The sequence below is a fragment of the Nocardia noduli genome, assembly GCF_019038455.1.
GTDB lineage: Bacteria > Actinomycetota > Actinomycetes > Mycobacteriales > Mycobacteriaceae > Nocardia > Nocardia noduli.
On the sequence record NZ_JAFMPL010000027.1, the window covers coordinates 1 to 57,671 of the forward strand.

Annotated in this window: 53 protein-coding genes, 2 tRNA genes and 2 pseudogenes (1 of these 57 running past the window's edge); 28 read left to right on the plus strand and 29 right to left on the minus strand. The window is 65.1% G+C overall.

All coding sequences use genetic code 11. The features are described from left to right. The 5 genes and pseudogenes from JZ792_RS17165 to pknB all read left to right on the plus strand — a co-directional run. Positions 1-225: pseudogene (locus JZ792_RS17165) on the plus strand (hypothetical protein); the annotation flags it as partial. Next, entirely contained in the window at positions 225-1,700 is a 1,476-nt protein-coding gene (locus JZ792_RS17170; RefSeq protein ID WP_216911477.1) for an FtsW/RodA/SpoVE family cell cycle protein, read from the plus strand. The pseudogene JZ792_RS17165 and the gene JZ792_RS17170, both read left to right, overlap by 1 nt. Further along, positions 1,697-3,163, plus strand: coding sequence for a peptidoglycan D,D-transpeptidase FtsI family protein (locus tag JZ792_RS17175; protein ID WP_216911478.1), 1,467 nt, complete (start codon positions 1,697-1,699; stop codon positions 3,161-3,163). The genes JZ792_RS17170 and JZ792_RS17175 overlap by 4 nt, the downstream gene beginning before the upstream one ends. Before the next feature lie 34 nt (positions 3,164-3,197). After that, entirely contained in the window at positions 3,198-4,694 is a 1,497-nt protein-coding gene (locus JZ792_RS17180; protein WP_216911479.1) for a protein kinase domain-containing protein, read from the plus strand. Beyond that, positions 4,691-6,598, plus strand: a complete 1,908-nt coding sequence (gene pknB / locus JZ792_RS17185; RefSeq protein ID WP_216911480.1) for a Stk1 family PASTA domain-containing Ser/Thr kinase — start codon at positions 4,691-4,693, stop codon at positions 6,596-6,598. The genes JZ792_RS17180 and pknB overlap by 4 nt, the downstream gene beginning before the upstream one ends. A gap of 119 nt (positions 6,599-6,717) precedes the next feature. Here pknB and JZ792_RS17190 read toward each other — a convergent pair whose 3' ends face one another. The 3 genes from JZ792_RS17190 to JZ792_RS17200 are packed head-to-tail and all read right to left on the minus strand — an operon-like array spanning position 6,718 to position 8,602. Then, complete coding sequence (locus JZ792_RS17190) at positions 6,718-7,272, minus strand: deaminase (RefSeq protein ID WP_254189949.1); 555 nt, start codon at positions 7,270-7,272, stop codon at positions 6,718-6,720. After that, the gene (locus JZ792_RS17195; RefSeq protein ID WP_216911481.1) at positions 7,269-7,961 is read right to left on the minus strand and encodes a RibD family protein; all 693 of its coding nucleotides are present in this window, start codon (positions 7,959-7,961) and stop codon (positions 7,269-7,271) included. The genes JZ792_RS17190 and JZ792_RS17195 overlap by 4 nt, the downstream gene beginning before the upstream one ends. After that, a complete protein-coding gene (locus JZ792_RS17200; RefSeq protein ID WP_216911482.1) occupies positions 7,958-8,602 on the minus strand; it encodes an aminodeoxychorismate/anthranilate synthase component II in 645 nt (214 codons plus the stop codon). Before JZ792_RS17200 ends, JZ792_RS17195 begins: the two co-directional genes overlap by 4 nt. Before the next feature lie 206 nt (positions 8,603-8,808). On the opposite strand from JZ792_RS17200, the gene crgA reads away from it, so the two are divergent. After that, positions 8,809-9,072: a cell division protein CrgA gene (gene crgA / locus JZ792_RS17205; protein ID WP_109523237.1), complete on the plus strand. Its 264-nt coding sequence runs from the start codon at positions 8,809-8,811 to the stop codon at positions 9,070-9,072. A gap of 99 nt (positions 9,073-9,171) precedes the next feature. Beyond that, the gene (locus tag JZ792_RS17210) at positions 9,172-9,633 is read left to right on the plus strand and encodes a PH domain-containing protein (RefSeq protein WP_216911483.1); all 462 of its coding nucleotides are present in this window, start codon (positions 9,172-9,174) and stop codon (positions 9,631-9,633) included. Between the two features lie 55 nt (positions 9,634-9,688). Here JZ792_RS17210 and JZ792_RS17215 read toward each other — a convergent pair whose 3' ends face one another. Beyond that, a complete protein-coding gene (locus JZ792_RS17215) occupies positions 9,689-10,561 on the minus strand; it encodes a rhomboid family intramembrane serine protease (protein ID WP_216911484.1) in 873 nt (290 codons plus the stop codon). A gap of 8 nt (positions 10,562-10,569) precedes the next feature. Further along, entirely contained in the window at positions 10,570-11,100 is a 531-nt protein-coding gene (locus JZ792_RS17220) for a peptidylprolyl isomerase (protein ID WP_216911485.1), read from the minus strand. A gap of 147 nt (positions 11,101-11,247) precedes the next feature. On the opposite strand from JZ792_RS17220, the gene JZ792_RS17225 reads away from it, so the two are divergent. Next, positions 11,248-11,451, plus strand: a complete 204-nt coding sequence (locus JZ792_RS17225) for a hypothetical protein (RefSeq protein WP_216911486.1) — start codon at positions 11,248-11,250, stop codon at positions 11,449-11,451. 4 nt (positions 11,452-11,455) lie between these two features. Here JZ792_RS17225 and JZ792_RS17230 read toward each other — a convergent pair whose 3' ends face one another. From JZ792_RS17230 to JZ792_RS17240, 3 genes are all read right to left on the minus strand, one after another. Then, the gene (locus JZ792_RS17230) at positions 11,456-12,310 is read right to left on the minus strand and encodes an ABC transporter permease (RefSeq protein WP_216911487.1); all 855 of its coding nucleotides are present in this window, start codon (positions 12,308-12,310) and stop codon (positions 11,456-11,458) included. After that, a complete protein-coding gene (locus JZ792_RS17235) occupies positions 12,307-13,332 on the minus strand; it encodes an ATP-binding cassette domain-containing protein (protein WP_216911488.1) in 1,026 nt (341 codons plus the stop codon). Before JZ792_RS17235 ends, JZ792_RS17230 begins: the two co-directional genes overlap by 4 nt. A gap of 646 nt (positions 13,333-13,978) precedes the next feature. Then, a complete protein-coding gene (locus JZ792_RS17240) occupies positions 13,979-14,911 on the minus strand; it encodes an acyl-CoA dehydrogenase family protein (RefSeq protein ID WP_216911489.1) in 933 nt (310 codons plus the stop codon). 168 nt (positions 14,912-15,079) lie between these two features. On the opposite strand from JZ792_RS17240, the gene JZ792_RS17245 reads away from it, so the two are divergent. Then, on the plus strand, positions 15,080-15,790 hold the full coding sequence (locus tag JZ792_RS17245) for a YoaK family protein (protein WP_216911490.1): 711 nt from the start codon (positions 15,080-15,082) through the stop codon (positions 15,788-15,790). A gap of 78 nt (positions 15,791-15,868) precedes the next feature. Here JZ792_RS17245 and JZ792_RS17250 read toward each other — a convergent pair. After that, a tRNA-Ala gene (locus JZ792_RS17250) sits at positions 15,869-15,941 on the minus strand. 1,244 nt (positions 15,942-17,185) lie between these two features. Between JZ792_RS17250 and JZ792_RS17255 the strand changes: the two genes are divergently transcribed. Next, positions 17,186-17,557, plus strand: coding sequence for a hypothetical protein (locus tag JZ792_RS17255; protein ID WP_216911491.1), 372 nt, complete (start codon positions 17,186-17,188; stop codon positions 17,555-17,557). A 4,012-nt stretch (positions 17,558-21,569) separates the two neighbouring features. Further along, entirely contained in the window at positions 21,570-21,773 is a 204-nt protein-coding gene (locus JZ792_RS17260) for a cold-shock protein (RefSeq protein WP_216911492.1), read from the plus strand. A gap of 372 nt (positions 21,774-22,145) precedes the next feature. On the opposite strand, the gene JZ792_RS17265 is transcribed toward JZ792_RS17260, so the two are convergent. The 3 genes from JZ792_RS17265 to JZ792_RS17275 are packed head-to-tail and all read right to left on the minus strand — an operon-like array spanning position 22,146 to position 23,419. Continuing rightward, positions 22,146-22,361 (minus strand): DUF3703 domain-containing protein, encoded by a 216-nt coding sequence (locus JZ792_RS17265; protein WP_216911493.1) that lies wholly within the window; start codon positions 22,359-22,361, stop codon positions 22,146-22,148. Continuing rightward, a complete protein-coding gene (locus JZ792_RS17270; protein ID WP_438804340.1) occupies positions 22,362-23,093 on the minus strand; it encodes a cation efflux transmembrane domain-containing protein in 732 nt (243 codons plus the stop codon). After that, positions 23,090-23,419, minus strand: coding sequence for an ArsR/SmtB family transcription factor (locus tag JZ792_RS17275; RefSeq protein ID WP_216911495.1), 330 nt, complete (start codon positions 23,417-23,419; stop codon positions 23,090-23,092). Before JZ792_RS17275 ends, JZ792_RS17270 begins: the two co-directional genes overlap by 4 nt. Positions 23,420-24,337: 918 nt before the next feature. On the opposite strand from JZ792_RS17275, the gene JZ792_RS17280 reads away from it, so the two are divergent. From JZ792_RS17280 to JZ792_RS17290, 3 genes are all read left to right on the plus strand, one after another. Then, positions 24,338-25,339 (plus strand): papain-like cysteine protease family protein, encoded by a 1,002-nt coding sequence (locus tag JZ792_RS17280; RefSeq protein ID WP_216911496.1) that lies wholly within the window; start codon positions 24,338-24,340, stop codon positions 25,337-25,339. Between the two features lie 12 nt (positions 25,340-25,351). Continuing rightward, positions 25,352-25,918 carry a hypothetical protein gene (locus tag JZ792_RS17285; RefSeq protein ID WP_216911497.1) on the plus strand — a complete coding sequence of 189 codons (567 nt, stop codon included), beginning with the start codon at positions 25,352-25,354 and terminating at the stop codon, positions 25,916-25,918. 786 nt (positions 25,919-26,704) lie between these two features. Continuing rightward, a complete protein-coding gene (locus JZ792_RS17290) occupies positions 26,705-26,983 on the plus strand; it encodes a helix-turn-helix domain-containing protein (RefSeq protein WP_216911531.1) in 279 nt (92 codons plus the stop codon). On the opposite strand, the gene JZ792_RS17295 is transcribed toward JZ792_RS17290, so the two are convergent. Beyond that, positions 26,977-27,294 (minus strand): ANTAR domain-containing protein, encoded by a 318-nt coding sequence (locus tag JZ792_RS17295; protein WP_216911498.1) that lies wholly within the window; start codon positions 27,292-27,294, stop codon positions 26,977-26,979. The genes JZ792_RS17290 and JZ792_RS17295 overlap by 7 nt on opposite strands. 251 nt (positions 27,295-27,545) lie before the next feature. Between JZ792_RS17295 and JZ792_RS17300 the strand changes: the two genes are divergently transcribed. Then, on the plus strand, positions 27,546-27,812 hold the full coding sequence (locus tag JZ792_RS17300; RefSeq protein WP_216911499.1) for a hypothetical protein: 267 nt from the start codon (positions 27,546-27,548) through the stop codon (positions 27,810-27,812). Between the two features lie 28 nt (positions 27,813-27,840). Next, positions 27,841-28,179 carry a hypothetical protein gene (locus JZ792_RS17305; RefSeq protein ID WP_216911500.1) on the plus strand — a complete coding sequence of 113 codons (339 nt, stop codon included), beginning with the start codon at positions 27,841-27,843 and terminating at the stop codon, positions 28,177-28,179. Between the two features lie 62 nt (positions 28,180-28,241). On the opposite strand, the gene JZ792_RS17310 is transcribed toward JZ792_RS17305, so the two are convergent. Further along, on the minus strand, positions 28,242-28,685 hold the full coding sequence (locus tag JZ792_RS17310) for a winged helix-turn-helix transcriptional regulator (protein ID WP_216911501.1): 444 nt from the start codon (positions 28,683-28,685) through the stop codon (positions 28,242-28,244). Positions 28,686-28,812: 127 nt separating this feature from the next. Here JZ792_RS17310 and JZ792_RS17315 point away from each other — a divergent pair, with 127 nt between their 5' ends. Then, a complete protein-coding gene (locus JZ792_RS17315; protein WP_216911502.1) occupies positions 28,813-29,211 on the plus strand; it encodes a YybH family protein in 399 nt (132 codons plus the stop codon). 694 nt (positions 29,212-29,905) lie between these two features. Here JZ792_RS17315 and JZ792_RS17320 read toward each other — a convergent pair. The 6 genes from JZ792_RS17320 to JZ792_RS17345 form a co-directional block, all read right to left on the minus strand. Then, a tRNA-Ile gene (locus tag JZ792_RS17320) sits at positions 29,906-29,979 on the minus strand. A 218-nt stretch (positions 29,980-30,197) separates the two neighbouring features. Next, entirely contained in the window at positions 30,198-31,436 is a 1,239-nt protein-coding gene (locus tag JZ792_RS17325; protein ID WP_216911503.1) for a tyrosine-type recombinase/integrase, read from the minus strand. A gap of 2 nt (positions 31,437-31,438) precedes the next feature. Next, positions 31,439-31,636 (minus strand): helix-turn-helix domain-containing protein, encoded by a 198-nt coding sequence (locus JZ792_RS17330; RefSeq protein WP_216911504.1) that lies wholly within the window; start codon positions 31,634-31,636, stop codon positions 31,439-31,441. 17 nt (positions 31,637-31,653) lie between these two features. Beyond that, positions 31,654-33,372, minus strand: coding sequence for a replication initiator (locus JZ792_RS17335; protein WP_254189950.1), 1,719 nt, complete (start codon positions 33,370-33,372; stop codon positions 31,654-31,656). Continuing rightward, positions 33,369-33,713, minus strand: coding sequence for a helix-turn-helix domain-containing protein (locus JZ792_RS17340; protein WP_216911505.1), 345 nt, complete (start codon positions 33,711-33,713; stop codon positions 33,369-33,371). The genes JZ792_RS17335 and JZ792_RS17340 overlap by 4 nt, the downstream gene beginning before the upstream one ends. Positions 33,714-33,715: 2 nt before the next feature. Continuing rightward, positions 33,716-33,979, minus strand: coding sequence for a hypothetical protein (locus JZ792_RS17345; RefSeq protein WP_216911506.1), 264 nt, complete (start codon positions 33,977-33,979; stop codon positions 33,716-33,718). Positions 33,980-34,027: 48 nt separating this feature from the next. Between JZ792_RS17345 and JZ792_RS17350 the strand changes: the two genes are divergently transcribed. The 5 genes from JZ792_RS17350 (at position 34,028) to JZ792_RS17370 (ending at position 38,228) form a co-directional block, all read left to right on the plus strand. After that, on the plus strand, positions 34,028-34,192 hold the full coding sequence (locus JZ792_RS17350; RefSeq protein ID WP_216911507.1) for a hypothetical protein: 165 nt from the start codon (positions 34,028-34,030) through the stop codon (positions 34,190-34,192). A 295-nt stretch (positions 34,193-34,487) separates the two neighbouring features. Further along, positions 34,488-35,333, plus strand: a complete 846-nt coding sequence (locus tag JZ792_RS17355) for a GntR family transcriptional regulator (protein WP_216911508.1) — start codon at positions 34,488-34,490, stop codon at positions 35,331-35,333. After that, entirely contained in the window at positions 35,330-36,013 is a 684-nt protein-coding gene (locus JZ792_RS17360) for an HAD family hydrolase (protein WP_216911509.1), read from the plus strand. The genes JZ792_RS17355 and JZ792_RS17360 overlap by 4 nt, the downstream gene beginning before the upstream one ends. 445 nt (positions 36,014-36,458) lie before the next feature. Then, a complete protein-coding gene (locus JZ792_RS17365) occupies positions 36,459-37,121 on the plus strand; it encodes a hypothetical protein (RefSeq protein WP_216911510.1) in 663 nt (220 codons plus the stop codon). A 756-nt stretch (positions 37,122-37,877) separates the two neighbouring features. Further along, the gene (locus JZ792_RS17370; protein ID WP_216911511.1) at positions 37,878-38,228 is read left to right on the plus strand and encodes a GntR family transcriptional regulator; all 351 of its coding nucleotides are present in this window, start codon (positions 37,878-37,880) and stop codon (positions 38,226-38,228) included. 67 nt (positions 38,229-38,295) lie between these two features. Here the strand turns inward: JZ792_RS17370 and JZ792_RS17375 are convergent, their stop codons facing one another. From JZ792_RS17375 to dnaA, 8 genes and pseudogenes are all read right to left on the minus strand, one after another. Next, positions 38,296-39,396, minus strand: a complete 1,101-nt coding sequence (locus JZ792_RS17375; protein WP_216911512.1) for a DUF3566 domain-containing protein — start codon at positions 39,394-39,396, stop codon at positions 38,296-38,298. Positions 39,397-39,435: 39 nt separating this feature from the next. Then, positions 39,436-41,946, minus strand: coding sequence for a DNA gyrase subunit A (gene gyrA, locus JZ792_RS17380; protein ID WP_216911513.1), 2,511 nt, complete (start codon positions 41,944-41,946; stop codon positions 39,436-39,438). 56 nt (positions 41,947-42,002) lie between these two features. Further along, a complete protein-coding gene (gene gyrB, locus JZ792_RS17385) occupies positions 42,003-44,051 on the minus strand; it encodes a DNA topoisomerase (ATP-hydrolyzing) subunit B (RefSeq protein ID WP_216911532.1) in 2,049 nt (682 codons plus the stop codon). Between the two features lie 300 nt (positions 44,052-44,351). Continuing rightward, complete coding sequence (locus JZ792_RS17390; protein WP_216911514.1) at positions 44,352-45,290, minus strand: alpha/beta fold hydrolase; 939 nt, start codon at positions 45,288-45,290, stop codon at positions 44,352-44,354. Positions 45,291-45,464: 174 nt separating this feature from the next. Then, on the minus strand, positions 45,465-46,031 hold the full coding sequence (locus JZ792_RS17395; protein WP_216911515.1) for a DUF721 family protein: 567 nt from the start codon (positions 46,029-46,031) through the stop codon (positions 45,465-45,467). 891 nt (positions 46,032-46,922) lie between these two features. Beyond that, positions 46,923-48,095 (minus strand): annotated as a pseudogene (gene recF, locus JZ792_RS17400) (DNA replication/repair protein RecF); the annotation flags it as partial. 63 nt (positions 48,096-48,158) lie between these two features. Next, positions 48,159-49,334, minus strand: a complete 1,176-nt coding sequence (gene dnaN, locus JZ792_RS17405) for a DNA polymerase III subunit beta (RefSeq protein ID WP_216911516.1) — start codon at positions 49,332-49,334, stop codon at positions 48,159-48,161. Between the two features lie 835 nt (positions 49,335-50,169). Continuing rightward, the gene (gene dnaA / locus JZ792_RS17410) at positions 50,170-52,077 is read right to left on the minus strand and encodes a chromosomal replication initiator protein DnaA (protein WP_216911517.1); all 1,908 of its coding nucleotides are present in this window, start codon (positions 52,075-52,077) and stop codon (positions 50,170-50,172) included. Positions 52,078-52,738: 661 nt separating this feature from the next. Here dnaA and rpmH point away from each other — a divergent pair. From rpmH to rsmG, 6 genes are all read left to right on the plus strand, one after another. Continuing rightward, positions 52,739-52,882, plus strand: coding sequence for a 50S ribosomal protein L34 (rpmH, locus tag JZ792_RS17415; protein WP_071932098.1), 144 nt, complete (start codon positions 52,739-52,741; stop codon positions 52,880-52,882). A 21-nt stretch (positions 52,883-52,903) separates the two neighbouring features. Next, positions 52,904-53,368, plus strand: a complete 465-nt coding sequence (gene rnpA, locus JZ792_RS17420) for a ribonuclease P protein component (protein WP_109522959.1) — start codon at positions 52,904-52,906, stop codon at positions 53,366-53,368. Further along, entirely contained in the window at positions 53,365-53,718 is a 354-nt protein-coding gene (gene yidD, locus JZ792_RS17425) for a membrane protein insertion efficiency factor YidD (RefSeq protein ID WP_216911518.1), read from the plus strand. The genes rnpA and yidD overlap by 4 nt, the downstream gene beginning before the upstream one ends. Positions 53,719-53,722: 4 nt before the next feature. Next, positions 53,723-54,817: a membrane protein insertase YidC gene (gene yidC / locus JZ792_RS17430; RefSeq protein WP_216911519.1), complete on the plus strand. Its 1,095-nt coding sequence runs from the start codon at positions 53,723-53,725 to the stop codon at positions 54,815-54,817. 157 nt (positions 54,818-54,974) lie between these two features. After that, positions 54,975-55,481 carry a Jag family protein gene (locus JZ792_RS17435; protein ID WP_232839489.1) on the plus strand — a complete coding sequence of 169 codons (507 nt, stop codon included), beginning with the start codon at positions 54,975-54,977 and terminating at the stop codon, positions 55,479-55,481. Between the two features lie 169 nt (positions 55,482-55,650). Beyond that, on the plus strand, positions 55,651-56,415 hold the full coding sequence (gene rsmG, locus JZ792_RS17440; protein ID WP_216911533.1) for a 16S rRNA (guanine(527)-N(7))-methyltransferase RsmG: 765 nt from the start codon (positions 55,651-55,653) through the stop codon (positions 56,413-56,415). 1,170 nt (positions 56,416-57,585) lie between these two features. On the opposite strand, the gene JZ792_RS17445 is transcribed toward rsmG, so the two are convergent. Beyond that, positions 57,586-57,671: the 3' portion of a hypothetical protein gene (locus tag JZ792_RS17445; RefSeq protein ID WP_216911520.1), read on the minus strand. 175 nt of this gene lie beyond the right edge of the window; the window shows 86 of its 261 coding nt (coding positions 176-261); its start codon lies off the right edge, out of view; its stop codon occupies positions 57,586-57,588.

Sequence of the window (57,671 nt, forward strand, 5' to 3'; positions counted from 1 at the left end):
GTGGTGCCCAACGATCCGGCACAGCCGCCCGCGCCCGAAGCGCCGCCCGCGCCGACCGACACACCGCCCGCGGCCAACCCGGCGGATACGCCGACCGCGCCCGACGCCGGTGACAACAGGGGAACCGACGTCAAGACACCGACGAAGGTGGAAACCACCGCGCCGACGTCGACCGCGTCGCCGAACCCCCAGATCGCGGGGGAGAACTGCCGGGTGACGGACTGATGTCCGCACCCGCACCGCCGTCCGCTGGGGCCTTTCCCAGTCCGCCCGGCGGATTCGCTCCCGCGCCACCACCGTCGACGCGACGCAATGCCGAGCTGCTGCTGTTGGCCTTCGCCGCGTTGCTGACCACCGTCTCCCTGTTCCTGGTCGAAGCGAGTCAGGAACAGTCGGTCACCTGGGATATCGCCAAATACGGACTGGCATTCCTCGGCCTGTTCGCGGTGGCGCATCTCGCGGTCCGGCGTTTCGCGCCGTTCGCCGATCCGCTGCTGCTCCCGGTTGTCGCCGTTCTCAACGGACTCGGCCTCGTGCTGATCCACCGGCTCGATCTCGGAGCGGCGCAGAACGCCGAATACAACTCGGTGCCGATCCCCTCCCCCGACGCCAATCAGCAGATCATGTGGACCGGGCTCGGCATGGCGGTCTTCGTCGTGGTGCTCATCGTGCTGCGCGACTACCGGACCCTCGCCCGCTACAGCTACACCCTCGGGCTGATCGGCCTTGTCGCCCTGATGATTCCGGCCCTGCTGCCCGACCGCTTCTCCCAGACCAACGGCTCCAAGATCTGGATCAGGCTGCCCGGTTTCAGCGTGCAGCCGGGTGAGTTCGCGAAGATCCTGCTCATCATCTTCTTCGCCTCGGTGCTCGTGGCCAAGCGTGATCTGTTCACCACCGCGGGCAGACATATGCTCGGCATGGATTTCCCGCGCGGCCGTGATCTGGGCCCGATCCTCGCGGTGTGGCTCGTGTGCATCGCCGTGCTGGTCTTCGAGAAGGATCTCGGCACCTCGCTGCTGATCTTCAGCACCGTGCTCGTGATGCTCTACATCGCGACCGAGCGGGTGGGCTGGCTGATCATCGGCGGCGGACTGCTCGCCATCGGATTCGTCTTCGCCTACAAATCCTTCTCCCACGTCAGGGTGCGCACCGATACCTGGCTCGATCCGTTCGCCGACTACCACAACACCGGTTATCAGCTCTCCCAGTCGCTGTTCGGGCTCGCGACCGGCGGTCTCGCAGGCACCGGCCTCGGTAGCGGGCGACCGAATCAGGTCCCCTTCGCCAACACCGACTTCATCATCACCACCATCGGCGAGGAACTCGGCCTGATCGGGCTGACCGCCGTGCTGATCCTGTTCCTTGTTCTCATCCTGCGTGGCCTGCGCACCGCCATCGCGGTACGCGACAGCTTCGGCAAACTGCTCGCCGCCGGGCTCTCGTTCACCATCGCGATCCAGCTGTTCGTGGTCGTCGGCGGTGTGACCAAACTGATTCCGCTGACCGGCCTGACCACGCCCTTCATGTCCTACGGTGGGTCGTCGCTGCTGGCCAACTACGCACTGCTCGCCTTGCTGATCAAGGTGTCCGACGCCGCCCGCGCGCCCGCACCCGCCCGAAAGAAGGACCCGGTCGCCCCCATCGCCGAAGCCACGACAGAGCTCTTGCGTCGCTCGGAGACGAGGCCACAGGAATGAACACTCCGCTACGACGAGTCGCGGTCGCGGTGATGGTGATGATCGTCGCGCTGCTGGTCAACGCCACGATCATCCAGGTCGTCCAGGCCGACCACTACCGCAACGACCCACGCAATTCGCGCATCCTGCTCGACGAGTACGCCCGCCAGCGCGGGCAGATATCGGCGCGCGGCACCGTGCTCGCCAGTTCGGTCGCCACCGACGACCGCTACAAGTACCTGCGCACGTACCCGACCGACCCCTCCGCCTACGCCCCCGCCACCGGCTTCTACTCGATCCAGAACGGCAGCACCGGCTTGGAGAAAGCCGAGGATTCGGTGCTCAACGGGTCGGACAGTCAACTGTTCGGCCAGCGCCTGATCGATATGGTCTCCGGCCGTGATCCGCGCGGCGGCAATGTGCTGACCACGCTCGACCCGGTCATGCAGAAGGTGGCCTACGACCAGCTGACCGCGAAGGGTTTCACCGGCTCGGTCGTGGCGATCGAGCCGAGTACGGGCAAGATCCTCACCATGGTCTCCACGCCGAGCTACGACCCCAACGAGCTGGCGGGCCACGACGGCGCGGCGACGACGGAAGCCTGGGACCGCCTCTCCAGCGATCCGGACCAGCCGATGCTCAACCGCGCCATCTCGCGCACCTACCCACCCGGCTCCACGTTCAAGGTGGTGGTCACGGCCGCCGCGCTCGCCAACCGCGTCGCCACCCCGGACGACCAGTTCACCGCCGCGCCGACGATCACCCTGCCCGACACCACGACCACGCTGGAGAACTACAACGGTTCCAGCTGCGGCAGCGGTCCCACCGCGTCGCTCACCGAGGCGTTCCGGCTGTCCTGCAACACCGCCTTCGTCGAACTCGGATTGCGCGTCGGCGCCGCCAACCTCGAGGACGAGGCCGCGGCCTTCGGCATCGGACCCCACGGGGGTATTCCCATCCCCGTAGCCGAGAGTACGGTCGGCAGCATCTCCGACAACGCCGCGCTCGGGCAGAGCAGCATCGGCCAGCGCGATGTGGCACTCACCCCGCTGGACAACGCGGTCATCGCGGCGACGGTCGCCAACGGTGGCGTGCGGATGCAGCCCTATCTCGTCGACCAGTTGCAGGGACCCGATCTGAGCGAGTTGTCCAAGACCAAACCCGTCTCGGTGGGCCAGGCGGTCAGCGCCCAGGTCGCCTCTCAGCTGACCACCATGATGGTGGCGTCGGAGAAGAACACCGTGGGCGGCGGGCGCTCCGGCTACACCATCGCATCCAAGACGGGTACCGCCGAACACGGCGAGAACCCGCGCTCCACCCCGCCGCACGCCTGGTACATCGCGTTCGCTCCCGCCCAGAACCCGAAGATCGCCATCGCGGTCATCGTGGAGGACGGTGGCGACCGGGCTCTGGCCGCCACCGGTGGGTCGGTGGCGGCGCCGATCGCCCGTGCCGTGCTCGACGCCGGTCTCCAGGGGGGCTGAACGATATGAACGTACGAGAGGTACGGGGGCCCCGATGCTGAACAACGGTGCGATGGTCGCGGACCGCTACCGCCTGCAACGACTCATCGCCACGGGCGGTATGGGCCAGGTGTGGGAGGCACTCGACACCCGGCTCGACCGCAGGGTGGCGGTCAAGGTGCTCAAGGCCGAGTTCTCCGCCGACCCGACCTTCCGGCAACGATTCCGCACCGAGGCCAAGACCACGGCCCAGCTGAATCATCCCGGTATCGCCGGGATCTACGACTACGGCGAGACCTACGATCCGTCGGCGGGCGAAACCGCCTATCTGGTCATGGAATTGGTCCAGGGTGAACCGCTGAACACGGTGCTCAACCGGCTCGGCAGGCTCTCCGTGGTCCAGGGACTCGATCTGCTCGAACAGACCGGACGCGCACTCGAGGTGGCCCACGCCGCGGGCGTGGTGCATCGCGACGTGAAACCGGGCAACATCCTGGTGACGCCGACCGGTCAGGTGAAGATCACCGATTTCGGTATCGCCAAGGCGGTCGACGCCTCCCCCGTCACCAAGACCGGCATGGTCATGGGCACCGCGCAGTACATCGCCCCGGAGCAGGCGGTCGGCGAGGACGCCACCTCGGCCAGCGACGTCTACTCCCTCGGCGTCGTCGGTTACGAGGTGCTGGCGGGTATGCGTCCGTTCAGCGGCGACGGCGCGATCACCGTCGCGATGAAACACGTTCGCGACGCACCGCCGCCCATGCCGGAAGATCTCCCCCCCAACGTGCGTGAACTCATCGAGATCACCATGGGCAAGGATCCCGACCGGCGCTACGCCAGCGGCGGCGAATTCGCCGATGCCGTCGCGGCGGTGCGGGCGGGTCACCGTCCGCCGACACCGCACGGCGCGGCCGGTGGGCCCGTGACCGAGGGTGCGACCCGGGTGCTGCCGCCGGGGCCGACCGTGGTCATGTCTGCGGGACAGCACGACGGTTCGAACCGTTACGGCCCGCAGACCGGCGCGGTCGGCGCCGCGGGTGTCGCACCGACGGCGATGAATCCCGGTGCACCCGGCGGTCGGCCGCCCGGGCGCGACCAGGGGTGGACCGGAACGCAGAAATGGCTGGCCGTGCTCGGCGCAGCGGCGGTGGTGCTCTGCGGCGCCGCGCTCTGGCTGCTGTTCGGTGGTGACACCAACCCGAATCCGACACGAACGCCGGTCACGACGAGTGTCGCCCCGCCGACCAAACCGCCGACCACCACCGCGCCCGAACCGACGACGACCAGGGCGCAGCCGCCCGTGCCGCCGCCGACCACGGAAACGCCGGAACCGACCACCACCGAACCTCCGACGACAACGCCGGAACCGACGACGACGCCGCCGACCAGTACGGCGCCGAGTACGACCAAGACGAGCAAGACGGCCAGCCCGACGACGACACGGACCTGGTTCCCGACGCTCCCCTTACCATTCTCCGAAGCCCCCAGTGGTGCCCGAGGCCCCTCCGGTACCCGCAGTGCGCCGCCCACTTCCTCGCAAGGACAACCATGACGACCCCGAAGAATCTCGGTTCCCGCTATGAGCTGGGCGAGATCATCGGCTTCGGTGGCATGTCGGAGGTGCACAAGGCGCGAGATCTGCGGCTGAGCCGCGATGTCGCCATCAAGGTGCTGCGCGCCGACCTCGCTCGCGATCCCACCTTCTACCTGCGCTTCAAACGCGAGGCGCAGAACGCGGCCGCGCTCAACCATCCGGCCATCGTCGCGGTCTACGACACCGGCGAAGCCGAGATCGACGGCGGTCCGCTCCCCTACATCGTCATGGAATACGTGGACGGCGACACCCTGCGCGATATCGTGCGCGGTAAGGGTCCGCTGCCGCCGCGCCGCGCCATGGAGGTCGTCGCCGACGTCTGCGCCGCACTCGATTTCAGCCACAAGGCCGGAATCGTGCATCGCGATATGAAACCGGCCAACATCATGATCAACCGCGCAGGTGCGGTGAAGGTGATGGATTTCGGTATCGCGAGAGCGCTTGCCGACACCTCCAATCCGATGACCCAGACCGCCGCCGTGATCGGCACCGCGCAATACCTTTCGCCGGAACAGGCCCGCGGCGAGACGGTCGACGCCCGTTCCGACGTGTACTCGGTCGGCTGCGTGCTGTTCGAAATTCTCACCGGCGAACCGCCTTTCACCGGTGACTCACCGGTCGCCGTGGCTTACCAGCACGTGCGCGAGGATCCCCGCCTGCCCTCGCACGTCTACAACGGCGTGCCGCGCGAGCTCGATTCCGTCGTGCTCAAGGCGATGAGCAAGAATCCGGCCAACAGATACCAGACCGCCGCCGAGATGCGCGCGGATCTGATCCGGGTGCTCGGCGGACAGCGGCCGAGCGCGCCGATGGTGATGACCGACGAGGACCGCACCACCGTCTTCGGCTCCAACGAGCCCCCGCCGCGGAGCTTCCGCACCGTCGAGCGCAGGGACGACACCGCCGAACAGGAACCCGCCGAACAGAACGCGCCGCGGCGCACCGCCTACCTTGGCCTCGGCGCCGCCGCCGGACTCGCGGTCATCTTCGGCCTCTTCTGGGTGCTGATCGGGCCGGGAAGTAAACCGGATCAGGTCGCCGTGCCCGATCTGTCCAACAGATCGCAGCAGCAGGCGCAGGACTCCCTGTCGCGGCTCGGCTTCACGGTGGCTATCCAGCAGAAACCGGACGGCAAAGTCGCGACAGGCAATGTCATCTCGACCCAGCCGCTGGGCGGATCGCGGATCGATGAGGGCAGCACGGTCACCGTTCAGGTGTCGTCGGGCCCGGCGCAGGTGCCGGTCCCACGGCTGGACGGGCTGACCCAGCAGCAGGCCGAACAGGAATTGAATTCCAAGGGCCTGCGGATGGATCCGACCGTGCAACGTCGCGAATCCAGCGAGCAGGACACCGACAAGGTGGTCGGCACCGACCCGTCCGCGGGTACCAGGGTGGATGTGGACCAGGCGGTCATCGTCTTCGTCGGCAAGGGGCCCGAGCAGGTCAAGGTGCCCAGTGTCGTCGGCCAGGACATCAGCATCGCCCAGCCGAATCTGGTCGAGAGCGCGGGCTTCGCCGTCACCATCCAGGAGGTGGCGTCCTCCAAGCCCAAGGGCGAGGTGATCTCGACGAATCCGGCGGGCGGCACCATGGCCGACAAGGGTTCCCCGGTGATCGTCCAGGTCTCGAGCGGTGACCAGATCACCATGCCGACCCTCGTCGGACTGACCCCGACCCAGGCGCTGGATCGCCTGCGCCAGGCGGGTTGGACCGGCAGCGTGAGCCAGATCAACCAGAACACCCAGGGCACCTTCGACACCGGCAGTATCGGCCGGATCCTCAGTCAGCAGCCGACGACGGGCTCCTCGGTGTCGAAGACCGGCACCATCACCATCACGACCGGTGTGCTCGGTCCGCCGTAGGCACCGCGATTGTTCGAAAGGCCCGGTCGCGCAGGATTGCGTCACCGGGCCTTGTTCGTTCACGGAGGTGCACGTGAAGCCCTCGCGCCGAGGCCACCGCGACCCGCGACGCCATCCGACTACAGCTCGAGGTGCCGATTCATCGACATCGCGGCCTCGGCCAGGTCGGACAACTCGACCACGGTCACACCGTGTTCGCGCAACTTCTCCACCCCGACGCAATTCGTGACGAAGGTCGACGGTTCGCGCCAGGCGATGACGACCCGCGGAATCCCGGCGGCGAGAATCCGGTCGGTGCAGGGTGACCTGGTGACCGTGCCGCGCTGCGAACAGGGTTCGAGCGTGCTGTAGATCGTCGCGGCGGCCAGACGTGGATCGTCGGCATCGAGTTTGTTCAGCGCGGCTTCCTCCGCGTGCACTTTCGGGTCGGTCTCGCGCGAGTACCCGGTGGACAGCACCGCGCCGTCGGCGACGATCACCGCGCCCACCGAGAACGCCGTCTCGCTCGGCGGACACCGGCGCGCCCATTCGATCGCCTCGAGCATGTGACGACGGTCGGCCGCGGATGGGTCCGCGCCGTCCACACTCGCCGAATCCGCGGGCCGACGATTCGACCGCTCGGCCGACGGGCCGACCGAACCGCGGGCAAGGCGTGCCGGATCGTAGAAGGTCATTCGGTCACCGAGGCTCGCGGCGCGTAACGCAGCAGCGCGATATCGCCGACCCGGGCGACGTCGACCAGATCCAGTCTGCGTCCTGCTCCGCCGGGAAATTCGGCGGGGTGGAGGAATCGCGGCGCCTCCGCGTCCCCGACCAGGATCGGCGCGACGGCGACGTGCAGTTCGTCGGCGAGATCCGCGGCGAGGAAAGCCGTGTGGATACCCGTGCCGCCCTCGATCATCAGCCGCTCGATGCCGCGCCCGCCCAGGTCGTCGAGCAGCGCACCGAGATCGATATCCGGACCGAGCGACACCACCTCGGCGAGTCCGGCCAGACGATCACCGAGTGTCGCCGCACCGGCATCGGTGGTGTAGACGAGTTTCGCGCCGCCGTCGTGCCAGAACCTCAACTCGGCGTCCAGATCGCCGGTCGCCGTGACCGTCACCTTCAGCGGGTATTCCGGTTTTCCCGCGGTGCGTCGGACCGCCCTGCGCTCGGCACTTTTCACCAGCAGTCGCGGGTTGTCGCGACGCAAGGTCTGCGCGCCAACGAGGATCGCGTCCGATTCGGCCCTGACCTCGTCGACTCGATCGAAATCCGCGTCGCCGGACAGTCGCAGCCGTTCGTCGCTCGCGTCATCGATATAGCCGTCCAGGCTGACGGCCACCGACAGGAGCACGTGGGGACGGGTCGCCGCGCTCATTGCAACACCAGCGCCGCGACTTCCGCCTCGAGCGTTTCGACCAGTTTCTCGGCCGGACGCGCGCCGCAGACCTCCAGCCAGTTCGCCAGCATGCGATGCCCACCCTGGGTGAGGACCGATTCGGGATGGAATTGCACGCCGTGGATCGGCAGCGTGCGATGTCGCACGGCCATCACGATGCCGGATTCGGTATGTCCGATGACCTCGATCTCCTCGGGCAGCGTGTCCTCGAGCACGGTGAGCGAGTGATACCTGGTCGCGGTGAACGGATCGGGCAGCCCGGCCAACACGCCCGAGCCGACATGGAACACCGAGCTGGTCTTGCCGTGCAGCAGTTCCGGCGCCCTGGTGACGGTCGCGCCGAAGGCCTCGCCTATCGCCTGATGCCCCAGGCAGACGCCGAGCAGCGGTGTCGCCAGGCGCGCGCAGGCGTGCACCAGCGCGATACTGGCGCCCGCCCGGTCCGGCGAACCCGGCCCCGGACTGATCAGGATGCCGTCGAATTCGGCCGCGACCGCGTCGGGATCATCCAATTCCGGGTCGTCGTTGCGCCGGACCACGGCGTCGACTCCCAGTTGGCCGAGGTACTGGACCAAGTTGAATACGAAGCTGTCGTAATTGTCGACGACCAGTACACGCATGGTACGAGGTTACGTGGCCACCCCTCGGGGCGTCGCACGCATTACCACTCGAGATAGCCTGGAACCACACCGGTGGGCACCCGAGCCCCGTCCCGGGCCGCATCCGGCTGCCACCGGATCGGCCACCGCGGCGAGCGCGTTCGATGCATAATTCGATCCGAATCCGCCCCGCCGGTACCGACCCGCACGCCGATAACGAGGACGTCATGCCTAAGTCGAAGGTCCGCAAGAAGGCCGACTATACGATCAACCCCGCGAGCCGGATTCCGGTGAAGGTCAAGGCCGGGCCGTCTCCGGTCTGGTACGTCGCGGTCATGCTCGGTTTCATGGTGGCCGGACTGGTCTGGCTGCTGGTGTACTACCTGGCGGGCGACCAGATCAGCTGGATGAGCGATCTGGAAGCCTGGAACTTCCTCATCGGCTTCGGTCTGATGGTGATCGGCCTGATCATGACCATGCGATGGCGCTGATCCGACCCTGATTCGACCACCTGATTACAGACGTGTCATTCATGCACACCTGTGGATGACCCTGTGGACAACTCGAGGAACGATTGGGGAAATCGCCGCGTGACTCCTGAATCCCCGCAGCAGCGCCTCGCGTGGGCGACGCCCACCTCCGCGCTGTACGCGGTGTCTGTCGGCGCGGTGATACTCGCGGGCGCGGCTGTCCTCAGCAACGACAACGCCGGTCGTTTCCTCATCGCGTTGGCCGCGCTCGGCCTTGCCGGACTCGCGATCCTCGGCTTCCGGCAGCGTCCTCGGCTGGCCATCGTGCCGGGACCGAGTCCCCGGCTCGTGATCCGGAATCTGGCAGGCCCCACCGAGTACACACCGAACCAGCTGGTGCGCGTGCGTATGGTCGGCTACCGGCGTCTCGGGCGCAAGATGCCGATGCTCGAGATCGACGTCCGCGATCAGGACGGTGCCGAACGCCTGTTGATATTCGGCCGCTGGGACCTGGGCACCCATCCCGAGGACGTCTTCGACGCCCTGCTCGCCCACGGATTGGCCACCCTGCCCTCCTCGTAGTCACGGTGACCGGCCCGCCCGGCATGCGATTGCTTCACGTGAAACGTCGACTTCGTCAGGCGAGCGCCGCGGCGGCCAGCCCGATCGCGATCAGGTCCACCAGGCCGACCACCGCGATCGAGGCCCATCCGATACTGCGCACCGCCTCCTGGGAAGTCGCGCGCAACCACTCCGGGACGAAGAGCACACCGAGTGCGGCGAGGGTGCCTGCCAACAGTCCGCCGAGATGTCCCGACAGCGAGATTCCCGGGACCGAGAAGCTGATGAAGACGTTGATACCGATGAGAATAAGCATCTGATTCGGATTCTGTCGCACCCGGATCAGAAATACGGTGATCGCTCCGAACAGACCGAAGACCGCACCCGACGCTCCCGCCGCGGCGGCGTTGGAGTCCTGGAAGATCATGCTCGCCGCCGAACCGCCGAGCAGACCCACGAGGTAGACCGCGAGATACCGCGTCCGCCCCAGCGCCGGTTCGAGAATTCGGCCGACCACCCACAGCGCGAACATGTTCATCGCCAGGTGCAGCGGCCCCCAGTGCAGGAAGCCCGCCCCGAGGACGCGAATCCATTGGCCGTGAGCCACCAGATCGGGCACCAGCATCCAGTGCGCGAACAGCGGTGACCCGTAGTAGTTGTCGACCAGACTCCTCGACTGCACCACGGTGATCGCGAAAATCACGATATTGGCTACGACGAGCGCATAGGTCACGTACGGAATCGCCGAACGGGCCACCGCCGCGCCCGCGACGGTGCGCATCCGTGGCGCGGCGCGCTGATCCTGACCGAGGCAGTCGACGCAATGCTGACCGACGGCGGCCGGGCGCAGACATTCCGGGCAGGAGGGGCGCCCGCATCGGGTACACGCCAACCCGGTGGCGCGATCGGGGTGGCGGATGCATGTCGGTGCGGGCGGCTGAGGATTCATCGGACCATCTATTCGATCGTGACCTGGGAAATTATCACCGGCTCCTTGGGCCGGTCGTCGCGATCCGTCGGCACGGCCGCGATGGCGTCGACGACCTTGCGTGAGCCGGGATCGACGACCTCGCCGAAAATGGAATGCTTGCGGTTCAGATGTGGCTGCGGGCCGAGCGTGACGAAGAACTGCGAACCGTTGGTCTTGGGTCGCGAGGAATTGGCCATGGCGAGCAGGTAGGCGCGGTCGAAACGGAGTTCCGGATGGAATTCGTCGGCGAATTCGTAGCCGGGTCCGCCGCGCCCGGTTCCGGTCGGATCACCGCCCTGGATCATGAAACCCGCCATCACCCGATGGAAGGTGGTGCCGTCATAGAACGGTCCGGTGCTGCCCCCGCTCGCGTTCTCGGTGGTGTAGGCGGCCGAGCCGTCGGCGAGGCCGAGGAAGTTCCGCACTGTCTTCGGGGCGTGGTTGCCGAAGAGCGCGAGTTCGATGTCGCCGTAGTTGGTGTGCAGCGTCGCACCGGCGGTAGGAATCGGTGAGGTCACCCCGCCAATGCTAATCACGAACCGGCGGCGGACCCGCGCACCGGGCAGCGGTGAGGCCGCGCGTGGAGTTCACGGGCAGTCGTGCGGCAACGTCGCCGGGTACCTGCGGCTGAAGCGCGGTTCACCCGGTTGTGCCAAAGTGGTCGAATGACCTCGAGGCGTTTGCAGGTACCCACACGTTCTCTGATTGCCGCGGTCGTCGTCGCGTTGGCCGGTGGCGTGGCCTGGCTGGTCCGCAGCAAGCGGCCGCAGACCCCCGAGCCCGCCGCGGCACCGCCCCGGATCGGCTACTCCCGCAACGGGTCGGCGCCGACCCCCGTGGCGGGAGCCGGCGCCGACAGCGGGCGCTGACCGATCAGCGACTGACGGTCCGCTTGTACTGACGCAGCGACAGCGGCACGAACACCACCAGGATGATCACCACCCACGCCAGGGTCGCGATCTCCGGATGCTGCATGGGCCACGCGTCGGAGACCGGCACGGCCGAACTGGTGTTGCCGAACAGCTCACGGGTCGCCTGTGTGACCGCGGAGACCGGATTCCATTCGGCGAAAACCTTCAGGACGGTCGGCAGATTCTCCAGCGGCACGAAGGTGTTGGCCAGGAAGGTGAGCGGGAAGATCACCATGAAACTGGCGTTGTTGAAAACCTCCGGCGCACGAACCAGCAGGCCGACGACGGCCATGATCCAGGACACCGCGTAGGCGAACAGCAGCAGCAATATGTATGCGAACACCGCGTCTAGGAACGAACCCCTGATACGCCATCCCACCAGCAGACCCGTCAGCGACATGACGACCAGACTGACCACATTGATGACGACGTCACTGACCGTGCGGCCGACCAGTACCGCCGAGGGAGCCATCGGCAGCGATCGGAATCGGTCGATGATGCCCTTCTGCATATCCTCGGCCAACCCGGCTCCGGTGAAGGTGGCGCCGAACACCACGGTCTGGGCGAAGATGCCCGCGATCAGGAATTCCCGATAGCCGCCTTCCATACCCGGCACCTGGATGGCGGTGCCGAAGACATAGGCGAACAGCAGCACGAACATGATCGGCGACATCGTCGAGAAGATCAGTACGTCGGGAACGCGTTTGATCTTGATGACATTGCGTTTGGCGATCGTCACGCTGTCGCTGACGACGATCGAAAGCCGTTCGCCCAAGCCTGCCCGTGTGAGCTCCTCGGTCGCGGTGGCCGTGGTCATCTGACCTTTCCTTCCGTCTTGTCGAGCAGTTCCGCGGTGTCGGCACGACCGGAACGATCGTCGGCGGCGCCGCTCAGGCTCTCCTCGGCTTCGTGTCCGGTGAGAGTGAGGAAGACATCGTCGAGCGACGGACGGCGCAGCCCGACATCGTGAAGTTTGATGTTGTCCTTGGCCAGTAGACCGATCGCGTCCACGAGCGCCTGCGAGCCGTTGCTCACCGGCACCGTGATCCGGCGCAGACCCGGTTCGACCTGGATCTCGCCGTCCGCCAGACCGCTCAGCGCCTGCTGGGCGATGCCGAGCTTGTCGGCGTGGTCGACCGTGAGTTCGATACGGTCGCCACCGACGAGGGTTTTCAGTTCGTCCGCGGTGCCGCGGGCGATCACCTTGCCGTGGTCGATGACGGCGATGGCGTCGGCCAGGCGATCGGCCTCGTCCATGTACTGCGTGGTGAGCAACAGTGTCGTTCCGCCCGCGACCAGTTCCTCGATGACATCCCAGAGATCGAGCCTGGCCCTCGGGTCGAGTCCGGTCGTCGGCTCGTCGAGGAAAAGGACCGGCGGATTGGCCACGAGCGCACCGGCGAGGTCGAGCCTGCGGCGCATACCGCCGGAGTAGCCCTTCACCGGCCGATCGGCGGCATCACTGAGCCGGAATCGTTCGAGCAGTTCGCGCGCTCGTTCCTTACTCCGCTGCACCCCCATGTGATATAGCCGCCCCACCATTTCGAGGTTCTCGAATCCGGTGAGGTATTCGTCGACCGCGGCGTACTGACCCGAGGCGCCGATCTGGGAACGCAGGGCCTGTGGATTGCCGAGCACGTCGATTCCCGCGACGGTCGCGCGGCCCTCGTCCGGAACGAGCAGGGTGGTGAACACCCGGACGGTCGTGGTCTTGCCCGCGCCGTTGGGGCCGAGAAGTGCGGTGACGGTGCCTTCCGGCACCGCGAGATCGAGTCCGTCGAGGGCGACGAGTCGACCGTAGCGTTTGACGAGACCCTCGGCGACTATTGCGTCGGGCATGATTCTCCTGACGTTCGGGTGTTCTCGATGACAATGGTCGAACAACGTCCGACACAGAAGCGTCGAAGCGGTGGCACAGGATCGGACATCGGACCGATACCGGAGTCAGTATTGTCCGAGAATCGGACAATTTCATCCGATTTGTTCGTGCCGGAAGCCGTCCTTGTGAGCACGCGCACATGATGGCACCGGGGTACGACAGGTTCGCCGGATCGCGGCCGGGCACGGCATGCCCGGCACTCCCGCGACACGCAGAAGGCTCCCGAAATTCTGTCGGATCTCGAGCCGGATCCGGTCCGAAGACAGGCATCCAGCGACTGGTCGGCATGCGCCGAATGTTTGGGACATCGCCCGGTCGAAGGCACATTTCCCAACGTAAATCGGTGCAACACAACGTCTTTGGCAAACGTATAGCCGCTTCCGAATGGAGGCTTCGGACCGGGTGCCGAACCTATGGCGATACCCGCTGGAAAGACCGGAACAACAGCGCCCGAAAAACTTCCGGAGTGGTCATCGCCACGCACACACAAACGTGGATCATCGCGTAGGATCGTTCACGTCGGCCCCTCCCCCCCGGGCCGACCTTACGCGGGCCTCGGCTAACTCCCCCCCTTCGCCGAGGCCCGCTCCCCATTTCCGGGGCAGGTCACTTCTGCGAATATTCGGGCCGATCGCGCACCGAGCGCCACGCCGTCTCCAACCGCTGCGCCCTGACCCGCCCCGCCGTCGTCAGCAACGGACGGTCCCGCTCCCACCGCTCCCGGACCACCGGATCGACCAGGGCCCACTGCCCTTCCAGTTCGACCGACAGCCGATCGACCTCCTCGAACAGACCACCCAGCGCGATATGCGGACCGGGTGCGGTCGGGTCGGACAGTTCGAGTCCGCGTAACGCGGCCAGCGATGCCAGTAACCGCTGCTGGGTCGAACGCGCCCATCCCGCCAGCCGTCCGACCCGCACAAACCAGCCAAGCGCCGCGGCCAGCACGTGCGCGTCCTCGATCGTGCGGAACGGTTTGAGGAAATCCGCGTACCCGTCCCCCGGCAGCGGTTCGGCCGCGGCGTCATCGAATGTCACAGTGGCATGGCCGATCTCGGGTGCGAACGAGAGCGGCGGCCGATCGGTGACCGTGACGCCCGCCTGGTCGACGGTCACCAACGCCGCGCGCAGGCTCCGACGCCCACTCGCGTCCACACCGGTACCCGCGATCACCACCAGTCGTCGCGCCAGTGCGGCGAGAGTCGTGAAGGTCTTGGTGCCACGCACCTTCCACCCGTCGGCGGTTTCGACCAGGACCGTTTCGATCGCGGACGGATGCGCGCCGCCCGCCTCGGTCGCGGAGACCGCGACCATCTCCGCGGCCGCGAGCCCGGGGACCAGCGCGCGGATCGCCTCCTGGTAGCCCGAGAGAAAGGCGTAACCGAGCCGGTCCGCACCGAATCCGCCGACGATCGCCGCGTCCAGCGAACTGTCGAATTCCCGCGTGCGGATCAGATGTCTCGACCAGGCTTGCGCGGCGCTCCCCAGCGGTGCCTCATCGATGGGCGCTGTCAGCACGTGGTCGAAAACAGATTTCACAGTTCACGGTAACCCGTGCGCGCGGACGCGAGAGCTGCCGTGCGCGATCTCTCCGTGCACGTTCCGACCTGTGGCAAATACCGAGACATCCCCCGGCGTTCCCTCGGCGAATATTCGAGCCGAGACGGTTCACTGGATACGTCAACCGTCCAGGAAGGAGTCTGCACTGTGAAGCAGCCGGACGAGGTCCGCAGAAAAGCGCTCTACGACAGTGACGCTCGACTGTCATGGGTCCTCGCCGCACTCGCCGGACTCATCGGCGCGGCCGCGTTCATGCACACCGCCGGATATTTCGTCACGTTCATGACGGGTAATACCGAGCGGGCCGTCCTCGGCTACTTCCACGACGAGACCGACGTCGCGGTCGCCGCCGCCCTGCTGCTCGGCTCATTCCTGTCCGGCGTCGTTGTCTCCTCGCTGTGCCGTAGACATTTCTGGTCGGGACATCCGCACGGCCCCACCCTGCTCACCACCACCTGCCTGGCCGCGGCCTCGATCATCGACATCGTGATGTACGAGATCACCTCGTCGACCCGGATCGAATTCGTCCCGATCCTGTTCGTGGCCTTCGGCGTCGGCGCGCTCAACACCTCGTTCGTCAAGAACGGCGAAGTCTCCATCCCCCTGAGCTACGTCACCGGCACCCTGGTCAAAATGGGTCAGGGCATCGAACGCCACATCAGCGGCGGCACCTACGCCGACTGGCTCGACTACTTCCTGCTGTACGCCGCGTTCGCCCTCGGCGCCTTCGCCGGCGGTCTCCTCAGCCTCATGGTCGCGGGCTGGGCAATGCTCATCACCGCCACCGTCGTCTGCCTCGTCGTGACCGGGTACACCTATCTACACCTGGACATCCACGGACCGCTGACCGACGAATAACCCACCCGGAACGCCGCACGTAGACAACGTGCGGCGTCACATCCGGTGATCGCAGACCAGCGTTGCGCTGGTCGAAAGTGGAGCCTAGGGGAATCGAACCCCTAACCCCTGCCTTGCAAAGGCAGTGCTCTGCCAATTGAGCTAAGGCCCCGAGTACCCCGAAAGGGTCGTTCAGCGAGTGGTGACCTCGTGCCACAGATCCGCGTCTTCACGCTTCCGCAGCTTGGTGATTCCCACGAGAACCAGGACCGCGACACCGATCGTGAGAAGAATTTTCATAATCCCACCCTACTGTGATGATCGGCAACCGGCCCGCGAGTATCCGAGATTCGCGTCATTTCACGACACAAACTAACGCTTTGCTGCTATAGCCGTCAACACAGCAGGTCAGCGGCCTTCTCCCAGCTCGTCGCACCGCGCCCTCGACTGATCCCGCGCCGATTCGTGGGACGCGGCCAGTCTGTCGAGTGGTCGGCAGTGCCACGGGCGCCCCTCGCCGACCAGGCGGCGGTATGCCACCGCTACGGGAAAGCCGCCGACAGTCGATCTCCTCGTTCGGCTCGAACGCCTCCTGCACGCGTCGACGAAATTCGGGTGTCGTGGAGCGGCGTCTGCCGTGCCGCAAGTGGCTTCCCAGGTGAGGTAACCCGATGCGCGCTCTCCAACTCGCGGGTACCCGACCCGCGGATCTGTTCACAGCATGCACGTGGAACGCAGTCCATTCACGGGGGAATCCCCTTCGCCCAGCGAAAGGCAGCAGCGGGCACCGGTTTCAGCGAAACCACCGTGGTGGCTTTCCTGGTCGGCCGTTGCGATCGGCGGTATCCGAGCACCGAAACCCGCAGAGCGGGGCATCCATCGATCACAATTCGGATTCGGTCTTCTCCCCATACTTGCGTTCGTCCTCGGAATGCTCTTACGAACCCGACCATCTCGTTGGAGATGGCAGCTGTTGAAGCCGCTGCGGGATGTTCCGCGCCAACCGTTTCACGCACGTCTTCGATGCCATGGACGTGCCGCAAGAAGGTCGGGTAGCTGCGCGTATGCGGAAAATTCAGAACTTACAACAGCCTCGTCGGTACCCGGCTCGGTGGTGCGTTTCGCCACGATAGCCGGAAACCGGTCGAGCAATCCCCCGTGGTAACCCGAACACCGTCTCGTCGAACACGACTCCGCCGAATGTGGAGACCGAAATCAGGAGTTGATTCGCCGACCGAGATCGGATAGAACTTGATCGTTGCAATTCGCAACACAGATACATTGCGCACGCTTGAAGAGTCAGCGTGTCGCGGGGGTCGGGAGGCTAGGAAAATCATGCGTAGGACTATCGGAAAAATTGGTCGTAAGGCACTCGTCGCCGCTTTGCCGCTGGCGGTCGCGGTAACTTTCGTCGGCGTGGGAACAGCTTCCGCCGAAGCCCCGGCCGCCGCGCCACTGGCAGCGGCGACCGTACAGCTGGACGCGGTTCCGGAGGCGGCTCCCGTCTTCGTGCAGGCCGCCGCTTCGGATGTCGTTCAGCCGGTCGCGGCCTCGGATCTGCAGGATATCGCCACGGATCCCAATGCGGCCAACCATGATCCGCTGGCCAACGGCGCCGCGGCGGGCGCGGTCGTCGGCGGCGCGTTGGGTGCCGTCGTCTGTGCCGTCTCCCTCGTCGGCATTCTGCTCATTCCGCTCTGCGCCCTCGGCCCCGCCATCCAGGGTGCCGTGGTCGGCCTGATCGTCGGCGCGATCGCCCCGAATATCATTCCGCAGGTCCTGCCCTGATCCCTTCGGGATCAACGATCCCTGTTCTCCGGTAATCCAATCGCGTCCGATTGCCGGGAACACGGAATATCGATGTGCGCGGAAGGCGGATCGCGACGGGGTTGATCGCCCGTTGCCGTATCCGCCTTCCGTACTTGGTACCGGTTCATGGGACCTGTCGACTCGGTTCACACCGGGTCGATGCGTCGGCTCGGCCGATAGACCAAACGAATGACGACTTTCTGCCTGCGTCCAGGAGACTCCCCTGGACGGGCAGAGGATTACGAATTGCTGCTTTCTCTGTTCAGCGAGGTCCACAAACCAGCCGGGGAAAGCAAGCACAGCCCGGAGCGGCAAGACCCATCGTGGCGGAGTTCCTACTCACCGGTAAATTAATCTCGGCACCGAGTCCGCGTGACGAAATAATCGGTATCGCTGCTGGTCAGAAATATCGTCTCCGTCCCGGGCGAATTCACCCGATCGTTCCGACATAGGCTGCGCGGACATAGTTGCGGTACTCGTAACCTGCCGATACGAGTACGCACCGATAATGACTCCGGGCTCGACAACGCGTCGATCACGACCACAGACCCCTCTCCCTCTCATGGTCGAACTCCCTTCGAGCGAGCGAAGTCGCCCGAACTATCCACAACGGAGTTGCACAGCTCGGTGTCAGGGTTGCCCGGGCGAATCGTCACGAACGCTCGACACATACTGTCTGGATCGGCGAAACCCGCTAGCGCGGAGTCGATTCGCGGGCGGGCAGTCCCGCAGATCGAACGAGACCATCGTGTTGACGACAAAATCCGGCGCGGGTCCGCAGTCCTGCCTGGCATCTCCACGAGTGCGCTCATCGACGTTGGCGACAATCTCGATGGGCTGGTCGCATTGGTCGCGTCGGATGGAAGTCGACTGCCCCGTTCGGCTCGGCGACCGCAGTAGACAGTCGGAGTGTCCGGCGGAGGTCTCGTCCGACGGATGTTTACGGCGCGCTGCCTCCGAGGCGGGCACAGCCCACCGCCGCCGAATCGTTGGATCACCTTCGTGGTTCACCGTCCAGCCCCACCGTTGCAGAGTGCCGTGGATGACTTGAAGCGCCGACCACCGGTCGTGCGGAGTTGGGGAAGGCATACATACGGCACAACCGTGCCCCCGAAACTCCTGCCGCGGATCAGATTTCATTCACCGCGTAGAGGCACGCTCGCCGCCGATCGAGTCACCGAATGCACGACTCCACGGCGACCCGTCGGAGTCTCCGCGTGAGCTGTCGGTTCGGCGACCCAAGAATGCAGGGGCTGAATAACCCGGGCGGCCCCGAGTGCGTTGACGGTGGCTGCGGCGAACCGTCACCGCACTCGTGCTCGTGCTTGCCGCCTCCCGCCCCGAATTCACGGGCTCGCCGGGAGCAGGATCCCGACTACAAAGGCGTCAGCTACGTCTGCGAGGTCACCGACTGCACGAGGTACCCGGGTTTCAGGTCGCGTGGTGCGCGGAGATCAGCCTCGGCGAAGTGCACCGTACGAAGTACTTCGCCGAGGAGATGGTCGGGGCTCCAGTCGCCGACGCGACCTTGGACAAGGATTGGTGTCTCGCCGTCGCTCCGGGCGTCGACCGTGACCGCACCGGCCAGCGATCTACATCTCGACCCGGTCGGCGGCTGCGTTGGATAAATCGAGCTCGGAAGCGCAGAACAGGGTCGACTCGTTGTGCACAGGAACTCGCAGGCCGAATTCCACAGTATCCACAGCCAGGTTCATGCACAGGCACTGACCGGCGGATCCTCGAAGTTGTCCTTGTGGATTCCTCGAGGAATCCTCGAGGAATCCCTGGGGAGCACCGACGCCCTCGGGTCTCCCCAGGTCCCTCGGACCTCGCGCCGCCGATCGATCGGCGCTTCGGTTATCCCACTCGCTCAGCGATTTACCCGATGCCATCGGGCTGTGCCAGAGGCTCTTGCACGCCCCGGTCCACCAGCGATGCCGACAACTCTACGTCGAGGTAGTCACGAGGGCTTCCAGATACCGGCGACGGATACACTCGGCGGCGCAACGAGCGGGGGTGAAGACAACGGTGCCGCTGCGACACGTCCGGAGTGGAAGGTTCCACAGGCTGGAAGGCAATCCCGCAATCGGAGCGGATGCTCGCGGCAGGTCGATCCGAACCATCGAAATGGTGATCGACCGGAAATAGGAGTGGGCCTAGGAGGACTTGAATGTCGTCAATCCACTCCACTGTTTTGCCTGGTCAGCGAGCCGAACTTGCATTTTCACTGCCGTTTCGCGACACGTCACTACATTTCGCTACAAAAGACAGCACCCCTCTGATGTCACGGACATCACAGGTTTTCGGCGGGATCGGACCCGCTCTGATGGCCGCGCCATCAGCAGGATGGAGCCCGCCGAACAGTCCCGAGCGGCTGATGGATCGGCCTACGACGTCCGGAGTCAGTGCAGCGGTCCAGAGCAGTGCACGAGTCCGCGCGCGACTTACCGCTACGACGGTCGAATCAGTCACAGTGCTTTCGCAAAGCCGTGCAGGACGGTGGGCAACCGTGGGAGGACCGCGATTACCGCTGCGACCCGCGTCTCGTCGCGGCTGCGGTAGATCCGATGACCGTTCCGGTGCACCGGAACGCGTTAGGGTGATCAGGTGCGGCGTCCTTGCCGTGGCCGTCGCCCCACCAGGCGATCTCGTTCCCTCTTCCAGCGATTCAAACATAGGTTCGATTGTCCGATGGGTCGATACCGCGACAGTCCCTTCACCTACACCGCCGGTGCGACTTCTGATTGCGCCGAACGAATCAAACGCTGCGGCTCGAACACGGCCCGAGACAGACCGATCCACGTGCAGACGCCATGACCCGCGTCGATCACGGCCGCTTCGAATCTCGTTGATAGGCAACGAAGTCGAGCAGCTTGGTCCAAGCAGTCCACCGGACCCGACTATCGACGAGTTGTGCACAGCCGACGTCGAACAATCCCGTAGCCGGGTTTGCTAACAGGCGGCACCCGCTCTGATCAGCAGTTCAGGCGTTGCCGAATGATGTTGTCCTCGAGGAATCCACTGGTTGTACACCGATTCGTCCCCAGGCGGGTTCGCTGGTTATGCACAGGTGGTCACAGGCCCGATTGCACAGTATCCACAGCTGTTTTCGCACACAGGCTCTGACCTGGCGATCTCGGAAGTTGTGCTTGTGGATTCCTCGAGGAGTCCCTGGGGATTCCTCGAGGAATCCTCGAGTTGGTGCACAGTGTGCACAACCAGGGCGATCCGGTGGAACAACTCGAGGATTCCTCGAGGATGAGCGAGGGACAACTTCGGACCTTCCACAGACACCCCCGATTCATCCTCGAGTAACCCCACGGCCATCCCCATCCCGCCACACCACCGGACCTGCGCAGACGCGCCGAGTCCACAGATTCCACAGGGCCTATTACTACTATTTTTTCTCTCATGAGAGATCTCTCTTGAAAACAGGTGTGTGGAAACTCGGTCCGAGCGCATCCGCTCCGCAACCACACCAGTCACGTGCAAGACCCACCGACCACCGAACTCGATTCGGCGCAACGGGACTTCGTGTCGGGTGGCGACAGACCTGCCTTCAGAGGAGATCGGACTTCCTCATCACCTTGGGCGCTCGCACCGCTGCACCCGCAAGGTCGTCACTCGAACTCTCTGCGCCCGCCGTGGCTGCGGATGCTTCGTAACCACAACCAGTACAACGACATTCGTGAGGAGCTCTGTCGAAGCGCGGCTATGACGGGTATGGCAGCCACCTGGGTCTTCCAGACGCGAATATTCTGGGTAGGATGTGATTTCGAGGTGGTCGCCGGTCCGATACACCGGCCGGGTCCCAGCCGGTGCGACCACTGATCTCATGCACATGAACGGTCCATACCGGATTCTGGTGAGGAGCCAACAGGCACGCAGATCAGGGTCCGCCCCGGAACTTTCCGGCGTATGGCATCGTTTCAGCTACGAGACCAGAGCGATCGGTTTGCACGAATCCGGCTCATCGACAGGAAAGTATGAAATGGCTCAAGGCATCGTGAAATGGTTCAACAGCGAGAAGGGCTTCGGCTTCATCGCTCAAGACGGCGGAGGCCCCGACGTCTTCGTGCACTACTCGTCTGTCAGCGGCTCGGGCTTCAAGAACCTCGAAGAGGGGCAACGGGTGGAGTTCGAGGTCGGCCAAGGCCAGAAAGGCCCGCAGGCTCAAGACGTCCGCGTCCTCTGACCGTCCGGCCACGAATCATCAGCGACGCGCAGCATCGGCGTCCACGGGACTGCCCGCCGTTCTCATCGGCGGCTTCCGGCAGACGGATACCCAACCTCAGCTCAGTGAGTGAGGACCCACCCGACACGCCTGGTCGACGCCACGGTGCCGAGTTGCGCTCGCGGTAGGCAAGTAGTGTCGCCGCTCGTCACGGCTGGTCTTCGAGTTGTCGATGTCGTTCATCTCGGCGCGCTTTCGTTGATGGCCCCGCAGCGACCGGTTCCGAGTAACGGGTGATGGGGGTGAGATGTCTACCGCGCCCTGATTCGCGGTAGCGACCCACTCACCCGAGAGCGCCTATCACGGTGACGCACCCGGGCATCGATCTACCCACTACCGACCCACACCACGACTACGCTTTTCGCCCACTGGAATCTGCTGGGCAGTGGCGCATGGCGGTGTCGTTGCGGGTGTGAGCCACGGGTCGGGCCGGGACAGGATGTGAGCGCGTTCGAGGTGGGTCCATCGGTCCGCAGCGGCGAGCGCGGTCTTCGCCGCGGCCATCTCCCGGTGATAGGCCGCGCGGGCGGGATCCGGCAGGCGCGACATTCAGCGCTCCGTTTCGGTGGGGTGTTCGCAGCAAACACCGACCGCCCCGCTGCCCCCGGTGGCAAGCGCGGCGGTCAGGGTGGGGCAGCAGGTGTCTCCGCGCCAGGCGTCGAGTCCTTCGCGGACCGCGATCACGGCGATGACCAGCGCGGCGATCAGGTCGGCCCACGACCAGCCGAACAGACTGTTGAGCAGCAGTCCAACCAGCAGCACCGCCGAGAGGTAGGTACACAGCAGGGTTTGTTCGGAATCGGCGACCGCCGAGGCCGAACCGAGTTCGCGCCCGGCGCGGCGCTGGGCAGCCGACAGGACCGGCATCACGACCAGACTCACCGCGGCCAGGGTGATCCCGATCGTCGAGTGCCGGGCTTGTTCGACGCCGAGCAGGGCGCGGATCGAGTGGACGGTGACGTAGGCGGCGAGGGCGAAGAACGAGAACGCGATGATCCGCAACGCGACCTTCTCCCGCGACTGGGGATCGCGGCCGGCGAACTGCCAGGCCACCGCCGCCGCGGAGGACATCTCGATCAGCGAGTCCAGCCCGAACCCGATCAACGCGGTCGAGGACACCCTCGCCCCCTCGCCCAGGGCGATGGCGGCTTCGATGAGGTTGTAGGTGATGGTCGCCGCCACGAACCACCGAATGCGCCGCGCGAGCACCGCTTTGCGGTCCGGGCCCGGCCCGAGCGGTATCGACGAGGACAGCGACGGCATACCGAGCGAAGCCATCAGCAGCAGCCCTCAGCATCGGCGGCCGGGCAGCACGCCGGATCCACCGCCAGAACCAGCCCGAGCAGATCCTCCAGCGCGGCGCCGATACGAGGATCAGCCAGTTCGTAGCGGCTACGCCGTCCCTCCGGAACGGCCACCACCAGACCGCACCCGCGCAGGCACGCGAGATGGTTGGACAGGATCTGGCGGGTCACCCCGATCTGGTCGGCCAGATCCGAGGGGTATCCCGGGGACCGGCGCAGGCTCAACAGGATTCGGGTGCGGGTCGGGTCCGACAAAGCGTGCCCGAAACGGGCGAGGGCGTCGGTGTGCAGCACGGTCTCCATTCCATGACGATACATCAGAATCTGTATTCATGAAATAATGAATCGATGTCGATTCAGTGCGATCCCCGCTTATCGCGACCTGGCGATGAACATGTTCGCGCTGTGGGTGGTCGGCCGAATTCTCGAACCGGCGCTGGGGCGGACGCGCTATCTCGCGGTCTACCTGCGAACGCCGGGATCTACCGATGTCGTCGGGCGCGGACCGCGGTGCCCCCGAACCCCGGCGGGACGCGACTCTCCGCGCTGCGCGGGGTGCCCGCGTGGGGTATGGACTGTCCTGAACACGGGCCTCGCTCCGAGTTGCCGACAGTCTGGTTATCTGTCGATTACAAGCAATGCGACCGGTTCGTATTCGGAAAATTTCCTCCGATGTGAAGAGCGCGTGTGTATTAATGTCTCTCTTCTATCCGGAAGCTCGATACTCGAGAAAACCCACGTGGTTGCGGCTAATGTCGTTGCTGCGCAGGAAAATTCAGCGAACAGGGGCGGCTTCTTCTTTTTCCGGTGGTTCACGAAAACATAGACCATCGCTATTCGCTGCGCAATTCTCGCGTGCTTGTTTTCGATAGAAAAGAAAACGGATGTCGCCGGTTCCGGACTTCCTCACTCCGTGGCGGTCGCGGCCCCGGGCCGGTTTCGACCAGAAGTAGTTCGACGACATCACCGAGGCCAGGCGTCCGCCCAGGCCATCAACCCCACCCCCACCTGGTCGCGCCCCTCGCGGCGACCACTCCATCCACGAGCCGCCGAACGCACGACGTACTCGACGTCAAATTCGATATCCGGTCCAGAGTCCACGGCCGTACGCGCACGTGGGCCGTATGGACCGGACCGATCCACACCTTCCGGCATCGACCGAAACATACTGCAGCGAATTGTATTTCGCCGGGAATACACCTGCATGGAAGAAGGCTCATCATGGCATTGTCGGTAGCCGACCTCGCAGTTCTGGGGGATACACCGGTCACCATCCGGTCGACGGCGTTCTCGAATGTGTATCTGCGGATGGACGCCAACGGGGTGACCGCTCCGGCCGACTACGGCGGCGGTACGGTCAACGCCCAGTACGGGGCCGGGCTCTACGAGAGGTTCCGGGTCCGACCCCAAACCGATGGCTCCTTCGCCTTCGAGTCGGTGGCTTTCCCGAAGGTCTACCTGCGCATGGACGGCCGTGAGGTGAGCACCCAGACCGAATTCGGCGGCGGTACGGTCAACGCCCAATACGGCGCCGCCGGCCCCGGCCCCTGGGAGAAGTTCCACACCAGGCCACAGACGGACGGATCGGTCTCTCTCGAGTCCGCGGCGTTCCCGAAGGTCTACCTGCGCTTGATCGGTAGCGGGGTGACCGCCACGAGCGGTGCCGGCGGCACGGTCAACGCCCAGTTCGGCGCCGAGGGCGGCATCCACGAAAAGTTCGTCCTCGCCATGGACGACCAGCGACTGGATTTCCGTATGCAGCACCAGGAGCAAACCATGTGGTGCTGGAACGCGGCCACGGTCAGCACCGCGGCCTTCTACGACCCGGCATCGACCTGGACCCAGGGCAAACTGGCCAACGCGGAGTTGGGCCGCAACGACTGCGCTGTCGGGGCGGGCGCGGTATCGCCCTGTAACCAGGGCCGTTGGCCCGATACCGCGCTCACCCGGATCGGGCGGCTCAACGCGCGCTCGAACAACGCCTTGACCAACGTCCAACTCGGCGCCGAGTTGACCAGATCCGCACCGGTCATCGTGAACATCGCCTGGCAGGGCGGTGGCGGCCACATCGTCGCTGTGCGCGGACGTTCGGTGATCAACGGTGTCGACTACGTCAGCGTCGCCGATCCGTGGGAGGGCGACTCCGATGTCACCTACGACGTCTTCCGCAACCGATACCAGGGCAGCGGAACCTGGACCGTCAGCTACAAGACCAAGCCCTGAGGAGAACCGCTCATGCCGCTCCATCTGCCCGACCCGCCCTCCGAGGTCCCCGACAAGGTCAAAGGCAAACTCCGCGCCTTCGCCGACGGCGCCAAATTCTCGACCAAGGCGCTGCGCGGAGCCGCCAAGGACCAACTCGACCTGTCCACCCCCCACCAGATCTTCACCCTCGGTCTGGACGACATCACCACCGGTTCCGGTCTCGAAGCCGCGCGTCCGGTGGGCTGGCGCTACCTCGTCGTGGACGGCACACAGATCATCGCCAGCGCCGAAACCACCCTGGCCCCCGACGGCACCCAGGAAATGGCGCGGTTCACCGAAGGACCGTTCGTCCTGGCCACCGACAAAGCCCTGAAAGTCGTTCGGAAACTCCCCCAACTCGCGGCCGCCGGCTTCGATCTGCGCCTGCTGCGCATCCCCGCCCTCTACGTGATGGCACTGTGGCTGCACTCCCCGATCACCGACATCCTCGCGCCTCTGGAGCCCTCACCGATCGGTAAAGAAGGCAAACCGATCCTCGCCGCGCAGTTCCTCGCCGAGCTCGCTCAACTGGCCCGAGCGACGAGTCCCCCGCCGTAGACACCGATCGGGGACTCGGTTCGCCTCGACAGCCGACCATCCTGGAATCCGAACCCGAAATGCCGCGCTGACAATCGGCGACACGCAGCGTACTCCATGAGTGGTTGGTCATCGCGCAACCTGCGATGACCAGCCACTCGTGTGGTTTGCGGCCTGACAGGCGTGCGGCGTCGTGGAAGCGGACCTCTCCGAGCGTTCGCCCCTCATCCCCGCAGGCTCTGTCACTTTGCACCCCGCATCGGCCCGTCTCCCATCGCATGGATCAGGCGGACTACCCGCGCACTCTCGAAGATAAACGCGAACTGTAGCCGAAAAAAATCTGTAGCGGCAAGGGTAGACATTGTGCCGGGAGGGGGTTAATGTCACTGTCGTTGCAGAGGACAAGGGCCGAATGGCCGGGCAGGTGAACTGCCCGGAAGACCCAAGAGTTCGACCGTCCCCTCCGGCGGAGAAGAGAATCCGGTGCACTCGGCCGGACCGCCGGAGGGGATGAGGAAATACCCCGTAGACGCAGGTTGGTTCGATCAGGGAGGTGGCTACTGCACCAGTTACTCGACTCTTCCGTGCCCGAGGATCGGGCACCTTGTTCGACGCCGACCCGACCGGTCGGCGAACAGAGCAAAACCTGAATCCCCCTTCGTAAGTTCATGGGCCCCGGCGCACAGTGCGCCGGGGCCCGTCGGCGTTGAAACCCCGAGAGGTGTTGTGGACCCAGCGAACCCGAAACCCGACAGCGGCGCGACGGCTGCTGATCGGCTCGATGACGAGCACTATCCCGCCTACAGCATGGGCAGGGCCGCAGAGATCCTCGGTGTCACCGCGGCGTTCCTGCGCAGCCTCGGCGCCGCCGAACTATTGGCCCCGCAACGTTCCGAGGGCGGGCACCGCCGCTACTCCCGCTACCAACTTCGTCTGGCCGCCCGCGCCCGCGAACTCCTCGACCAGGGCACATCACTGGAAGCGGCGTGCCGGATCATCGAGTTGGAAGACCAACTCGCTGTGGCCGTGGAACTCAACGCCGAACTGACCCGACAGAATCCGACCGGCGCCCATCCGGATCATTGACCCTGCATCCCTGATTCAGGCGCGGGGGTGTGTGCGTCGGTGCCGAACAGCACCCGATCCATGTCCTCGCGTAGCGCGCCGAGGTCTTCCGGGCCGCCGATCTCGGGCAGTTCGGCCACGACCGCGGCCGCGATGACGCGCAGTTTGATGTTGAGGGCTTGTGACGTTTCGCGCAGGATCGCGAAGGCGTGATCGGCGTCGACGCTGTAGACGAGCATCACCGCGCCTTTGGCCTGCTCGATGGTCTCTCGCGCGGCGGCGACCACGGCGGGATCGGCCGGGATACCCGCGGGCGGTGTCGTGTCGTCCATCCCCCGCACCTACCCACCGTCGTCGGACTCGAACCCGATCCGACCAGGCCCGGGGAAGATCAACAAAGGGCATTCCTGTCGGGAGTGCTTCCGGTAGGGCGATTGCCGACATCCCGGGCCCGCCCACATCCGGTCGAACCTGCTGGTGACGCACCCGCGGTCGCGGGACCGGGGTACAGATCGCGGCCGCGCTCGGCGAACTCGCCCTGCGAGTCAAGATCGACACCGCCCGCATCCACTACAGCCTGCAAGTGTGGACACCGGAGTCGATGATCCAGCACCGCACCGAGACCATCGGACTCACCGACCTCACCGCCGTGCTCAACGCCCACGCCGAAGAGATCGGCAGCGAGTTGCGCAGCCGCGGACTGGGACAGGCCACGAGTACCGCCCATAAGATTTCTTCGCCCCCGATCTCACCGGGACCGCGGTGCGCCGCGGCACTACCCCCGCCGAGAGCGAGGAAGATCGGCGAGCATGCCCACCGCTCACGATCGATCCCGAACCCGGCATCATGAGCCACATACCTACGAGACCCTCGGCAGGGTGATGACCCTGTTGTGCCACACCCCCGGCCCACTGGCCGAAGTCCTGGCCCTGCGGTTGTGGCCCACCCTGACCGGCGACGGCTACGTCCTGTCCTGGCGCGGGGTCACACCCAGCGAGGACGAGGTCGCCGAATACCTGCTCAGCGCCGCCGCCGACGACGAGTGGACCCAGACCCTGGGCCCCGGTGACGTACGGGTCGAGAAAGCCTGCCACTGCACCCTCGTCGACGTTCGGGGTGTCGCGTTCCAACTGCGCCCCGAACCCATGCTGCAACCCGACGTCCTCACAGCCATGAGCCACTATTGGCGCACCGGCGAACTGGCCAGCCGCCGCTGAGAGTCGCGGTCGACGAGAAAGTATTGCCTCGACGCCACTCGGTGATGCGAGATCGCCGCCACTTACCGCTGCGAGTGACCAGGTGCGGGTGTCTTGCTCATTTCGCGTTCGAGTTCGGCGCGGATCTCGGCGATGTAGTCCTCGGGATCGGAACGGATACGAGTGATCACCCGCTCCAGCGGTCGAGCCTCCGGTTCGTGTTCCATGCTCCACAGAGCCATCTCGAACAGCACCGGCAGCGCGTCCACGGCTCGACTGGTCGGGACGTAGTGGACCTGGTTGCGTTCCCCGCCGCTCACCCGCGCTACAAGGTTCGCGGCTTCGAGGCGCTTGAGCCGGTCCAGGAGCACGCTGGTCGAGATCTGTTCGGCCGAATCGAGGAATTCCACCGGGCGCCGTTTGCCGACCAGCAGCATGTCGCGCAGCACCAGCAAGGTCCACGGATCCCCGAACACCTCGAGGAACATGTTCATCGGGCACGTCGACTTTCCCACCGCGCGTTTCATGCCCCCAGGATACCTCATACATTTGCATTATCGAAATGTTGATGTATGGTCGGTCGGCCACTGTTCGAACGCACTGTTCGAACACGCGAAGCGGCGTCTCCTCAGCACTCGAACCCCAGGGATCCTCATGCAGCAGAACGTGATCGACACCGTCTCGGCGATGACCACCGCGCTCGAACGCGGTGACATCGACACCGTCATGTCCTTCTACGTCGACGACGCGGTTGTCGCCTTCGAACCCGGTGCGCCGGTACGGGGCCAAGAGCAACTGCGGGCCGGGTTCGCTGCCTTCGCCGCAGTGCAACCCGATTTCCGCTACGACAACGGCCACGAGGTCATGATCACCGGCGACACCGCCGTACACATCGCTCCGTGGACGATGAGCGGCACCGGTCCCGACGGCACCCCGATCACCCAGAGCGGACTGTCGGTGGCAACCCTGCGCCACCAGATCGACGACAGCTGGAAGATCGTGGTCGACAACCCCTTCGGGGCTCGGCTCATCCCTGACCAGGACCAGGCCTGATCGAATTCGGGCACCCCGCCCACTCCCGGCCTGACTTCGCTGGAAACGATTGCGTTCGAGGGATTCCATCCATCAGCAACGCGAGTCCGAATCACCTGCGGGCACAGCCCTCACAAGGAGAGATGTAGGGCTGCGCCTCGTCAGGGTGGTGAAACGGCGACCGTCGAGAACGTCAGGTCCCGGCGGCCCCGCTTCGAGCCAGGGACCGGTGTGTATGGGATCTCCGCGGTTCGCCTCAGGATGCTCCGGCGACGACCGACCTGCACGCAAGCGAATCCTATTGAGCAGGTGAGCAACCGGTGATTCGCAGTCACGAATTTATGCCAGGTCCGATATCGAACCGTATCGACAACCTCGCGCACTCGGCATGCCGCGAGACAAACCTGTGCCGCGCAACCCTCGAAAGCGTCCACCGCCCCCGGGTCACCGCCTGCCGTTTCGGAACCTACGCAAGGCCTAAGACGCCACCGCGCAGCTTGCTCCGATGTGCTGCCGCCAGGAACAGCTCCATCAGCACAATAAGTTGGGAAAACCTACCAGGCGACTGAGCGGGGATGCTCGGATGATTCTCGTGACTTGGTGTGGCCATCACATCAGGCGCGCGACATCAGCCATGTCATCGGAATCGGACAGAATTTCGCCTGAATACGGGCCTGAAATGTGCTCTGATCAGCGTTTATAAGAAAAACTATTGTGGGCCTAGGAGGACTTGAACCTCCGACCTCTTCGTTATCAGCGAAGCGCTCTAACCGCCTGAGCTATAGGCCCGTGTGTCATTTTCAGTTCATGTCACGCACTTGGGTTTGTTCCATGAACCGACCGGACATACAATACCCAACCCCTCTCCTCTCGCCAAAACGGCTGGTAGAGGCCCTGACGGCAGGCCTCCAACAGCTTGAGGAGCCCCGCTCACAGATGATCCCTCCCCTTTCGGCTCGCAGCCTGGACGCCCCAGCCTTCCCAGAGGAGGCAGCGAGAAGGCAGCATCACCCGCGAACCGCGCCAACACCCGCTGTCCCGCCGTCGTCCTCGTCGTCACCCATCGCGCCACGAATCGCGTCGTAGTCGTCCTGGCGACGAACGTAGAACTGCATCGTCGTAGTGATCTTCTCGTGCCCCATCACCTTCGCGATCTTGTGCGGCTCCACCCCATCATCGGCCAACCAGGTTCCGTAGCAATCGCGCAGATCATGGAACCGCAGGCCGCCCGACTCATGAACCGCCACGTGCCTGATCGCCTGCTCGGACTTGCCGAACAGTTCGGAGTTCACCAAGCCGTCCGAATCCATCCACACGGCCTCGAACTCGTCGCCGACCTCGGACACCTCACCGAGAAGTCCCGCCCGGACCAACGCCGGTCGCCAGACCCGCGAACGGAACAATCCACGCCGCAGCGGCGCACCGGCATCGTTCGGGAAGATCAACCCGCGTTCACCGGTCGGATTATCACCCATGTACGCCCGTAGTTCCGCCACCACCCACGCAGGCAGCGGGACCGTTCGCCGACCGGCCGCGGACTTCGGGAACGGCTTGAACTCGGTACGCCCCGATACCTCGGTGACCGTACGAACCACCCGCACCACTCCCCCGCCCAGGTCGACCGCGTCCTCACACAGGCCCGCGACCTCGCCCCATCGCAGACCGGCGAAGGCAGCCACCATCACCAGCGCCCGATGTCGTTCGGGCCGGACCGCCGGGAGCAGCTGTTGCCGAACCTCGTGCCGGGTGAGGATGCGCGCGTCGTCGGTGTCGGTTACCCGCCGTCTCGGCACCTTCACCCCCTCGGTCGGGTCGACGCCGACCAGGCGATTACGCATTGCCGAACGCATCACGCCGGACATCAGCCGCTTGCACTCCGCGACCGTCGCCGGAGATCGACGCTGCGACAGTTCGGTGATCCACTTCTGAACCGACAGGTGATCGATTCGCCCTAGCTGCCACTGGCCCCACTGCGGCAGTACATGAGTCCTCATGATCGACTCGTCACGACTCTTGGTCGTGCGTTCGTTGTTCCAGGTCGCCGCCCACAGCTGCGCGTGATCCCCGAACTTGGTGCGGCCCGCGTGAGGCGATACGTAGGTACCGGTCGACTTCGCCACGTCGACCTGAGCCAAGAACGTCTTGGCTTCCCGCTCGGTGGTGAACGTCTTGGACCGCTGCACCCCGGACGGTTCACGCCAGAAGGCTTTCCACTTCCCCGCCGCAGTCTTGTCGATGAATCCCATGGTTACGCCGCCTCTCGCGTCGAGCAGTCATTGAGCCACTGGTGGAACAGCTCACGCGGAACGACCCACCGACGCCCCACACGCTTCGCCGGAATCTCCCCGTCGCGAACAGCGCGATATGCGTTGTTCCGGGACAGGTCGAGCAGCTGCGCAACCTCCTCGACGGTGTACGTCGCACGCTCCGCATTCGAAATGCGCATCGGATTTCCTCCCCTATCTACGCGGCCGAATGGCCGTCTGTCGAATCTTGTTGTTGCACAACGGTTTCACGTGAAACCGGATCGCCCCGTTCGCCCAACGCGATCGAGGCGTGGTCGTATTCACGCTGTTGTTTGAGCTTCTGGGCGACCAATTGCAGAATCAGGTGCTCACGCGCGGGAACGTTCGGGTCACCCGGTTCGACCGGGGTGATCTTCATCCGTTGCACGACCTCCGGCGCGATCCCGACCTCAGCCAGCCGTTGGCGGACGAAGTCGAGGCGATCGGCCCGGTGGTCGGCGAGATCCTTGCCGGTCCACTTGCGCGAGACCAGCACTCGACGGCCCCGCAGCCCGAGGGTGTCGCGACGATGGGCTTTGCCCTTGCACAGGCCCGGAATGGTCTTGGCGTTGGCACCCTTGGGGATGACGCCGTAGCGGAACCAGATCCCGCACGAGGGCGAGCACGGGGTCTTGCACAGCTCCTCGTGCAGGCGGTCGTAGTGGTCGGCGGCGCGCTGCGACGCCGGTTCGATCACGTCACCGATGGACTTGGTGAGGTACTTGGTCAGGTAACCGATATGCCGGGAGGCTTCCTCAGTGCCGCCGAGCACGCCCTTGGAGTCGATCTGGGTACCGAAGCGGATCACATGCGCCGGTTCCAACTCGTCGACGGTGTCCATCACGTCGAGGGCTTCGGTCCAGGTCGGTACCGGTTCGTGGGTGTCGGGGTCGAGGAACCGGTTGGCGGTGTAGTCCCAATAGGGCAGCCGCCCGCCCTGGTAGACCTCCTGGTCGAAGTGCGGCCACCACACCTGGTGATAGGTCGCGGCAGCGATCTCCTTGATCAGCGCGTGCGGGTCGGTACCGCGGACTCCGATGTGGATGTGTGGGGCGCCGCGTCGTTGGGGTTCGACGGTGGCGAAGTACTGCACATCACGGCCGGACGCGCGCCGGTAGTTCTGGATGAACCGGTCGAACAACGCGGCGAAGTGGATGACATCGCGGGCGGCCCGGCGGTAGTCGTAGGACTGCGGGTCGACCGGTGCGCCGTCGGAGACCGGTCGGCCCTTCTCGTCGACACCGGCCCCGTCGCGGTGGATACGCCCGTAGGACGGGAGGGTGAGGGTGATGAACATCGAGGGCCGGTACTTGCCCTTGTAGACCCGCCCGACCGTGGTCTTGGCGACCTTCTTACGCGGCAGATCCGGGGCCGCCTGGCGCCGACTGGTCGACCGCTTGCGGACCGGTTTCGGTTCCGGGTCCAGCGCGGGGAACTTGCCACGCACACCGGAGTCGCGCAGTTCCTGGTCCAGGTCGGCGACGACCGCGCGGATACCTTCCATCGCGAACACGTCTTCGGCTTCCTTGGCCGCCGCGTATTCCAGGACCAGCGACGCGCGGGCGTCGACGAGTTCGCTTTGCTGGCGGGTGGGTTGATTCTTCTCGGTCACGGGTTCCTCCTGGATATGCCAGCCCTCGTGGGCTTGCTGTTGACGAAGTCGCAGAGCCCGCAAAGCGCAGGCAGGGCAGACGCATTCGAGAGTCGATTTGCACGGCACCGGGACGTAGTCGGTCTTGCCGGTCTCGTCGGTCGCCAGCATCGCCAGCGGACGACGGCAGGACCCGACCTTCTCGGCCGCAGCGTGGGCCAGGTCGACCATGTTCAACTGCGCGCGTCGGTCCGCCGCTGTCTCACGCTCGACAGCTGCGCCGGGTTCGGTCTCGATCGCTGTCATGCCGCCACCGCCGCATGAGCCTTCTCGACCGCTTCCAGACGTTCGGTCAACCGGTCCAGGCGAGCAGCCACGATCAGCAACCGGTCCAGCACATCCGCCATCGACACACCCGAACCCGCCACGGGCGCCGCAACCGGTACCGCGTCGTCGAGCGGCCACAACTCCGCCATCGACCGACCCACCGCGCAGGCCACCGCGTGACGAGTCACCGGATGCGGACGACGCCCCTGCGCCACCCACCGCTGCACGGTCTTCGCATCCACGCACACCCGCTCGGCCAACATCCCCGGAGTCATCCCCGCATTCAGGATCGCCTCACGCAGAACAGCATTCGCAGCCATGATCACGCCCCCTTACCCAGCCACATGACCAGACCGCCGTAGCAACGACTCGACGAGCAACGCTCCCCCGCGTCCTCCCGATCGAGGTGACCGTTCACGTACTCCGTACCGCCACACACCACGCAGACCGTCCACGCCGTCGCCTCGTACATCTCGACACACGACACGTCCACGCAGCCGGGACGCAGGCAGTACCGACACACACCCGCCGGATTCACCCGCGACGGACGCAACGACTCCACGACCCCGCCAGCCCCGGTGATCACGTTCGTATCCATGACGATCACAGCCCCCAACTCACCGAGGAACCCGGCATGATCCGACTACCCGGCCGCTCCGGCACCGGCTCCGGGCGCATCGCCGCGATCTTCGCCAGCACCTCCGCCGTCAACGGGTACGCGTCCTCGGCGTTCATCAGCCCGCCCCAGCACGTGCACCGACGCGACGCGTTCTCCGGATCGACATCACCCCCGACATAGCCGGTACCACCGCACTCCGGGCACAACGCCCACTCCGACACCGCGTACTGAGCGATGCACCGCGCCGTACGGCAGTCCGGAAACAGGCAGTAGATGCAGAACCCCGCGTCGTTCAAACGCGATGGACGACGTTCGACGACTATGGAAACGACATTCGGTCGACTGGACATTTGAGACTCCCCGCTGCCATCGCGTACACCCTAGGCTCCCTAGGTAGCTTCCAGCTTAGGCCGAGCTCCCTAGGGAGGTCAAGAGCTACATGATTTGCCTAGGGAGCAGGGTTTAAGCTGGCACGATGGACGCAATCGACCCTGATGACCCCCGCCCTGCCTCCCAGCAGATCGCGAACATCCTTCGAGCCGCGATACTGACCAGGAAGTTCGCACCCGGCGAGCGGATACCGTCTGGGCCTCAACTCGTTGAGCGATTCGGCGTGGCCAAAGCCACCGCAGAAACCGCTATCCGCACGCTTCGCGAAGAGGGCTTAGTAGTGAGCCGGGCCGGAAGCGGGACATTTGTCCGGGAACGTACAGAACGTCCCGTCGGACTGCGACCCCACATCGAGCAGGCATTCGAAGCGACGAGCGTCACTGTCGATTTTGCAGGGTTCTCCGGCGAGACGCTGCATGGAGCCATTGCCGAACCGCTCGACCGAATACGGGAAGGTCGCCTACGACCGGAAAATCTCACGGTCAGGCTCCTCGTTCCCGATGCCTCCCGCCCGTGGAGCCTGCCCGCCAGAGTGGACAACCTCGAGGACAGCCCTGCCTTTCGCAAACGGGCAGCCAGAATCATGGAGCGTCACGGCACCGCGGTTGTCGAATCTGTCACCGAACTCGGGCGACTCGGACTCGTCGACAGCGCGACAGCGCAGATCCGAACCTATCCAGCCGTACCCCTGTTCAAGCTGTACATCCTCAACGGTGAACAGACGTTCTTCGGGTACTACCCGGTGATCGAACACGCCGTGCCGCTAGACGGAGACGACGTCCCGATCTGGGATCTCATGGGCAAGGACGCCACGCTGTTCCATCACTCCCGCGACGTCGACCCGGATTCCAGCGGGAGCCAGTTCGTGGCCCAGTCTCAACTGTGGTTCGACAGCATCTGGAACTCCGTCGCGCAGGACTACACCCCGTGACTGACCTCCGCCAACTGCTGAGCGGCCGACCCTGCTTATTGCTCGATTTCGACGGCCCCGTCTGCTCGGTCTTCGCAGGCATATCCAGCCGCCATGCCGCACAAGAACTCGAAGGAGCGTTCGGGAGTCCGCTACCGCCGCATCTCCGCGCGACCTCCGACCCATTCGAACTGCTCGAGTATGCGGCAGATCTCTCCCCCGCTGTCGCCGCCGCCGTCGAAGCCAAGCTCACCGAGATCGAGGTTCAGGCAGTCGGTCGAGCGACGCCAACAATCGACGCGCACAACGTTATTCGCCTGGCAGCCCTACGGCCGGGTGGCTCTGTAGCCATCGTCAGCAACAACTCAACAGCCGCGATCAACGCATATCTGACGGCGCACGGCATGCACCAGCACGTCTCGGGCATCTTCGCTCGGCGATCGGCCACAACCCGCCTGAAGCCCAGCCCTGACCTACTCTCCGACGCTCTGACTGCTCTTGACGTTCAACCCGACGCATCGACCTTCATCGGCGATTCAGTCACCGACCTCAAGGCTGCCCACGCCGCAGCTGTTCCAGCCATTGGCTTCGCGAACAAGCCCGGGAAGGCTGAACGCTTTGCGCAGTACTCGCCCGCGTCGACCATCGTCGGCATGTCCGTGCTCCTCGATGCACTTCGCAGCCTGACAGTTTCCGGATGAGCATGTGCCTACGCCCGTCGCCTTAAGCAGGTTGCTGCCGAATTTGCCTATATAGGATCAAGAGCGCACCGGCGGCGCTACGCGCCGCCGCCGCGCCACGCAGCACTGCGGCGTCCTCGTCGCAGGCTCCTCGGCCACCGGTGCGGCGGCGCGTCGGCAGCGCTTGGCCGCCGGAGCGCATATGGACCTGTTCGCGTGTTCCGGCATCCGCTTCGGCGACGTGGCAGCACGCAGACTCTCCAGAGCTGGCCGCTTTTTCGTTCACCGAGCAGTGCTGGGCACGACGCCAGCCGTCCCCGACTTGGTCTCCCGCAACTCGCTCACTGAATCCGCCGGCGCCGATCGTGGGGCCTGGCTGTGGTGACGGCTACCGTGGCGAATGATCGGCCTATGCTCCTCTTTGAACAGAATTCAGTGATGGGAGCGGGGATTGGAAAGCAACGGGGTGGATGAGGCGTCCGACGACAGGTCCGAACTTGTCATTGGTGCGCTGATGGAGGCAAATGGGCTGTCACGCCGCGAGATCAGACGAATGGATCTAGCCCAGTTGCGGACCGCGGACGAGATGCTTCGAAACTTCCCTCGCGGCTGGTCGGACCTGGAGGGGCAGCCGCTATCGAACGCTAGCTATAAGGCTCGACGGCTGCGCGAGGCAGTTGGGCCTAGCCTGCGGCCTACAAAGTACGTCGTGAGGCGACTGATAGCAGACCTGAACCAGCAGGAGCAAGTAGATGAGTTCAAAGTCGCTGTTGAAGCCAAGGTTCAAGATCCGCAGCTAAGGCTTGAACTCTCAAACTTGATTTCAGAATTTGCCGCCGAGCAACAGAAGACTGCGCTTGAGGCCAGATCGGCCGACGCCAACGAAAAAATGCGGCAAGCGATTCACGACGCCGAGATGAAGGAGCGGAACTGGCAACGCTGGAAACTGATGCTGGATCGGGAACCAGTAGCAGTGCTCGTCGGAGCGGTCTTGCTTGGGATTCTGACATTGGCAATTGTCGGCGCTATGTACAGTCACACGGATATACCGGAGATCCTGGCGAGCGGCTTCCTGCTGATCCTTGGATTCTTCTTCGGTCAAGCAGCTGGCGGCGGAAGGACCCCCTAGCGCAGTCGGTCTCCCTACCGGCCGTCGGCCGGTTGGCTCTGGCTGGTGGTCGCCTGCATTGTGTTCCCGCGCCCCTCACGCCTCAAGAGCGCCTACGGCGTCACTACGTGATCGGCGCGCCGACTCTTGACCCGCGAGCCTCCGCGCGCGAAGGGCAGGCCCTACGGGGCAGGCAGACGACGCCAGCCCTTTTGTGCACAGGCCACCACCAACCAGAGCCAAGAACCCGCGCGGTCCTGCACATACGAAACCGGCGGACAGTCTGTCGACCATCCGCCGGAATCGAGACAGCAAGAAGACAGCAGGAGTGTTGATATCGGTTGGTACCGGATCACACCGCACGTCAGATAGATGCAGTTCAGAGGTATTGAGAGGGAATGAGGCGTTGGCACAATCCGCGTTATCAGCGAAGCGCTCTAACCGCCTGAGCTATAGGCCCGTATCTCATCGCCGATTCACATAACAGACTCTCGTGGACCGACCGGACATACAATACCCAACCCTCCTCCACTAACCAAAACGGCAGGTAGAGACGTTGTCCTCGGCTCACCACAATGCGGAAGCGCCGCACCGAGCGGGCGGATCGTCACCATCGAATCGCCGCGCGTCCCGCAGACAGTGCGTGGAGGATGTTGCCGAAACTGCGCGGCCATCGTGGATCACGTCCGAATGGACTTGGATTCTGCGATCTAGATCAGTGTGTATCAGCGCAAGTCGATCCATATCGGTAGAGGTCGGTCTCCCTACACTCATCGCATGCACCCCGACCGCGCCGGAATGTCCGCGTATGAGCGAGTCGCCGAACAGATCAAGCAAGACATTCGGGTCGGTAGCCTGGCCCCGGGCGCGAAACTGCTCGGAAACCGCCGTCTCGCCGACTATTTCGAGGTCGCGCTCGGCACCGTCCAGAAGGCCGTTCATCTGCTTCAGGACCAGGGGTGGGTCGTGGCGACCCCGGCGGTCGGCGTGTTCGTCGCCGACAGGCAGCCGGAGGAGGTCGCCGGGACGACGATCGAGGAAATCCGAGAGGAAATCCGACTGCTCCAGGCCAGCACGGCTGATCTGTCGGCACGGCTGGAACGGCTCGAAGCCGATCAGCCCCATTGACGGCCGAAAACGATGAAGGCCGGCACCCGCCTCGTGGGCGAGTACCGGCCGTGTGTTCGCTTCCGGACTAGTCCGGATCGGCGAGGGTCACCTGGATGCCCCCGACGAGATCACAGCACTGGTTGTAGATGAAGGTGCCGACGGTGCCGAGCGCGGTGAACAGCACCACGTTGATCAGGCCGACGACGCCCGCGTAACCGAAGACGGTGCCCGCGTCGATCAGGCCCGCCGAACCGCTGTCCTGCGACACCATGTCGGTGAAGGTGTTGTTCAGCCGCTCCCACACACCCATACCCTCGAGCACGATGTAGAGCAGGCCGACCGCGAGCATCCACACGAAGAACAGCGCCACGCTGATCACCAGCGAGATCTTCAGCGTCGACCAGGGGTCGATACGCCGGATCTGCACGGTGGCCCGCAGCGGTTCGCCGGCGGCGGCCGCGGCGACCGCGACCGGTGCCGCGGGCGAGTACATCGGCGGCTGGTACATCGGCGGCTGTCCGCCGCTCTCACCGGGCGGCAGCGGATGCCGGATCTCGGACAGATCCGGCATGTCCTTGATGAGTTCCGGCCGCGCGATACTGCGGGTCGGGCCATCGATGCCGACGGATTTCACCATCGCGGCCTCTTTGCGAGCCGCCTTGGCGGCGAGGTCCGCGGTGGTGCGGGCGTTGGTGGCGCCGCCGTTGAGACCACCACCGTTGAGGCCACCGCCCCCGCCCGCGCCGCTCGGCCTACCGGTGACCGGCGCCTGACCGGGCCGGTACAGGTTGGACTGCGGCTCCCGCTGCGGCAGCTGCGACCAGCCGTCCTGGAACGGTGACTGACCGCCCTGGCCGCCGCCGCCCTGCTGCTGCGGAGGCTCCCCACCGCCTTCCGACGGTTTCGGAGGCTGCCCGCCGCCCTGATTGTTCATCCGGACCGTGGCCTGGTCGAACCCGTCCTTGCCGGACTGGTTCGACGGCGGCTCCTGGTTTTCGTGCGGCTGGCCACCTTGGGGTGCGGCGTTGTTCGGCGCCTGTCCGGGTTGCCCCGCACCCTGCTGCCCGTTCTCGGCCGAGGAGACCGGCCGAGTGTTCGGCCGCGGCGGAATCGGGGACGGTGTGATCCGTTCGGTCACACCGTTCGTGTGCTGCCGCTCGTCATTCGGCTGATTCGGAGTGGTCAATGGGAATCCTTAGATCCGTTCTTTGCCGCCGCTGTGGATTTACTGGTCTGGAGATCCGGTGCTGTCGTCACCGGCGAGGTCGGGTTCATCGGCGTTGCGCGCGATTGCAAGCAAGGTATCGCCATCTGCGAGGTTCATCAATCGCACGCCCTTGGTTTGGCGTCCGGCTTTACGAACCTGCCTTGCCGCTGTACGGATGACGCCACCGACCGAAGTGATCGCGTAGAGCTCATCGTCATCGTCGACGATGAGCGCACCGACCAGGGTGCCACGCTTGGCGTCGAACTGGATAGTCAGCACGCCTTTACCGCCGCGTCCCTGTGCGGTGTACTCCTCGATCGCGGTCCGCTTGGAGTAACCACCCGAGGTGGCGACCAGCAGATACGTATCGGGGCGAACGACATTGAGCGACAACAGTTCGTCATCGGCGTTGAACCGCATTCCCTGCACGCCCGAGGTGGCGCGTCCCATCGGACGCAACGCCTCGTCGGTGGCCGAGAAACGGATCGACTGCCCTTGCGCCGAGACCAGGAGCAGGTCGTCCTCGGCCGAACACAGCACGGCTCCGACCAGTTCGTCCTCGTCGCGCAGGTTGACCGCCACGATGCCGCCGCTGCGATTGGAGTCGAAATCCGACAGTTTGGATTTCTTCACGAGGCCATTCTTGGTGGCGAGCACGAGATACGGGGCATCTTCGTAAGACTTGATGCGAATGATCTGCGCGATCCGCTCGTCGGGCTGGAAAGCGAGCAGGTTCGCCACGTGCTGACCGCGCGCGGTGCGGTTGGCTTCGGGCAGCTCATAGGCCTTGGCGCGGTAGACGCGGCCCTTGTTGGTGAAGAAGAGCAGCCAGTCGTGTGTCGAGCTGATGAAGAAGTGCTTGACGATGTCGTCCTGCTTGAGACCCGCGCCCTGCACGCCCTTGCCGCCGCGTTTCTGCGAACGGTAGAGGTCGGTCTTGGTGCGTTTGGCGTAACCGGTCTCGGTGATCGTGACGACCACGTCCTCGCGGGCGATCAGATCCTCGTCGGCGACGTCACCGTCGGCGGCGATGATGCGAGTACGTCGTTCGTCGCCGTACTTCTCCACGATTTCGGCGAGTTCGTCGCGGACGATGGCGCGCTGACGCTCCGGCTTCTCGAGAATGTCCTTCAGATCGGCGATCTCGGCCTCGATCCTGGACAGTTCCTCGGTGATCTTCTGCCGCTCCAACGCCGAGAGGCGCCGCAGCTGCATATCGAGGATGGCCGTGGCCTGGATCTCATCGATCTCGAGCATCTGCATCAGGCCGGTGCGCGCGGTGTCGGTGTTGGCCGAACGCCGGATGAGCGCGATGACCTCGTCGAGCGCGTCGAGCGCCTTGACCAGGCCGCGCAGGATGTGGGCCCGTTCCTCGGCCTTGCGCAGCAGGTAGCGGGTGCGCCGGATGATGACGTCCAACTGGTGGTCGACGTAGTACCGGATCATCTGGTCCAGACGCAGCGTGCGCGGCACCCCGTCGACGATCGAGAGCATGTTCGCGCCGAAGCTGGTCTGCAACTGGGTGTGCTTGTAGAGGTTGTTCAGCACCACCTTGGCCACGGCGTCACGTTTGACGGTGACCACGATCCGCATCCCGGCGCGATCGGAGGACTCGTCGTGGATATCGGAGATACCCGCGATCTTGCCGTCCTTGACCTGCTCGGCGATCGAGTTGATGAAATTGTCGGTGTTGACCTGGTAGGGCAGTTCGGTGATGACGATGGTGGTGCGGTTGCGGGCGTCCTCTTCGATCTCGACGACACCGCGCATACGGATCGACCCGCGACCGGTGGTGTAGGCGTCGTGAATGCCCTGACCGCCGACGATCAGGCCGTAGGTCGGGAAGTCCGGACCCTTGACCCGTTCCATGCACGCCGCGAGGGTGGCTTCCTCGTCGGCGTCGTGGTTCTCCAGCGCCCAGTAGATCGCCTCGGCGAGTTCGTTCAGGTTGTGCGGCGGGATATTCGTCGCCATACCGACCGCGATGCCGTTGGAACCGTTCATCAACAGGTTCGGCACCCGGCTGGGGAGAACCGTCGGTTCCTGGGAGCGACCGTCGTAGTTGGGGATGAAATCGACCGTCTCGTGGTCGATCTCGCGCAGCAGCTCCATCGCGAGCGGGGTCAGCCTGCACTCGGTGTAGCGCATGGCGGCGGCGCCGTCGTTACCGCGCGAACCGAAGTTGCCCTGACCGTCGACCAGCGGGTAGCGCAGCGACCACGGCTGAGCCATGCGGACCAGGGTGTCGTAGATCGACGCGTCGCCGTGCGGGTGGTAATTACCCATGGTCTCGGCGACCGGACGGGCTGATTTCACATAGCCGCGGTCGGGCCGGTAGCCGTTGTCGTACATCGCGTAGAGCACGCGGCGATGCACCGGCTTGAGTCCGTCGCGGACATTGGGCAGCGCACGCCCGACGATCACGCTCATCGCGTAATCGATGTAGCTGTTCTGCATTTCGTTCTGGATGTCGACCGGCTCGATCCGGTCGCCTGCACCGCCGCTCGGGGGCAGCGTTGTCTCGGTCATGCGGACTCCTTAGATGGCCTGGCGTGAAAGGTTGATCGCAGCGGAATTCACACCGGCTATACGTCGAGGAAGCGAACATCCTTGGCATTGCGGGTGATGAAGCTGCGACGTGCCTCCACGTCCTCGCCCATCAGAATGGAGAACAGCTCGTCGGCCGCGGCCGCGTCGTCCAACGTCACCTGACGAAGTACCCGCACCGCCGGATCCATGGTGGTCTCCCACAGTTCCTTGGCGTTCATCTCACCGAGGCCTTTGTAGCGCTGGACGCCGTCGTCCTTGTTGATCCGCTTGCCCGCGGCCTGGCCCGCTTCGAGCAGACCGTCGCGCTCACGGTCGGAGTAGGCGAACTCCGGCTCGGAGCGCTGCCACTTGAGCTTGTACAGCGGCGGTTGCGCCAGGTAGACGTGCCCGTGCTCGACCAGCGGCCGCATGAAACGGAACAGCAGGGTCAGCAGCAGGGTCGAGATGTGCTGGCCGTCCACGTCGGCGTCGGCCATCAGCACGATCTTGTGATAGCGCAGTTTGGCGATATCGAACTCGTCGTGGATGCCGGTGCCGAACGCGGTGATGATCGACTGGACCTCGTTGTTCTTGAGGACCCGGTCGATCCGCGCCTTCTCGACGTTGATGATCTTGCCGCGCAGCGGGAGGATCGCCTGGTACATCGAATCGCGCCCGGATTTGGCCGAGCCGCCCGCGGAGTCGCCCTCGACGATGTAGATCTCGGATTTGCTCGGATCCTTGGACCGGCAGTCGGCGAGCTTGCCCGGCAGACCACCGAGATCGGTGGCGGATTTGCGGCGCACCAGCTCGCGAGCCTTACGGGCCGCCATCCGCGCCTGCGCCGAGGACACCGCCTTGTTCACGATGGTCTTCGCGTCGGCCGGATTGGCCTCGAACCAGTGGGTGAGGTGTTCGTTGCAGGTCTTCTGCACGAACGACTTCACCTCGGTGTTGCCCAGTTTGGTCTTGGTCTGGCCCTCGAACTGCGGCTCGCCGACCTTGACGCTCACGATGGCGGCCAGACCCTCGCGGATATCGTCGCCGGTGAGGTTGCCGTCCTTGTCCTTGAGCAGCTTCTTGTCCTTGGCGTACTTGTTGACCACCGTGGTGAGCGCCGCGCGGAACCCCTCTTCGTGGGTACCGCCCTCGTGGGTGTTGATGGTGTTGGCGAAGGTGTGCACCGACTCCGAGTAGCCGGAGTTCCACTGCATCGCGACCTCGAGCTCGTGCCCGGTGCCCTTACCGGTGAAACCGACGACCGAGTTGTGGATCGCCTGCTTGGTCCGGTTGATGTGGCGCACGAAATCCTCGAGCCCACCCGGGTAGTGATAGGTGCGGGTCTTCACCTTGTGCACGACGACGTCCGCGGCCGCGACTTCCTCGGCATGCGATTTGGGCGCGTCCGCGGTCTCGCTGACGACCTCTTCGGTGATGTCGGTATCGGTGACCCGCTCGTCGGTGAAGGTGATGGTGAGGCCCTTGTTCAGGAACGCCATCTCTTGCAAACGCCGAGACACGGTTTCGAAGTTGTAGGTCGTGGTCTCGAAGATGTCCGGATCCGCCCAGAACCTGGTGGTGTTACCGGTTCTCGTGGTCGGCTCGCCCTTGACCAGTTTTCCGGGTTTGGCGCCCTTGTAGGTCTGACTCCAGTGAAACCCGTCGCGGTCGATCTCGAGCTCGACTTGGCTGGACAGCGCGTTGACGACCGAGATACCCACACCGTGCAGACCGCCCGACACCGCGTACGAGTCGGAGTCGAATTTGCCGCCCGCGTGGAGTTGAGTCATGACGACTTCGACGGTCGGGATACCCGACGCGTGCATCTCCACCGGGATCCCGCGACCGTCGTCACGCACTTCGACGCCGCCGTCGGCGAGCAGGGTGACATTCACCTGACTCGCGTATCCGGCCATCGCCTCATCGACCGAGTTGTCGACGACTTCCCAGATCAGATGGTGCAGGCCTCGCTCGCCGGTGGAGCCGATGTACATACCGGGGCGCTTACGAACCGCCTCGAGCCCTTCCAGGACCGTGATGGAGGAGGCGCCGTAATCCTGCTTAGCCGATGTCGCTTTGGTCGAGCCCGATTCGTTGGAGTCCATGGCAGCCACTGGTCGGTAGCTCTCCTTACTTGCTGATCCCCGGCGCGGCGATCGTCACAGCACAGGTATGGCCAGGAAATACGGGTGCCACACGTGCGCTGAGCGGAACGCGCCGAAATTCGCCGCTAGTTACTCCACCATCCTACTGGTAAGCCCGCGCCACAACGCACCTACGACACCCCTGGCGGCTCCGTGGCTGCGAGAAAACGACCGGCGACGAGTCCGGTCAGCCGAATCGCGGTTTGATCAACGTCTCCGACCGTTCAGGCCGCACTAGTCCGAGCCACGGATGATCCCGCGCTATCGGGCCTCGCGCGCGGCGTCGCGACCGGCCCCGCGCCGGGCGATCTCGGCGATGAAATCGGCGGTGAGCTGTGCCAACTCGACCGAATGCGAGATCGGCGACCAATGGCCCGCCGCGATTTCGATGCGGGTGAGGTCGGGGACCCAGCGCGGCGCCTCGTCGTTGACCACCGGGCGTACGGCCCGATCACCGGTGGAGACGATCAGTCGCACCGGCAGTTCGACGCGTCGCGGCCGCGGACGGCGCAGGCGCACGCCGATATTCGCGCGATACAACGCCAAACCGTTGAGCATGTCCTCGCGCAACGTCGGCGCGGTGTGCACCAGCGCCGGGTCGAGTCCGTCGAAGAGGGAGAGGAAGCGCGGCCACCGGGTCGACAGCGCGCGCAGCACCGGATCGGCGAGACCGGGAACGCGGAAGGCCGCGGTATACGACGATGCGACACCCTGGGTCACCGCGCCGCGCAGACGCGCGAAGGAGAACGGACCGCGCAGGTACGCGCCGAGGAAATCCAGATTGGGTCCGGAGACCGAGGTGAAGGATGCGATCCGGTCGGCGGTGCCGGGGGTGGCGACGAGTTCCCAGCCGACGACCGAACCCCAATCGTGGCCCAGGATGTGCACCGGCCTGTCCGGTGACAACGCCTCGACCACGGCGAGAATGTCGGCCGCGAGTTCCTCGACGCGATAGGAATCGACCGCGGCGGGCACCGTACTCGCACCCGCGCCGCGATTGTCGAAGGCGATGACGCGATGCCGCGTGCCGAGATGTTCGGCGACGCGGTTCCAGAGCAGATGGGTGTCGGGCCAGCCGTGCACCAGCAGGACCGGGGTACCCGCCGGATCTCCCGTCTCGAAGACGGCGAGGTCGATATGGCCGCGGCGAACGATCGTCGTCGGCGCCGCCGGGAACGGGCCGGTATGCGTGGTGGTCACGGTTCACCTTCCGGTACTCGCTCGACGCCGGGCGCGAGTCGAGAACGAGAAGCCGGGACCGCGACGTCGGAATCGGAGCGTTCCACGTGAAACTCGCGCGAGGTCACGCCGAGCCTGTGGATATCCAAGTAAACGTAACATCAAGTATCAGATAGATGCCACAGCCCCGAGGGCCTATCCGTAGGTATCGCGCGGACCGCGTCCCCTGATGTGCCGCTCCCCTTTACGCCAACTCGGCGCGACGGGTCCGGAGATCTTGACCGAGGTCACCACGCCGTGGCCGACGGCGGCATTGATCTTCGCCAGGATCTGGGACTGCAACATCCGCAGCTGTGTGGCCCACGCGGTGGATTCCGCCGCGATGCTCAGCACGCCGTCCTTGAGCGTGACCGGGTTGGCGTGCGAGGCGATGTCCTCCCCGACCACGGCGGACCAACGCCCGAAAACCATTCCCTCGGCGACCTTCGCCGACCATCCACGGTTCTTCGCTATCGACCCGGCCAGTTTGAACAGGGGCTGGGGATCACGCTCGTCCGGACGCGCGCCCGACCATCCGGTACGCCGCCGCGCCCCGGTCCGCAGCCGTTTGGGCGAAGCCCGACCCTGTCCGACGGATTTACCGCTGGCACGTGCGGCGGCACGGGCCTCCTCCAAGGCGCGACGGGCCAGATCGATCCCGCGCAATTCGGGCTCTCCCCCGGGCTGCTCGGCCCCCGAGTTCGGCTCCGACTGGTCGGTCATCGGCACACTCCGTCCGCCCTCGCACCGGGTTTGTCCCCAGTTCCGCCTACTTTGTCCCCAGCCTCCGCACGGCCCGCATCGACCGGAAACAGGTGGTCGAAGCACCGCCGAACAGCTGTGTCGAACATACGTTCGCCCCCGTCACCACGTATTTCCATCTGATTGCGGTCCGAACGGGGGCACATTCCGCAGGTGCGGAGGACCCACAGCCATGCCCAGTTATCCACAGACCCTGTGGATAACTGGGCATGGCTGAGCAGGACCGAATCTCGGGGCAACTCTACGGGAGCTCACGCCGTGACCGACAGCGCGCGGCACGCCACTTTCGAACGATCGATGTTCGATAGTGGCGGGGTGATCCTCGGACCACCAGATGATGGGGTCGCCGCCGATTTCATCCCCAGATGTGGATAAACAACGGCATTTCTGTGTATAGATTCGACGTAGATCACATTCGTCCGCGGTCCGAACAACGCTTCGCTCGAACCGGCACCCACCCTCCGAAACTGACCGAATGCTCGCGGGACTACTTCAGCGCGGGCTTCCGTTGTCGGCGGCTTCGAGGGGATCGGCGGCGGAAAGATCGTCCTCACTGCGGACAAACCGAGAATCGCCGGGTTCGGCGGTGTGTGCCACGTCAGCAGATTCGACCGTACCAACGGTGTCGGCCGTGTCAGCGGGTTCGGCCGTGTCAGTTGGCTCGGCCGAGCCAACGGGCTCGGCCGCGCTAACGGTGTCTGCCATGTCATTGAGTTCGGCCGTGCCGGCGGGTTCAGCCTCGCCAACGGTGGTGGCCCCGTCAGCGGTGGCGTCGGTTGTGGTGGTGACGACTGCTCCAGGCTCGGCCGCGCCTGCGGCGTCAGCGGTCGCAGCCGTGGTGGTGGCGACCTCCTCACGCGGCCCCTCCGCGATCCGCGATATCCGCCGCGCGGCGTCCCCGCTCGTCTCGACCCGCAGCGGCATCGCGGCCAACTCCCCCGGCACGTCCTCGGCGACGGCGGCGGTGATCAACACCTGTTCGGCGCCCGCCGCGACCTGAGCCAGCGCGGTACGCCTACGTCGATCCAGTTCGGCGAACACGTCGTCGAGCAGCAGCACCGGTTCCGCGCCGGTGCTGCGCAGCAGTTCGAACGAGCCCAGGCGCAGAGCGAGGGCGAAGGACCACGACTCGCCGTGGCTGGCGAACCCTTTCGCGGGCGCCTCCCCGAGCATCAGGTCGAGATCGTCGCGATGCGGCCCGACCAGGCAAACCCCTCGGTCGAGTTCCTTGGTCCGGGCGACGCCGAGTTCGCGCAGCACGATGGCTTCCAGGGCCACCGCGTCGTCCTGCTGCGGTTCGCGCGCGGGATCGAGCCATTCGGGCGGCAGATACGAGCTGCGATAACCGATTGCGGCCGAACGGGATTCGGGCGCGATGGACCGATACGACTGTGTCAGATGGGGATACAGGTCGTGCACGAGACGCAGTCGCTGCGCGAGCAGCACCGCGGCGTGTTCGGCCAGGTGCCCGTCCCACACATCGAGGGTGCTCAGGTCCGATTTCGACCGTGCCTGTCGCCCAGCGGTTTTCAACAGGGCGGAGCGCTGCCGGAGGACCCGGTCGTAATCGGCGCGGACACCGGCGAGTCTGGGCAGCCGGGTTGTGCACAACTCGTCCAGGAACCGGCGTCGCTCTCCCGGATCGCCGCGAACCAGCGCCAGATCCTCCGGCGCGAACAGCACCGTGTGCAGGATCCCCAGGATATCCCTCGGCCTGCGGACCGGTGACCGGTTGATCTGGCCGCGATTGGCCGCGCCCTGGTTCAGGTCCAGGTCGATGCGCAGTTCCCGACCGCTGTTGACCACCGTCGCGCCGATCCGAGCGCGATCGGCGCCCATTCGGATGAGGGGCGCGTCGGCTGCGACCCGATGCGAGCCCAAGGTCGCCAGGTAGCCGATCGCCTCGAGCAGGTTGGTCTTGCCGTTACCGTTCGATCCCAAGAAAACCGTTCGGCCTGGGGATAACTCGATTTCGGCATGTTCCCAGGAACGAAAATCACGCAGCGACAGCGCTCGGATGAACATGCGCTACACCGTCGCGACCGAAACCCGGCCCGGCCCCGATGGAACCCGTTTGTGCACAGGTGCTCAGCCCGGAAGCCGAACCGGCATCAACAGGTAGATGTACGGGCTGGCGAGCGCCGCGAAGGCACCCGAATCGAGCACTTCGGGTTCTTCCTCCCCTGCGGGCAACAGCACCGCGGGACGACTGGGAGTGGTGAATCCGAACGTGACGCGATCGGCGTGCAGCGCGGACAGTCCGTCGACCAGATAGCCGGGATTGAAAGCGATGGTGAGGGATTCGCCGCGGAAGTCGGCCTCGATCCACTCCTCGGCGCGCCCCGCGTCGTCCCCACCCGCCGACAGCAGCAGTCCCTCTGTGGAGAACTCCAGACGCACCTGGGCGCCGCGCTCGGCGACGAGTGCGACGCGCTTGATGGCCTCGGTCAGCGCGGACACGGCGAGCGTGGCGATGGAGGTGTGCTCCTTGGGGAGCAATTGGCGGAACTTGGGGAATTCCGCGTCGAGCAGCCGCGTGGTGGTGCGGCGACCGCCGTTCACGATGCCGAGCAGACCTTCGGAGCCGGAACCGGTGCCCAGCGACAACTGCACGGGCGCATCGGAAGGGCCGAGTGTCTTGGCGGCCTCGGACAGGGTGCGCGCCGGAATCAGCACCGACGTCTCGATATCGCTGTTGTTCGGCTTCCATTCGATGTGGCGCACCGCGAGCCGGAACCGATCGGTGGCCGCGAGGACGACACGCGAGCCCTCGATCTCGACCCGGATGCCGGTGAGCATCGGCAGCGTGTCGTCGCGCCCCGCGGCGACGGCGACCTGGGATACCGCCCCGGAGAACACATCCACAGCCAGTTCGCCGGTCTGCTGCGGCACCTCGGGCAGTTGGGGATAGTCCTCGACGGGCATGGTGGGCAGTGAGAATTTCGCACTGCCACAGGAGATCAACACCCGCGTCCCGTCCAACGAGACGTCGACGGGTTTGTTGGACAGCGCCTTGGTGATGTCGGCGAGCAGACGACCGGAGACCAGAACCTCGCCGGGGCCGGCGACCTCGGCCGCCACCCGCATCTGGGCGGAGACCTCGTAGTCGAAGCCGGAGACGGTCAGCCCGTCCTCATCGGCGACCAGCAGCACACCGCCGAGTACGGGAACGGGGGGCCGGGACGGCAGGCTGCGCGCCACCCAGGCGACGGATTCGGCGAAATCCTCTCGGGCGACCCGAAACTTCATGCTTGCAAGCTCCATCGCCCGAATTTCCTCTCCCAGTTCCGTGATCCGTGTCGGCTCGTCAGCTGTGGTTCTCATGAGGGGTGCTGGATCGTCCGCCCCCGCAGTGTGGCACAGGCGACCGACACCAAACCGTACCCGCGTCCGTCGCGAGTACATAGTCCGACCCGCTGTCGACACTTCGTGGGCGTTTCGCCGCCGGGGCGAAGGCAAGACGAAGGGTCCGCCGGATCCGCGATCGAGCATCGCCTCGGTTCCCGTCCTCCTTGCTTCTCGAATCGGAGTGGCTCACGAGCCGATGCGTTCCGACCGAGTTTCCACACAGCCTGTTTTCAAGAGTGATTCTTAATGAGAAGAAATGAAGTAGTAGTAGGCGCTGTGGAATCTGTGGAGTGAGGCCGTTTCCGCAGGTCACACGGTGTGGTGCCGTGGGGATGGCCGTGGGGTGACTCGAGGATGAACACGAGGCGTCTGTGGAGACCCGGAACTTGTCCCATGTTCATCCTCGAGTGCTCCTCGAGTTGTTCCACCATATTCACCCGGTTGTGCACACATGTGCACCGAACCGTGGACAACTCGAGGATTCCTCGAGGAGTCCACAGGGACTCCTCGAGGAATCCACAAGCACAACTTCCCAGATCGCCTGGTCAGTGCCTGTGTGTGGATTCGGCTGTGGAAGCTGGGGACTACTGCCTGTGAGTCCTGTGTACGACGCCGACGCCCCTGCCTGTGGACGAATCGGTGCACAACCGGTGGATTCCTCGAGGAATCCACAGGAATTCCTCGAGGAATCCACAACCCACAAAAAAGCACCGCCCCTGGTCAGGGGCGGTGCAGGGGGTGTTAGTGGAAATCAGCGCGAGCGTTGCTTGATTCGGGCTGTGAGTTCTTGAACCTGGTCGTAGACCCGGCGCCGTTCGGTCATCTCCTTGCGGACCTTCTTCTCCGCGTACATCACCGTGGTGTGGTCGCGGCCGAATGCCTGGCCGATCTTCGGCAGCGACAGGTCGGTGAGCTCGCGGCACAGGTACATCGCGATCTGACGCGCCTGGGCCAGCGGACGGGCCTTACCCGGGCCGGTGAGTTCCTCGAGCGTGGTGTTGAAGTACTCCGCGGTCACGGCCATGATCGTGGCCGCGTTGATCTCGAGCGCCGCCGTCTCCGGCATCAGATCGCGTAACACCACCTCGGCCAGCGGCAGGTCCAGCGGTTGGCCGTTGAGCGAGGCGAACGCGGTCACCCGGATGAGCGCGCCCTCGAGTTCGCGGATATTGCGTTCGACCCGGCTCGCGATCAGCTCCATGACGTCGTGCGGCACATCGAGCCGGTCCATCCGCGCCTTCTTGCGCAGGATCGCGATGCGGGTCTCCAACTCCGGCGGCTGCACATCGGTGATCAGGCCCCATTCGAACCTGGTCCGCAGTCGTTCCTCCAGCGTCGCCAGTTGTTTCGGCGGACGATCCGAGGAGACGACGATCTGTTTGTTGGCGTTGTGCAGGGTGTTGAAGGTGTGGAAGAACTCCTCCTGGATACCTTCCTTGCCCTCGATGAACTGGATGTCGTCGACCAGCAGGATGTCGGTTTCGCGATACCTGCGCTTGAACGCGACCTTGCGGTCGTCACGCAGGCTGTTGATGAAGTCGTTGGTGAATTCCTCGGTGGAGACGTATTTCACCCGCATACCGGGGAAAAGCCGCTGTGCGTAGTGCCCCGCCGCGTGCAGCAGATGGGTTTTGCCGAGGCCGGAAGCGCCCCAGACGAACAGCGGGTTGTACGCGCGCGCCGGTGCTTCGGCGATGGCGACCGCCGCCGCGTGCGCGAACCGGTTGGACGCGCCGATGACGAAGGTCTCGAACGTGTACTTGGCGTTCAGGCTGGCCGAGGAGGACGACTGCGGGGACTCCTGGCTCTTGTTGAAATAGGTCGGCCAGGAGTTGCGGACGCTGACCACGGGCTCTTCGTCGCCGCGCGGAGACGGTTCCGGTTCGCGGACCGAGTCGTGTGCGGCCGTGACGGCCTGATCGTCGTCGTGTTCGCGTACCGGCGAGCGCGCGGCCATCCGCATCGGTCCGGTTTCGGGCGAGAACAGCGATTCCTGTCCGGCCGGGCCGGGGCGGGATGGCTGTCCGCCGTCGCGACGCTGCGGCGGATGTCCCTCCGAGCCGCCCGCTCCCGGGTACTCGAGCTGGGGCGGAACCTGGTAGGTGTTCGTCGGGTAGTCGTCCACCGGGTATTCCGGCGCGGGCGCGTATTCCTGAGCGGGCGAGTACTCGGGCGCCTGGGCGTATTCGCGGGTGCCCGGATACTCCGGCGTAGGGACGTAATCGGCGGGAGCGGCGTAGCGCGGTGTTCCGTAATCGCCGCGACCAGGGAATTCGCCGCCCTGAGCGCGGGGTGTCTCGCGTGCTCGCTCGGGCCTGCTCGTCATCCTCGCGTGCCGGGGGTTGGCGCCGGGCCGGTCGGGCGTCGGTGTCGCCGGTGCGGCGATGCGCACCCCGAGACCTTCGACCTGGGGCCCGAGCCGCCTGCCCAGCGAGCGCAGGATCGGTTCGCGCAGATCGCGTTCGATGGCCTCCTGGGCCAGCGACGAGGGGACCGAAAGCAGTGCGAAGCCCTGGGCGACAGTGATCGGTTTGACCAGTTTCAGCCAGGCCTGCTGCGCGCGTGTCACCGCGGGGATTGCCCCGTCGGCAGAACCGGTGGTGAGTTCGGCGATCACCTCGGGCCACACCGTGGCCAACACGTTCTGCTCGTCGTCCATGCAGTTTCCTCCCCGGAAGTAGGTCGATAGGAGCAGACGGCCGGGGTGCGCGGACATCTACCGTCGATGGTCGATATGGTGATCCCGCGTACAACCGAAACCGGGTCGGTCTCTGCTCGGTTCCCCCGGTTACGGGCGGCGGCGTGGGCGCCGTCGGCCCTACGAATATGCCACTCCAGGGGTCTTTCCACACAATTATCCACAGATGTGGACAACCCTGGGGAAATCCGGATCTGTCGTGGATTCGGCATGTGAAAGGCCTGTACCAGGGGTTCTTCGGCAAACATTTGGCAACGCTGAGTGGCCCTTCCGGTAGCGTACGCACAGGGGTGTGGACGAACTCACCATCGCGGGGCCGGTGTCGGCCCCTCCTCGATGGAACCGCGCAGGTCGGGCCGCGAACCCGACAGGTGGGCCGAGTTTGACCCTCCGAGGGACGGTCAGTACCCTCGTACAGTCACCCCTTGGTGCGGTGGCGGTTCTGTGCTGGCTCTGTCCTAGCGACGGATCGCCGGTGTGGTTCGAGAACTGTTGGTTCGACGACCGACTGTGCGCCAGGACCGACGCGCGCCGAGGATGACCTACCAAGCGATTCGTCGCGCATATCAATGACAAAGCTTCGGGCACCGTAGGGTGCCCAACAACTCGAGGAGTGTTGACCGTGGCCAAGGGCAAGCGGACGTTCCAGCCGAACAACCGTCGTCGGGCGCGGGTTCACGGCTTCCGCCTCAGGATGCGGACCCGTGCGGGTCGCGCCATCGTTTCGGCGCGTCGCCGTAAGGGCCGCTCCGAACTCACTGCCTGATCCTCGCTTTCGGACGCTCGGGTGTTGCCTGAGCCGTATCGGTTGCATCATCGTGCCGACTTCTCCCGGACGGTGCGCCGCGGCCAGCGAGTCGGGAGACGAGATCTGGTCGTACACGCGCTTGTGCACGGGTACGACGGATTCGTCGGCGCGAGTGGACGAAACAGCGATCCGGTAGTCGCCGGATCGATGGTGCGCATCGGCGGACCGAGGTTCGGATTGATTGTCAGCAAGGCGGTGGGCCCCGCGGTGATACGACACCGGGTGGCCCGCCGCCTGCGTCATATGTGCGCCCAGGTGATTCCGGAACTCACCGCTGAGGCCGACGTCGTCATCAGGGCACTGCCCGGTGCGGCCGACGCCGATTCGGCCGAGCTGCTCCGCCAGATCCGGGGCGCGCTGCGCAAACTCGACGTGTCGCCGCTCCCCTCGGAGTACCCCGGGGGCACACTCGATACGACCCGCGGGTCGGGTGATCGGTCGTGAGCGCTCTCGCGACCCTCGGTCGGCTACCGGCGCGGGCGCTGATATTCCTCATCGAGCTGTACCGGACCTATGTCTCCCCCACGCGGATGCCGGTCTGTCGCTTCACCCCGAGTTGCAGTGAATACGCGGTCACCGCGCTACGCACCCGTGGGCTGGTCGTCGGCCTCGGATTGACGGTCGTGCGACTGGCCAAATGTGCGCCCTGGCACCCTGGTGGGTGGGACCCCGTTCCGGAGCGTCGCGGACGCGACCGGAACGAGGCGGTCGCCGACCCTGTGGGCTCGGCACCACACGCTTGTAAAGGATCACCGCGCGCGGTGATCGGCGACACGAACGACGGGAGTGCATAGAGCCGTGCTCGACTTCATTTATTACCCGGTGTCCTGGATCTTGTGGTTCTGGCACCGAGTCTTCGCGGCCATCCCCGGCCTCGGTCCGGATAACGGACTCACCTGGTCACTCGCCGTGGTGTTCCTGGTATTCACGCTGCGCGTGCTGCTGTACAAGCCGTTCGTGAAGCAGGTCCGCACCACCAAGCAGATGCAGGAATTGCAGCCCCAGATCAAGGAGTTGCAGAAGAAATACAAGAACGACCGCCAAAAGATGGCGCTGGAGATGCAGAAGCTCCAGAAGGACAACGGCTTCAACCCGCTCATGGGCTGCCTGCCGGTCCTGGCCCAGGTGCCGGTCTTCATCGGTCTGTTCCACGTCCTGCGCTCGTTCAACCGGACCGGCCATGGATTCGGTCAGCTCGGAATGTCGCCCGAGCAGAATGCCAATACCGCGAACTATGTCTTCAGCGCGGCCGATGTGCAGTCCTTCCTCGGCGCCCGCATCTTCGGCGCACCGATCTCGGCCTTCATCACGACCCCCACCGCGGAACTCCAGGCCTTCGCCGACTACGGCGGCATCCCGTCCAAGCTGAGCATCGCGCTGGTCGCGATTCCGCTGATGGTGATCGCCGGTCTGGCGACCCACTTCAACGCCCGCGCTTCCGTCGCCCGTCAGACTCCCGAGGCCGCCGCGAACCCGCAGGCCGCGATGATGAACAAGCTCGCGCTGTGGGTCTTCCCGCTCGGTGTGCTCGTCGGTGGTCCGTTCCTGCCCATCGCGATCCTGCTCTACTGGGTGTCGAACAATATTTGGACTTACGGGCAGCAGCATCTCGTCTTCGGTCGGATGGCGAAGGAAGAAGAAGAGAAGAAGCAGGCCAAGCTCGAATTGCGAGCGCAGAACGCACCGAAACCGGGTGCGAAACCGGTCAGCACCAAGAAGAAATCCGACACGGCGGTCACCGATGACGTCCCCGTCGACGATGTGCCCGAGCAGGCGGAGCCCTCGACGAACGGCACCGCGAAGAACGTCAGCCGCCCGTCCGGACAGCGCAGGCCCGGTGGCCAGAAGCGTCCGGGCAATCGGGGCCGCGCCAACCAGAAGCGGCGGCGCTGAACGTTGATCGGCCCGGCCCGCGAGGCCCGCTGATTCCCTGAGCAACCCCTTGATCGCGTACCACCGGGCGGCGGTCGCCAGGCGTGCGTGACGAGCAGATGAAGGAAATCAAATGACTGTTGAGACCGACGGAGGGGACGCCACAGTGGCGACGACGATGGTGAACGCCGGGACGGAGCCCGACGACGTCGCGAACGACGCCGAGGAAGCCCTGATCGAAGAGGGCGAGATCGCCGGCGATTACCTCGAGCAGTTACTCGACGTTTTGGATTTCGATGGTGATATCGATCTTGACGTCGAGGGTGATCGTGCAATCGTGAGCATCGACGGCGGCCGCGATCTGTCGAAGCTGGTCGGCCACAACGGCGAGGTGCTGGACGCGCTGCAGGAACTCACCCGCCTCGCCGTTCAGCAGACGACCGGTGTCCGCAGTCGGCTGATGTTGGATGTGGCGGGGTGGCGGGCCAAGCGTCGCGAGGAACTGAGCGCCCTCGGTACCGCCGCTGCCCAGCGGGTGCTGGAATCCGGCGCGGCGGAACCGCTCGCCGCGATGACCCCCTTCGAACGCAAGATCGTGCACGACGCGGTCGCGGCCGTCGAGGGTGTCAGCAGCGAGAGCGAAGGCGTGGAGCCGAACCGTCACGTGGTCGTTGTTCCAGCCTGATTTCGTATGACTCTCGGTGTGGACGAATTTCGTCACTCTGACGAAATTGAGTGGAGGGGCCTCCGGTCTTCGGATCGGAGGCCCTCTCCATATCTGATATCGGCCCGTTCCCCGGCTGCGGAATTTCGTCATCGGAGGTATGCCTGTGATCGACTCGAGCTGGGAAGGGATGTTTCACGTGGAACGAGATCTCGATGGAAGCGCCGCATTGTCTGCCGAGTCGGAACCACCCGCCGAGGCCGCCGTCATCTTCGGCGACCGTTTGGAGATCGCCCGCCGGTACTACCTGGCGTTGGCCAGCGCCGGGGTGGAGCGCGGACTGATCGGCCCCCGGGAGGTTCCGCGACTCTGGGATCGCCATATTCTCAACTGCGCTGTCATCGGCGAATTGATTCCCGAAGGCGCGACCGTCGTCGATATCGGCAGCGGTGCCGGACTGCCCGGCATCCCGCTCGCCATCACCCGACCGGATCTTCGGATCACCCTGGTCGAGCCACTCCTCCGTCGGACCATCTTCCTCAGCGAATTCATCGAGTCGGCCGGGCTGGACGTGACCGTCGTCCGCGGCCGCGCCGAACAATCCGGAGTGATGAAAGAAGCGGGCGGCGCGGATGTCGTCACCTCCCGCGCCGTGGCCCCCCTCGCCAAACTCGCCCGGTGGTCCCTCCCTCTCCTGCGGGACCACGGACGCATGCTTGCCCTGAAAGGTGCCAGTGCCGCAGAGGAATTGGAGCGTGACGGCGAGGCATTGGCTCGTGCTGGCGCCGGCAATGCGGAAGTCCTCCAATGTGGCGCCGGTGTCGCGTCGACGCCGACGGTCGTGATCAGTGCGATCCGGCTCCCTCGCTCGGAGCGGGGGGCGCACCGTCGTGGGGAGGGTGGCTCGGGTCGTCGAGGCAAGGTCGCGAAGGGGCGTCGCGAGGGGTCGAGTTGATGGATCGAGTTCGAGGGATCGCGTAGACGATCTGATGGGGGTGGCTGTGCGTTCATCTCGGGCGCTGTCTCCCGTGACGTCCTGTGTTTCCCGTGAAACAACGGTTAATGGGTTCGCGTGGTACTTGGGTCGGTTGTGGTGCGGCCGAGGACGACTCGGCGCTCGCGGTTCATGCGTTTCGTGTGTGAAGTGAGATCGTCGGATGGGCGTAGTCCGATCAGCGCCCGTGAGGGATGCTGAGCCGCCATCCAGTACACGTTGTCGGGCGTCGCGCAGCTGACCGCCCGCAGTTCGGTGGTGAATACATGCGCGGCATGTTGGTGCGTGAGTGGGATGAGCGGTGCGTGGCGGTCAGCGGAACCACGGCTGCTGTTCCTCTCAGGGCTTCTGACGTGTCTTCCGGAGTATTCAGCTGACGTCGAACGAATTCGTATCTCGGCTTTTCGATGCGAGGACTTCGACCGTCATGGCACTTGTCTCGACCTGTTGCCCGGATCTCCGTCGCCGATCGAGGACGGGTAGGTGTCTGGAGTGCGGGATCAGGTGTGTGGCGAACCGGGGCATACAGCTGTGCGGTGCTACCGAAAGGTCCGTATGAATCGGGCCGGCATTCCCGAAGTAGGGATGCCGTCACTCTCCCCCGCGCGACCTGACGCGAACGCCGGGTTCCCCGAGCGCCGAATGTCGCGAGATCCAGCGGCTGCCTGCTGAGCCGAAACCGTGGGCCGTGCGTGCCGTCGATGGCGATCAGCAGCCAGCCGCGAGTGAGTCGATGACGGCGATGGTCCGATTGGTGCTGTCACAGCTTGGGGAATCCGGAAGTCTCTGATCAACTTCGATTCTCGCGCTGAGCTCCGTTGTGGCGCGAGCTCCGTTGTAGCGTGACGCAGAATAGGCGTCGCGTGTTGAGGGGGTGAACCCTCGACGCGCATCCCGTCGACCGAAGCGTCGATCCCGCCGCGGAGGGGGGAAGGGTGTTCTGGCCCGCGGGGGTTAGGCGAACGTCGTCGTAGGCCGTCGGCAGCTGTACGTGCGACTGCGGTGTTCGCCCCCACGGCCGTACTGCCCTCTGCCCCGCAAGCATGCCGCTGCTCGACCGGCCGAGCAGTGAAGCCTTCAGCTCCGCGCTTTCCGGAGTATCGCCTGGATCGCTCTCGGCAAGTGATGCTGTCAGTTCGGATCTGGATCCGCCGACTCTGCGCGTACCCAATCGCTCGGGATAAATTTGCTGAACGGCGCAGCCGGAGGCTGCCGCC

What these genes read in the sequence shown, in the direction of transcription:
- JZ792_RS17170 (WP_216911477.1), top strand. Translation starts at nt 225, where the DNA reads ATGTCCGCACCCGCACCGCCGTCCGCTGGGGCCTTTCCCAGTCCGCCC.
- JZ792_RS17175 (WP_216911478.1), top strand. Translation starts at nt 1,697, where the DNA reads ATGAACACTCCGCTACGACGAGTCGCGGTCGCGGTGATGGTGATGATC.
- JZ792_RS17180 (WP_216911479.1), top strand. Translation starts at nt 3,198, where the DNA reads ATGCTGAACAACGGTGCGATGGTCGCGGACCGCTACCGCCTGCAACGA.
- pknB (WP_216911480.1), top strand. Translation starts at nt 4,691, where the DNA reads ATGACGACCCCGAAGAATCTCGGTTCCCGCTATGAGCTGGGCGAGATC.
- JZ792_RS17190 (WP_254189949.1), bottom strand. Translation starts at nt 7,272, where the DNA reads ATGACCTTCTACGATCCGGCACGCCTTGCCCGCGGTTCGGTCGGCCCG.
- JZ792_RS17195 (WP_216911481.1), bottom strand. Translation starts at nt 7,961, where the DNA reads ATGAGCGCGGCGACCCGTCCCCACGTGCTCCTGTCGGTGGCCGTCAGC.
- JZ792_RS17200 (WP_216911482.1), bottom strand. Translation starts at nt 8,602, where the DNA reads ATGCGTGTACTGGTCGTCGACAATTACGACAGCTTCGTATTCAACTTG.
- crgA (WP_109523237.1), top strand. Translation starts at nt 8,809, where the DNA reads ATGCCTAAGTCGAAGGTCCGCAAGAAGGCCGACTATACGATCAACCCC.
- JZ792_RS17215 (WP_216911484.1), bottom strand. Translation starts at nt 10,561, where the DNA reads ATGAATCCTCAGCCGCCCGCACCGACATGCATCCGCCACCCCGATCGC.
- JZ792_RS17225 (WP_216911486.1), top strand. Translation starts at nt 11,248, where the DNA reads ATGACCTCGAGGCGTTTGCAGGTACCCACACGTTCTCTGATTGCCGCG.
- JZ792_RS17230 (WP_216911487.1), bottom strand. Translation starts at nt 12,310, where the DNA reads ATGACCACGGCCACCGCGACCGAGGAGCTCACACGGGCAGGCTTGGGC.
- JZ792_RS17235 (WP_216911488.1), bottom strand. Translation starts at nt 13,332, where the DNA reads ATGCCCGACGCAATAGTCGCCGAGGGTCTCGTCAAACGCTACGGTCGA.
- JZ792_RS17260 (WP_216911492.1), top strand. Translation starts at nt 21,570, where the DNA reads ATGGCTCAAGGCATCGTGAAATGGTTCAACAGCGAGAAGGGCTTCGGC.
- JZ792_RS17265 (WP_216911493.1), bottom strand. Translation starts at nt 22,361, where the DNA reads ATGTCGCGCCTGCCGGATCCCGCCCGCGCGGCCTATCACCGGGAGATG.
- JZ792_RS17275 (WP_216911495.1), bottom strand. Translation starts at nt 23,419, where the DNA reads ATGGAGACCGTGCTGCACACCGACGCCCTCGCCCGTTTCGGGCACGCT.
- JZ792_RS17280 (WP_216911496.1), top strand. Translation starts at nt 24,338, where the DNA reads ATGGCATTGTCGGTAGCCGACCTCGCAGTTCTGGGGGATACACCGGTC.
- JZ792_RS17285 (WP_216911497.1), top strand. Translation starts at nt 25,352, where the DNA reads ATGCCGCTCCATCTGCCCGACCCGCCCTCCGAGGTCCCCGACAAGGTC.
- JZ792_RS17290 (WP_216911531.1), top strand. Translation starts at nt 26,705, where the DNA reads ATGGGCAGGGCCGCAGAGATCCTCGGTGTCACCGCGGCGTTCCTGCGC.
- JZ792_RS17295 (WP_216911498.1), bottom strand. Translation starts at nt 27,294, where the DNA reads ATGGACGACACGACACCGCCCGCGGGTATCCCGGCCGATCCCGCCGTG.
- JZ792_RS17310 (WP_216911501.1), bottom strand. Translation starts at nt 28,685, where the DNA reads ATGAAACGCGCGGTGGGAAAGTCGACGTGCCCGATGAACATGTTCCTC.
- JZ792_RS17315 (WP_216911502.1), top strand. Translation starts at nt 28,813, where the DNA reads ATGCAGCAGAACGTGATCGACACCGTCTCGGCGATGACCACCGCGCTC.
- JZ792_RS17325 (WP_216911503.1), bottom strand. Translation starts at nt 31,436, where the DNA reads ATGGGATTCATCGACAAGACTGCGGCGGGGAAGTGGAAAGCCTTCTGG.
- JZ792_RS17330 (WP_216911504.1), bottom strand. Translation starts at nt 31,636, where the DNA reads ATGCGCATTTCGAATGCGGAGCGTGCGACGTACACCGTCGAGGAGGTT.
- JZ792_RS17335 (WP_254189950.1), bottom strand. Translation starts at nt 33,372, where the DNA reads ATGACAGCGATCGAGACCGAACCCGGCGCAGCTGTCGAGCGTGAGACA.
- JZ792_RS17340 (WP_216911505.1), bottom strand. Translation starts at nt 33,713, where the DNA reads ATGGCTGCGAATGCTGTTCTGCGTGAGGCGATCCTGAATGCGGGGATG.
- JZ792_RS17350 (WP_216911507.1), top strand. Translation starts at nt 34,028, where the DNA reads ATGATCCGACTACCCGGCCGCTCCGGCACCGGCTCCGGGCGCATCGCC.
- JZ792_RS17355 (WP_216911508.1), top strand. Translation starts at nt 34,488, where the DNA reads ATGGACGCAATCGACCCTGATGACCCCCGCCCTGCCTCCCAGCAGATC.
- JZ792_RS17370 (WP_216911511.1), top strand. Translation starts at nt 37,878, where the DNA reads ATGCACCCCGACCGCGCCGGAATGTCCGCGTATGAGCGAGTCGCCGAA.
- gyrA (WP_216911513.1), bottom strand. Translation starts at nt 41,946, where the DNA reads ATGACCGAGACAACGCTGCCCCCGAGCGGCGGTGCAGGCGACCGGATC.
- gyrB (WP_216911532.1), bottom strand. Translation starts at nt 44,051, where the DNA reads ATGGACTCCAACGAATCGGGCTCGACCAAAGCGACATCGGCTAAGCAG.
- JZ792_RS17395 (WP_216911515.1), bottom strand. Translation starts at nt 46,031, where the DNA reads ATGACCGACCAGTCGGAGCCGAACTCGGGGGCCGAGCAGCCCGGGGGA.
- dnaN (WP_216911516.1), bottom strand. Translation starts at nt 49,334, where the DNA reads ATGGAGCTTGCAAGCATGAAGTTTCGGGTCGCCCGAGAGGATTTCGCC.
- dnaA (WP_216911517.1), bottom strand. Translation starts at nt 52,077, where the DNA reads ATGGACGACGAGCAGAACGTGTTGGCCACGGTGTGGCCCGAGGTGATC.
- JZ792_RS17435 (WP_232839489.1), top strand. Translation starts at nt 54,975, where the DNA reads ATGGTGAACGCCGGGACGGAGCCCGACGACGTCGCGAACGACGCCGAG.
- rsmG (WP_216911533.1), top strand. Translation starts at nt 55,651, where the DNA reads ATGTTTCACGTGGAACGAGATCTCGATGGAAGCGCCGCATTGTCTGCC.